This is a genomic window from Duganella sp. GW821-FHT07F09, from assembly GCF_059418705.1.
In genome coordinates, this window is the sequence record NZ_JBWKQJ010000004.1 from 454,972 (window position 1) to 510,625 (window position 55,654).

Below are 55,654 nucleotides of genomic sequence, written 5' to 3' on the forward strand. Positions count from 1 at the left end.
TGCGAAACGCACCGCAGCGGGCATTATCGAATAATCAACAAATCTCCTCTTGTGGCCGCTCAACCCATCCAAAAAAAACTTCGGAGGGTTATTTGGCGTCGGGCATGAGGTTCTTTTTGAAGAAGGCTTCGATGTTGCCGTAGACGTGGCGCTGCGGCGCGCGGCCGGCGATGCCGTGCTTGCCGCCAGGGTAGGTCATCAGTTCGAAGCGGACGTTGCGGCTGACCAGCGCGTCGATCATGCGCGTGGTGTTGGTGAACAGCACGTTGTCGTCGGCCATGCCGTGCATTAGCAACAGCGGCGATTTGAGGCCGTCCAGGTGCGCGTAGACGCCGGCCGATACGTAGCCCGCCGCGTTGGCTTTCGGCGTGCTCATGAACTGTTCGGTGTAGTGGGTGTCGTACAACGCCCAGTCCGTCACCGGCGCGACCGAGACGCCCATGGCGATCTTGTCCGACGCTTGCGCCAACAGACGCAACGTCATGAAGCCGCCGTAGCTCCAGCCGAATACACCGATGCGCTTGGCGTCGACGAAGCTTTGCTTGCCCAGCCATTCGATGCCGGTCAGCTGGTCTTCGACTTCGACCTTGCCCAGGTTCAGGTAGTTGGCGTCGGTGAAGGCGCGCTCGCGGCGGAACGAGCCGCGGTTGTCCAGGCGCCAGACCACGAAGCCTTGCTGCGCCATGTATTGGTCGAACAAGTTGCCCCACTTGCGCGCGACGTGCTGCGCGTGCGGGCCGCCGTAGGTCGACAGGTAGACCGGATATTTCTTCACCGGGCTGAAGCCGCTCGGCTTGATCATCGAGTAGTACAAGGTCTGGCCGTCGTTGGCCTTCAAGGTGCCGTACTCGGTGCGCAGGTGCGCGTCCTTGTACTTGCCGTACGGGTGGCTGGCGTTCAGTTCGTTGTGCTCGAGCCAGCTGATCATCTTGCCGTCCGGACGGCGGATGCTCACTTGCGGCGGGGTGTCCGGGTCGGAGAAGGTGTCGACGAACACTTCGCCGTTGCGCGAGAACGAGGAGTCGTGCCAGCCGTCGCCTTCGGTGATGCGCGCCGGCTTGTCGGCAGCGCTGCCGTCGAGCTTGAGCGCGTAGGTCTGGCTGTCGATGACGGCGTCGCGGTTCGATTGTACGAACACGCGGCCGTTTTTTTCGTCGACGGCGAGCAGCTTGTCGATGCCCCATTCGCCGCTCGAAATCGAGTGCAGCAGTTTGCCGTTCAGGTCGTACAGGTAGAGGTGCTTGCGGCCGCTGCGCTCGGACGGCCAAATGAATTTGTCGTTGCCCAGGAAACGCAGGTCGTCGAAGATGCTGACCCAGGTCGGCGACGTCTCGGTGATCAGCACGCGCTGCGCCAGCGTGGCGGCGTCGACCGACACCAGCTCCAGCTTCTTCTGGTCGCGGCTCTGGCGCTGGAACAGCAAGGCCTTGCTGTTGGCGCTCCAGTCGGCGCGCACCAGGTAAATATCTTGTTCCGCGCCGAGGTCGACGTCGCGGATTTCGCCGCTGACGGGCGAGACGATCTTCAGCTGCACCAGCACGTTCGGATCGCCGGCGGCCGGGTAGCGCTGCTCGATGACGTCGGTGCGGTCGGCGTAGATTTCAAAGCGCTTGACCACCGGCACCGGGGCCTCGTCGTAGCGCTTGTAGGCGATGGCGGAGTCGTCCGGCGCCCAGTAATAGCCGCTGGTCTGGCCCATTTCTTCCTGCGCCACGAATTCGGCTTCGCCGTTGTGGATGGTGCCCTTGCCGTCGGTGGTCAGCTGGCGTTCCTTGTTGGTCGACAGGTCGATGATGAACAGGTTCTGGTCGCGCACGAAGGAGACATAACGTCCCTTGGGCGAAATCTTCGGATCGAGCACGTTGCCGCTGGCGACCATGCGCGCGGCGTCGGGCTTGCTGACGTCGATCAGGTACAGGTTGCCGGCGATCGGCACCAGCAGCTGCTTGCCGTCGGGCGACCAGCTGTAGCTGAGGATGCCCTTGAGGCTGGCGGTGCGGGCGCGCTCGCGGCGGGCTTTTTCGGCGTCCGACAGGTTCTCTTCCGGCACCAGGGTCTTGGAGTCGACCAGGCGGTGCGTGGACTTGTCCTTGAGGTTGTATTCCCACAGGTCGAGCTGGAACTGGTTGTCGTCGCGGCCGCGCAGGAAGGTCACGCGGGCGCCGTCGGGCGACACTTTCAGGCTGCGCACGCCCGGACCGCTCAGCGACGGGTCGGCATGGATACGGTCCAGGGTCAGTTTTTCGGCGGCGGCGTTGCCGCCGGCCAGCAGTGCGAGAAAGCAGAGGATAAAGCGCATGGAAGGTCTCTTGGTGGGCAATCCAAGACGATACCAGAGTCGTGTTTATGTGGCGAGATGGCAATGTTCTGAATCCATCCCGCAAAACCGTTTTTCCTTCGGCCTTATGTATCGCTTTGTTTCAGGCGCCGCGCACGCGCGCCAGCGACAGATTGCGCAGCGACCAGCTCAGCAGCACGGCGGCCACCGTCAGCCCCACCACCAGCCCGATCCAGAAACCCGACGCCGCCATCGGCTCGGCCGGCGACCATGGCATCCATTGCGGCGCCAGGCCCAGCCAGCAGCCCAGCGGCAGCGCGAAGCCCCAGAACGCCAGCAGCTGGATCTGCATCGGCTGGCGCGACACCTTGTAGCCGCGCAGCGCGCAGGCGGCCGCCACTTGCGTCGAGTCGGACAGCTGGAACAGCGCGGCGAATAGCAGCAGGTGTGCGCACAGTTCCTGTACCGCCGGGTCGGACGTGTAGGCGCGCGCGATCTGGTGGCGGAACACGACGATGAAGGCCGCCGACAACACGGCGAACGCCAGCGACATCCACACGCCGACCCAGGCCACGAACCGCGCCTTGAGCGGATTGCCTTCGCCCAGCGACTGGCCGACGCGGGTGATCAGCGCGATGCCAAAGCTGAGCGGCACCATGAACACCAGCGACGTGAAGTTGAGCGCGATCTGGTGCGCCGAGATTTGCACCACGCCATAGCGCGCCACCAGCAGGCTGACCGCGCCGAAGGCGCTGACTTCGGCGAAGTAGCTGATGCCGATCGGCACGCCGAGCCGCAGCATCGTGCCGATCTCCGGCCAGTGCGGCCATTCCCAGTGCGTGAACGGGTAGGTGGCGCGGTAGGCCGGCGCGTAGCGTATCCACGCCAGCATGGCGAACAGCATCATCCACATGCACAGCGCGGTCGAGACGGCGCAGCCGACCCCGCCCAGGGCCGGGAAGCCCCAGTTGCCGAAGACCAGCAGCCAATTGACGAAGATGTTGATGCACAGGCCCATGATGGCGATCAGCATCACCGGCAAGGTCTGGTTGATGCTGGTGCTGTAACCGTACAGCGCGCGGTAGGCGGCGAATGGCGGCAGGCCGATGCTGATGACGTGGACGAACAGCTCGGCCTGGCGCTGCACGTGCGGCGTCAGATACAGGTGGGCGAACAGCAAGGTGGCGACGTTGGCCAGCGCGGCCGCGACCAGGCCGACGCCGAGCGCCTTCCATAACGATTGCCGCACCGTGTGCGGGATCTTGCGCAGGTCGCCCGCGCCGACGTCGTGCGCGACGATGCTGTTGATCGCCATCATGACACCGCTGACGGTGACCAGGATGATCGACCAGATCGACGCGCCCAGCGACACCGCCGCCAGCTCGTCGGCGCTGGTGTGGCCGGTCATGGCGACGTCGGCCACGCCCATGCCGACGGTGGCCAACTGGCCGATCAGCATGGGCCAGGACAGGCGCCACAATGCTGCGGCTTCGAGGCGGATCGACGACAGGGTGAAAGAGTGAGGCATAAGGTGACCGGGGCGGCAAGCCGATGTGACTGGGCCGCCATTTTAACGGCTGCGGCACACGATTGCATTTGGTTGCAATTTAGTTGGACTGCTGCGTATGCGAAACTTATAACATGCGCGTTATGTGTAGAAGAGGTCCACTCCGGACGTCGCCCAACAACTATTCAGGTCAAAACTATGAAAAAATTCCTGCCCCGCCTGCTGAACGCCGCCCTGGCGCTGGCCGCGCCCGTCGTCTTTGCCTCCGCCGCGCACGCCGGCGAAATCACGCTTTACACCCACGATAATTTCGGCGGGCCGGCGATCACCGTGCGCGACCAGGTCCCCGATCTGTCGTCCGATGGCTTCAACGACCGCGCCTCGAGCGTGCGAGTGCGCTCGGGCCGCTGGCAGCTGTGCGAGAACGCCAATTTCGACGGCCATTGCATCGTGCTTGGACCGGGCGAGTACCGCAAGCTGGAAGGTTTTAACGATGTGCTGTCGTCGCTGCGCGAAGTAAGCGGCAACGATGATCGCGGCGATCGTGGTGACCGGGGCGATCGCGGTCATGGCCGGCGCGGTGAGAACGGCTATGGCGGCGGTCGTGGCGGCGCGCCTATCGTGCTGTACTCGCAGTCCCGCTTCAACGGCGCGGAAGTCGAGCTGCGTGACGACATCCGCAAACTGGATCGCCTCGACTTCAACGACCAGGCCGGTTCGGTGATCATCCGCGAAGGCAGCTGGCAGCTTTGCGATGACGCCGATTTCCGCGGCAAGTGCGTGGTGCTGTCGCCAGGCCGCTACGACAACCTGCGCGACATGGGCGACCGCATCTCGTCGGTACGACGCGTGCGCTAAGCGCTCGACCGGGACGGCGTGCCGTCCCGGAGAGTTACCGCCGCCGCGTTTGCTACCTTAGGCGCTCTTGCGGCGCGACATTCCCGCCAAGATGGCCAGGCCCAATCCCATCATCGCCCAGGTCTCCGGCTCGGGCACGGCGGACACCGCCTGTTCATTGAGGGCCATGTTGTCGATCAAGCTGAAGTAGGTCTCGGCGTCCCATGGGCCATAGACGATTTCCATTTCCAGTGCGGTGAGGTTGTTAAAGCGGGTCGGGTTAAAGGTTATCATGTCGAGCGGATTGGGGCTGTTGGCGCCGCTGATGGTGTAGGTCTCGACAATGACGTTTCCGCCCACATCCATGCCACTGAACTTGACCGTGCTGGTTTCAAGCGGCAACACTGTGCGCAGGTCGAAGCTGGCGAGCGAGAACGGTGTATTGGACGCGTTTCTCATACTGACTTTGCCGCCTAAATCCATGCTGGTCGTACCGTTGCCGGAGGATAGGAAATACACCGATCCTTCCAAAACGGTGAAGTTGTAGCCGCTCGTCGCGAAGCTGGCCCCGGTGGTCAGGGGGATGGTGCCGGTGGCGGGGAATTCGTCGAAGGTGATGGTGGTTGCCTGTGCCGCGCCGGCCCCCAGGGACAATGCGAGGGCCAATAAAGCCGTGTTCACTTTTGATGAAAACATTTGATCTCCCTGGTTTTATTTGAGTGGAAATGGTATCTGTTTCCAAATAAATAAGATATAAAATTACCACTTTTTGTGGTGGCGATGTCGCGCCCTCCCGTCTGAAGGGCGGCGGCGATGGCGGATTGCAGGTAAACTTCCGATCATTGTCGAGTCAAGTCGCCGGCCAACGCAGGCAAGAGTGGAGCGCAACGTGGAATACAAGGACTACTACCAGACCCTGGGCGTGTCTAAAACCGCCTCGGAAGACGAGATCAAGAAGGCCTATCGCAAGCTGGTCCGCAAATACCATCCGGACGTCAGCAAGGAAGCCGACGCGCAAAAGAAAACCCAGGAACTCAACGAGGCCTACGGCGTGCTGGGCGACGCCGAAAAACGCGCCGCCTACGACGACCTCGGGCGCGGACGCCAGTTCCGCGCCGGCCAGGAGTTCCGCCCGCCGCCGGACTGGGGACGCGGCTTCGGCGGCGGCACCGGCAATCCGGGCGGCGCCGGTGCGGGCGGCGGCTTCGGCGACACCGATTCGAGCGACTTCTTCTCCGATTTGTTCGCCAACCTGGGCGGGCGCCGGCGCCAGCAGTACACGCAATACGAGCCGCAGCGCGGCGACGACAGCCACGCCACCATCACCATCGACCTGGTCGACACCTACCAGGGCGCCACGCGCAACGTCAGCATGATGGTGGCCGAGCGCGACGCCGCCGACCGTATCGTCACGCGCGAGCGCACGCTCAGCGTCAACATCCCCAAGGGCGTGACCGCCGGCCAACAGTTGCGTCTGGCCGGCCAGGGCCAGCGCGGCGAGGCGGGACCGGGCGACTTGTATCTGGAAATCCAGTTCCGGCCCGATGCGCGCTACCGCGTCGACGGCCGCGACGTCTTCGAGACGGTGCCGGTGGCTCCATGGGAGCTGGCGTTGGGCGCCGACATCGAGGTGGCCACGCCGTCGGGCAAGGTGACCGTGACGGTGCCGGCCGGCTCGCAAAGCGGCCGCAAGCTGCGCCTGCGCGGACGCGGCATCCCCGGCAAGGAGGCCGGCGACTTATATCTGCTGTTGGAAGTGGTGCTGCCGCCGGCAAACACCGACAAGGCACGCGAACTGTATCAAACGATGGCGCGCGAGATGGCGTTCAATCCGCGCGCGGGAGGATGAGCTATGGGACAGGCTATGGAAGCGGCGGTGGGGCAGTCGCCCCTGACCGCCGTGTTGATCGATGAGACCGCGCTGACGCTCGAGGAGCTGGCGCGCGCCTGCGCGGTCGAGCGCGACTGGGTGGTGCAGCGGGTGCGCACCGGCATCCTGATGGAGTGCGACTCGGAGGATTGCGTCAGCTGGCGCTTCACCAGCGCCGACCTGGTGCGGGCGCGCCGCCTGTGCCAGATCGAGCGCGACTTCGAGGCCAACGACGACGTCGCCGCGCTGGTGGTCGATCTGTCGGAGGAGATCAGCCGCCTGCGGCGCAAGCTCAGCGCCGCGGGCGTGAAGTAGCGGCCGGCGCCTGTTTGACAGGCGTCGCGGTGATCGCCGGCGTCGTTGCGGCGGACGGCTTTTCGGTCGAGCGCTGGTGGAAGGGCATGTGGATCGGCACGTGTTCCCCTGCCACCGTCGTGGGTTGTAATTTGCCGCCGTATTCCTCGGCGATGCGCCGGTCCATGTCCAGAAACTGCTGCATGACCCAGCGGGTGGCCGGTCCCGGCTCCTCGTCGCCGCGCCGTATCACGTACAGCGGCGCGCTGAACGACGGCCCCTCGGCGACCTCGAGTTGCACCAGGCGTCCCGCGTCCAGGTCCCACTGGATGAATTCGACCGGCATATTGCCCCAGCCGATGCCGCTACGCAGCAGCGCGTGCTTGGAGCTCAGGTCGCCCAGGCGCCAGTCGCGCAGCGCCACCACGCCGAAATCCTGGCCCTTGGTCAAGGTGCTGCGGTCGGTCAGCACCAGCTGCGTGTGTTCACGCAGGACCTCGTTGGGAATCTTGCCCTTGATCTGGGCCAGCGGATGGTCGGGCGACACCACCGGCACCATCGTCACGACGCCGCAGCTCTGGCGCTCGATGGTGTCGGCCGAGCCGGGCATCCAGGCGCTCAGGCCGATGTGGCAGGTGCGGTCCATGACCAGTTGCGTGACCGCGCCCAGCGCCTCGGTGCGCAGCCGCATCGACACGGTCGGGAACTCCTTTTGGAACCCATGCAGGATGCGCACCAGCTTGCAGGTCGAATACATCACGTCGACCACCAGCGACACCTCCGCCTCCAGCCCGGCCGACAGCGCCTTGGCGCGCGCGCGCATGCCGTCGACCTTGAGCGAGACGGCGCGGGCGTCGGCCAGCAGCGCCTTGCCGGCCTCGGTCAGCACCGGTTTGCGCTTGCTGCGGTCGAGCAGTTCGATGTTGAGCTGCTCCTCCAGGTTGGCGATGGTGTAGCTGATGACGGACTGTGTGCGGTGCAGCGCCCGCGCCGCGTGCGCGAAGCCGCCATGGTCGATGACGGCGATGAACACGCGCAGCTGGTCGAGGGAGGGGAGGCCGGGGTCGCGCATGGTGGTTGCCTGTGGTTGATACGTGGTTGAACATTGGATATCGATAAAATCGATCAGTAAGATTTAAATTTACTGTATTTCATCGATATTAATCCCGTTCTATGATGCGTGCAACCCTACCTCATAAAGGAAGCACAGCATGGCAACCGTCCTCCATATCAATAGCAGTGTTCGTCCAGGCTCCCTGACCCGCCAGCTCGGCGGTGAATTCGTCGCGAAATGGAAAGAAACCCGTCCGTCCGACACCATCGTCTCGCGCGATCTGGGCGCCACGCCCGTGTCGCACCTGACCGAACAAGTGGTCGGCGCCTTCTTCACCCCGGCCGACCAGCGCAATGCCGACCAGGCCCACGCGGTCAAAACCTCCGACACGTTGATCGACGAGCTGTTTGCCGCCGACACCATCGTCATCGGCGCGCCGATGTACAACTTCTCGGTGCCGTCGGGCCTGAAGGCATGGATCGACCACGTCGCCCGCGTCGGCCGCACGTTCCAGTACGGCGCCAACGGTCCGCAAGGGCTCGTCACCGGCAAGAAGGTGTATGTGATCGTCGCCAGCGGCGGCGTCTACAGCGAGGGTCCGGCGGCCGGCTACGACCACGTCACCACCTATCTGCGCGCCGTCCTCGGCTTCCTGGGCATGACCGACATCACCTTCATCGTCGCCGAAGGCGTGTCCAAGGGTGAGGACGCGGCGGCCGCCGCGATCGCCAAGAGCCGCGCCGATATCAACGCCATCCTGGTCTGAGTTCTGCTCTAAATAAGCAACATAATCGCCGCTGAACGAAGCCCCGCTTGCGGGGCTTGTTCTTTGCTGCGTATGATGGAAGGCATATCCCGTCACGGAGCCTTACATGAAACGTCACCTGCATTTGCTGGTCATCGATCCGCAAAACGACTTTTGCGATCTGCCGGCCGGCTATTTGCCGCTGGACCCGGCCACGCGCCAGCCGCGCGCGCCGGCGCTGCCGGTGCCCGGCGCGCATCAGGACATGCAGCGTCTGGCCGGCCTGATCAACCGTGGCCGCTCCGGCCTGACGGCGATCAGCATCACGCTCGACTCGCACCACCGCTTCGACATCGCCCACCCGACGTTCTGGATCGCCCGGGACGGCGCGCCGGTGGCGCCGTTCACGCAGATCACCGCCGCCGACGTGCGCGCCGAAAAATACCTGCCGCGCCATCCGGCCGCCTTGCCGCTGGCGTTGAACTATCTCGACAAACTGGAGGCCGCCGGCCGCTATCAGCTGATGGTGTGGCCGGTGCACTGCGAAATCGGCAGCTGGGGCAACAACGTCCACGACGACGTGCGCGCCGCCTACGGCGCCTGGGAGGAAGCCTCGCTCGGCATCGTCGCCAAGCTGGCCAAGGGGTCCAACCCCTGGACCGAGCACTATTCGGCCGTCATGGCCGAGGTGCCCTACGCCGACGACCCGGACACCCAGTTCAACACCAAGTTCGTCAACACGCTGGCCGAGGCCGACCGGATCTACGTGGCGGGGGAGGCCGGCAGCCACTGCGTCAAGGCGACCGTCGAGCATATCGCCGACCATTTCGGCGACCAGGCCGCGTCCAAGCTGGTGCTGATCACCGACTGTATGAGCCCGGTCACCGGCTTCGAGGCGCAATACCAGGGCTTCCTCGCGGCCATGCGGGCGCGCGGCGTGCAGCTGATGCAGGCGGGCGACGTGCTGCCCGAGCTGCTGGCCAACGCCGCCCGCTGAAACCGGTCCGGCGGCCAGGCGGGGAAGGCTGTGACGATCGCCCGGCGTCAACTGCTGGCGGCGGCCGCCGCGTTGCCGTTGACGCGCGCCCCGGCCGTCGCCGCGCAGTCCGGCCCCGGCCCGGCCGACGGGGCGCACACGCTGCGTTTCGTGTTTTCGCGCCCGTTTGACAACCCGCGCACGCAATGGCTGATCCGGGTTTACACCCACCTGCTTGAGGACCTGGGTAAGCGCTTCGTCTACATCGACGTGCCGCCGCTGCGCGCCACGGCGATGGTGCTGGCGGGCGAGGCCGACGGCGAACTGGGACGCACCTTCGACTATCAAAACCTGTTTCCGGCGCTGGTGCGGGTGCCCGAGCCGAACAACGCCGTGCGGTTCGCCGCCTATGCGACGCGCACTGGATTGCTGTTCGACAGCTGGCCGGCGGTGCGCGCGCGCCGCCTGCGCTGCGAATACCGGCACGGCATCAGCGAATTGCGCGACATGCTTTCGCGCGAGCTGGCCGCAGGCGAGTACTCGTATGTGCAGACCATCGCCCAGGGCTTGCAGAAGCTGCGCTTGGGGCGCACCGACCTGTACTTCGATGTCGAAGAGGCGGTCAGCGATTTCATCTTTTTCCTGAGCGACGCCGAACGCCGGAGCAGCGGTCTAGGTACTCTGCACCAGGCCGGCGTGGTGCGCAGCACCACCGGCCACGCCTACCTGCGCGGCGCGCACGCGGCGCTGGCGCCGCCACTGGCGGCCGGGCTAGCGCGGCTGAAGCGCCAGGGCACGGTCAAGCGCTATTTGACGGAGAGTCTGGAGGCGTATAAGCGCGGTCTGGAACGGCGCTGATCCACGCATCGGCCCCGCATCGCGTAAGATCATAGCTATATGCAATCTGGAGAGTCCATGAGTCAGCCCATCGTCCGCAGCCTGCTGGAGACGGATCTATACAAATTCACCATGTGGCAAGCGCTGCTGCATGGCCATCCCAACTCGCACACCGAATACGAATTCGTCTGCCGCAACACGCCGGACTATCCGCTGGCCGAGCTGCACGAGGCGGTCGAGCGTGAACTCGACCATCTGTGCTCGATGGGGTTTTCGGACGAGGAACTGAACTTCCTGCGCTCGCTGCGCTACATCAAAAGCGACTTCGTCGACTTCCTGACGGTGTTCCGCTTCCAGCGCAAATTCATCGACGTGCGCATCGACGGCGACACGCTGGCGATTCGCGCCACCGGGCCGCAGGTGCACGTGATGGGCTTCGAGATTTACGTGCTCTACATCGTCAACGAACTGTATTTCCGCCGCTTCGACCAGGCGGCCGCGCTGGCCGAGGGGCGCGAGCGCCTCAGCGCCAAGATCGCCGCGCTCAAGGCTTTCGGCGCCGAGCCGGCGCGCCGCAACCCGTTCGAGTTTTCCGACTTCGGCACGCGCCGGCGCTTTTCCGGCGCCTGGCATGACGAAGTGGTGCAGCGCCTGTCGCGCGAGGTGCCGGAGTACTTCAAGGGCACGTCCAACGTCTACCAGGCGATGAAGTTCGGCCTGGTGCCGATCGGCACGATGGCGCACGAATACATGCAATCGTTCCAGGCTTTTGGCGTGCGGCTGCGCGACTTCCAGAAAGCCTCGCTGGAGGCGTGGGTGCAGGAATACCGGGGCGACCTTGGTGTCGCGCTGACCGACGTGGTGGGCATGGACGCCTTCCTCGACGATTTCGATCTGTACTTCGCCAAGCTGTTCGACGGGCTGCGCCACGATTCGGGCGATCCGGTGGTGTGGGGAGAAAAGGCGCTGGCCCACTACGCCGCGCTGCGCATCGACGCCAAGACCAAGCGGCTGGTGTTCTCGGACGGGCTCAATCTGGAGAGCGCCTTCGACCTGTACCGCCACTTCGCCGACCGCATCATGACCGGCTTCGGCATCGGCACGCACCTGACCAACGACGTCGGCCTCAAGCCGCTCAACATCGTCATGAAGCTGGTCAACTGCAACGGCCAATCGGTGGCCAAGCTGTCGGACTCGCCCGGCAAAACGCTGTGCAAGGACGAGACCTTCCTGGCCTATCTGCGCCAGGTGTTCCACCACCCGGCCGCCCAAGGCCGCTAAGCCAAGCGTTCATCTAAACCACGTAGGGCGGATTAGCGCAGCGTAATCGGCCAATGCATGCGTCGCGACGGCTCATGCATTGGCCGATTACGGCGTTCCGCCTCATCCGCCCCGACGAACATCGCTTAACTTAGCGCATGAGGGAAGGGCGTGCGGGGAGGCTGTGGCCGCGAGGGCCGGTTCAGGCCGGTCGGGCGCCGAAGCCGCTCATGATGGCGTCGGCGTTGCTGCTTTCATCTTCGTCGTAGATATCGATCGACAGCATGGCGCCGCTGCGTTCGCGCGCATGCGCGGCGGCGGCCGGGCCGCCCGGCGTCAGCGCGTCGAGGATGTTGCCGACGGTGCTGGACGCCACGGTCGGCGGCAGCGGCGTGTGCTTGGTCAGTTTAACGGTCGACGGAGGAAAACCCTTGGCCAGCAAGGCGCTGCGGGCGCTTTCGGCATCGGTCACCTGTTCGAAATTGCGGTGTATTGTGCGTGTCATGACGACCTCCTTGGTTGAACCGTGGCGGGGCGGCTTAGAAGCCGGCCACCACGGTTTCGAAATGCTCCACCTTGGGTGGTGTAGCGAAATAGCTGCCGACCAATCCGCGCCAGGACTGGAACGCCGGACTGCCGCGGAAATCGACGGTATGGTTTTCAAGGGTCTGCCAGCCGATCACCAGATGATAGGTGTCGGGCGTTTCGATGTCGCGGTCAAGGCGCATCGACAGGCAACCGGTGGCCGCCTTGAACAAGGGCACCGCCTCGGCCACGCCGGCCTGGAAGGCGTCGTGGGCATCCGGCTTGATATACAGCTCGGCGATCTCGTAAATCATGGGCATCCTTTTGAAAGTATGCCCCTATTGTGCCTCAACTGCGGCGGGCGTGCGCAGGATGAAGCGCATCGCCTGGCGGGCCAATTCCTTGACGTCGGCACCGCTGCCGGGTTTGTACCACTGCACGGTCCAATTGAGCGCGCCGAAGATCAGCAGGCGGTCGAACGACGACGGCATCGCCCAGTCGCCGGACAGGTGCAGTTCGGCGATGGCGCGGTCCCAGACCGCCTCGTAACGGTCCTTGAGCGCGACCACGCGCGAGCGCGACGGCTCGTCGAGCGAGCGCCACTCGTACAGCAGCACGGCGATGTAATGGTGGTCGGGCGCCAGCAAGGTATGCAGATGGGCCTCGACCAGTTGGCGCAGGATCTCGCAGGGCGGCAGCTGCTGGCTGCCGATCGCCTCGATCTCGGCCAGCGAGCGCTCCAGGCCTTGCTCCATGATGGCGGCCAGGATGTCCTGCTTGGTCTTGAAATGATAGAACCAGCTGCCGGCCTGGATGCCGGCGGCGGCGGCGATATCGCGCACGGTGGTGTTGTCGTAACCCTTGGTGCGAAACAATTCGGCCGATTTCTCGATCAATTCCGCACGCAGTCCACCGCTTTCCCCTTTCAGGGGGCGCCCGCGTCGCTTGGGGCTGGGGGAGTCAATTGTGGCGGCGTTAGGCATGAAAAGGTGTCTGATGAGTAGTTTTGGTACATCCCATTTTAATGCAGCGGTCTCGCGCCCCATTGAAAAAGTGTTTGAAATTGTTACTTTCCGCAAAGAAGTTATCGGCTTTTGTGCTGCAATGCAACACTTTGGATCGGTGCCTGATTGAGAGTGATCAAACGACTAACGCGGCGCGGGCTTAGGCTGGTGGGTGAACACGGGAGCGAGCGATGACCAAGACACGTGCTGCAATGGCTGTGCTTGACACCGGCAATCGTGCCGACGAGGATATTGAGATGAAAACCGAGATGCAATTGCTGAGGCGGGAGGTCGGCGAAGGTTTTGCCGGGGTGAACGCGCGGATCGACGAGGTACGCCGGGAAACGACCGAGCGAATTGACAGATTGCGTCAGGAAACGACGGATCGAATTTAGAGGAACGCAGGGATACCAACGCCCGTATAGATGCGTTGCATCATCGAATGGATGAGTTGCACAAAGAGACGCTCGCACGGATTGATCAGTCGCGTAAAGAAGCGTCCGATAATTCCACGGCACTCAATGCCCGCATGTTCGATTTTCATCGGGAAACAACAGCGCGTATCGATGCAGTGATCGCCGAAAGCCAGAAGAGGATGGATCGCAGCGATACGCAGTTCCGCTGTCTGGTCGGTTTAATGATCACGAGCTTGTTGGCGAAGGCGGGGCTGTTCGCCCGCGCCGCCCACATGCTGTAACTGAAGGAAATTGGTGCCGGTATATTTCCCGACCGCCGGCGCCGGTAGTAGCCGCCTCCGGGAGGCGCTAATTTGTCGTTCTGTGTGAGAACTGGAGCCATCATATCGGGCGATTGTGACAGGCGTTTGACCTGGGTTCCGAATGGGCATGCGTCCCGAGGCAAAGTACGCTAGAATGGAGGTCTGTGGGGACGACCTGGTTTCGACGTGGGTTGCAAAGCAGAGCAGGGCATACCGAGGGCTGGTTACCTCGTAAATACACCCAGAAAAACTTAACTGCAAACGATAACTCGTACGCACTGGCAGCTTAATTGCTGTTAGCTCCACAACACCTCGTCCCTGGGGTGGGCCGTTAAAAGCTGTGGAGTCATTTACAGGGACTCGCGCTGTGAGGGGTCACTTCGATCAGCGCTAAATCTAAGGTGAATCGCTAGTCCAAAACGTGCACGTCCGTGTTGTACTGGTTAAATTAAATGATAGTGCTAAGTATGTAGAACTGTCTGTGGAGTGCTTGCGGACGCGGGTTCGATTCCCGCCGTCTCCACCATGAATTCGTTTAAAATCAATAAGTTAGCATCTGAAAAGTTGTCATATTTGGGGTTGTTTGGGGCTAGTTGGGCTCTGTAATGACAACAAAATGACAGCTTTTTTTTTGTGTGAACTCGTTGTGCGAACTGCATGTTGATTTGCGCCGAAAATTGACCCACTTTCCCCAGTAATTTGCAACTGAATCTGACCCACGTGAAGAGCACAATTCGACCTGTCTCATCGGCAGGAGAACGGAGTGATCAACGTGGCATTACTAGGCATAATTCGACGCTGGCACATTCGTGACCAGATTCCCCTACGGGAGATTTCCAGACGGCTGGGCATCTCACGTAACACCGTCCGGCGCTATTTGCGCTCGGAGACCACAGAGCCTACCTATGCGGAACGCCGTATAGCGAGCGGGCTGGATAAATATTCTGTGCAATTGTCAGGATGGCTCAAGGCCGAGACGAGCAAGCCGCGTAAGCAGCGCCGTAGTTTGAAACAGATCCACGCGGACCTGAAAGAGCTGGGATATGAAGGATCGTACGACCGCGTAGCAGCGTTTGCCAGGCAGTGGAAGGCGGGTCAAACTGAGTGGGTCAATTCATCGAGCAAACGAACAGGCTAAGCCTGAGACGCCCAAAACTAAGGCTGGTCTCCGTAAGGTAAAGCTATTGGAGCCAGCGGTAAACGCGTTGCGTGCGCAAGCGCAATTTACGCGACAGAAGGGCGAGGAGGTGTTTCAAAATCCAAGGACGGGGCAGCGTTGGACGGGTGATCAAGCCATCAGGAAGACCCTGTGGAAGCCCGCGTTGGCGAGCGCTGGCGTCCGGTATCGGAAGCCCTATAGCACTCGCCACACATTCGCTAGTATGATGCTGTCTGCCGGGGAGAATCCAATGTGGGTCGCGAAACAGATGGGGCACGCGGATTGGACGATGATTGTTAGGACTTACGGACGATGGATGCCAGACGCTGATCCAACAGCTGGTGCCAAGGCTCAAGCGCGATTTGCCAGCAGCGTGGCTGACCGAACCTAACCGTCTAAACGATTTCCATAACCATGAAGGCCGCCTAGCGCGGCCTTTTTGCATAGCGCTTAAGATTATTGTCTCTGATTGAAACGACCATCCGGTTACCGTTTCTTTACTGACATGATTATTGCGGCAAGAATCCTGACAGCTTCGTCCATTTGCTCATTGCTGTAGCCTCCTAAACCCAGCACCAGCCCTGAGCGACCATTGCCTTCAGAATACATCGGAGACACGGCACGTACTGCGACTCCAGCCTCCATCGCAGCCGACGCCACCAAGACATCATCGATACCGTGAGCGAGCCATAGCACCATGTGCATGCCTTGATCGCTTGGCTGTAGCCATCCCAAATCCTTAGAAATCAACAGGTCGATCATGCTCGCTAAACTACTTCGTCGATCCGCGTACACGCTTCGAATTCGCCGGATGTGCCGGTCAAGGTGACCTTCGGTGATGAACGCAGCAAGAACGTGCTGGTCAGCGGTTGGCGCATGTCTGTCCATCAGCAGGCGTGCTCCGCAGAAAGCGGGCACGAAGGCATTAGGAACGATGGCGTAGCCAAGTCGAAGCGACGGAAACAGGATTTTGCTGAACGTCCCAAGATAGATGACGCGATCTGGTGCGAGTCCTTGCAGAGAAGGAAATGGATGGCCGGCGTAGCGCAGTTCGCTATCGTAGTCATCCTCGACAATCCACGCGTTACTCTTTCGAGCCCAAGCCAGAAGGGCATTCCTGCGGCCCATGCTCATTGTCATTCCAAGGGGATATTGATGTGAGGGGGTAACAAACGCCGCACACGCATCCTTGGCAATTGCGATGCCTTCTTCGACGTCAATTCCGGCATCGTCAACTGGAATGCGCACCATGCGCTCCGGGTAACCAGAACTTTCTAGCGTTTTTGTTATCCCCCAGTAGGCAGGATCTTCGACCCACGCTCTATCGCCAGCTCCGATCAACACTTGACAGGCAATGTACAGCCCCTGCTGAGTTCCCGCCGTGATGATGACTTGATCGGAATTACACTGCACCGAGCGCGACCTGCGCACGTAATCGGCCACAGCTTCTCGTAGGGGCTTGATGCCTTGCGGATCATCATAGCCTGATGGTGCTCCTGGGCCACGTGCGCGTATGCGGTTGCCAAGCCGTCTCCACGTTTCATCCGGCGCTGCTGGACCAACAGGAACGGAAACGGCAAAGGGTACCGGAGGAAGGGTTCTGAACTGTTCTGAAACTTTGGCAAAGGCTGTCGCCGTAGCGGGCAGCGAAGCAGGCCCGGCTCGTACTGCTGATTCGGCTGTACTATTGCTGGCGACGACCGGAAGGCTTGCCGGGACAGAAGCCACACGGGTGCCAGCCTTGGGTTTTGCATTCAGGAATCCTTCTGCGATGAGCTGTTCGTATGCCTCCACGACGGTGCCGCGCGAGATTTGCAACGATTCAGCCAACTGCCGACTTGAAGGCAAAAGCGCGTTAGGTGCTAGATTGCCTTTGCGTATAGCCTCCCGCAGCAGCCGTGCCAGTTGGCGGCCAAGGTGTCCGCTGGACCGATCTAATCCGCTGAAGGGGGGTAATTCCACAGCTTGGCGACGTCTTACCATACCATTCTGGCCTGAAAAAATGTATCGATTGTGGACCTGTATTCTAGTCCAGAAAAGCATGACACTCTAGGTTGGATGACGCTTACCAAGTACCAAACCAGGAGAACCGATATGTACATTCCACCGCATTTCGAAGAGTCGCGCACTGACGTGTTGCATCAACTTATACGACAGCATTCGTTCGGCATGCTTGTTACGCATGGATGCAGCGGACTGGATGTCAACCACATCCCGTTTGAACTCAGTGCCGGAGAGAGCGAGCTGGGCACCTTGAGCGGCCATGTAGCACGCGCCAACTCGGTGTGGCAAGACGTGTCGAGCGGAGATGAAGTTCTTGTGGTCTTTCGCGTGGCAGACGCCTATGTTTCCCCGAACTGGTATCCCTCAAAGCACGAGTTTCACAAACAGGTCCCTACTTGGAACTACATGGTGGCCCATGCTTACGGTCGCATCAGCATCCGAGACGACGAACGCTTCGTGCGTGGTGTTGTTGCACGGCTTACACGAACGCATGAGGCGTCTCAGCCAACGCCGTGGAAAATGGGTGACAGCTCGAAAGAATTCATAGACACGATGCTCAGAGCAATCGTCGGCATAGAGATTGAGATCACGAGTCTCGTTGGAAAGTCGAAGCTTAGCCAGAACAAGGAAGTCACTGATATACGCAATGCCGGCGAGATGCTAAAGGGACAAGGCGATCTGGTTATTGGCGACGCCATGCTTGCTGGTATAGCCCCCAAGTCGGCATAAAGGCGGAAGTAATAGGCTTCTTGTGGACAACGCTTGCCTTAATTTTCTAGTTACCTCTCACGCGGACTTGCCTTGGACAGCCGTATTGGACTAGGTAGGAGTGTGGCATACATCAGCGGGCCGGCGTTAGCTGGCGCACTAGTCGCCTGGTGGGCATCAACCAAGCATTCGGCGTTGCGGCCTTGCTGTCTATGATGGTCCCGGCATACCCTGAATGACAGCTTTCCGCCAACATTAGAGCGGAGACCCGCATGAATGCTTGTGTTACGCGGGTTCGATTCCCGCCGTCTCCACCACTGGATTAAAAATTAAAGCCCCGCCAGGCGAAAGTCTGGCGGGGCTTTGTTTTGGCCTTCACTATCGACGCGCGGCTTCGGTCAGCGGCCCGTGGTTTCGCTTTGAAGCGGGAAAAAGGCCAGGGTTTGTTAAGCTGGGTCTAACCTTATGGCACGCGTAGCCTTGCTCGGTGCGCCAATGACGCCTGTCTTTTTCTTAGGAGAACCCCATGCCTTTACCTTCCATCTCGCATGTATCACCTCAGGCGCTGACAGGGCTGCAAGAGACCGCGCCCACACCTGCGACGGGGCAGCCGGCAGGCTCCAACCCGACGAAAGAACGCCCGGCCGTCTGCGGTCCGTTGAGCGGACTGGCGCCGTCGGCGGCGAAGCCCCGCGCGTCCGCCCCCGGCGCCGGTCCCCGGCCGTTGGGTATGCCGGCGCAGCGCTTGAAAATCAAGGGGCTGCCACCCGCCCGCGCTGGTGCCGCGTCGGCGCGTAACCTCACGCCATCGGCGACGCCCGCGTCGGAAGGCGCGGCCACACACGCGACGAGAAATCCGGAGGCCACCGATACCCCGGTCAAGCCGGCATCCGAGCACCCAGCCGATGTCAACAGCGCGATCGCCGCCTCCCAGCAAGCGGCCCTCGACACAATGCTGATGCAAAACGCGATGTCGCAGATCCAGAACCAGGTATCGGTCAACCAGGCGCTCAATTCGGTCAGGGAAGAGTTGGGCAAGAGTGTGAAGGCCCTGAGCCAGTAAGGTTTGGCTCCGACGTGAAAGCGTAGCGCCAACCTCAGTTAAAGGCACCCTCGGCCCGCAGCATCGCCACCGCAAGGTCGATGAAAGCCCGCACCTTGGTCGTCGAACGACGGCCCTCGTGGTGCACCACACTCACCGGCACCGGCGCCGACTCGTACTGCGTCAGCACCGTCTTGAGCCGCCCGGCCGCCAGGTGCGGCGCGACCATGTAAGAGATCACACGCGTCATCCCGAAGCCCCGCACCACCGCCGCGATGGCCGCATCGTTGCTGGTACTGACAAGACGCGGACGCACCCGCACGACCAGCGGCTGGCGCTCTGACTCGAAGCGCCAGTCGGGCGAGGCGGTCAGGGCGCTGGCCAGCACGATGTCGTGCCCGCCGAGCTCCTCCGGCGTCAGCGGTATGCCGCGCGCCTCAAGATAATCAGGCGATGCGCACACGACCTGCCGCACCTGGCCCACCCGAACCGCCTGGTAGCTTGAATCGGGCAACTGGCCCAGGCGAACCGCCACGTCTATTCCCTCATCCATCATGTTGACCACGCGGTCGACGAAGCGGCATTCCACCTCGGTTTCCGGATAGCGGCGCAGATACTCGGCCACCACCGGTGTCACATACATGGCGCCGAACAGCACCGACGAGGTGATCACCAGCTTGCCGCGCGGCTCCCCGTGCGTGCCGGCCGCCGCCTGCTCGGAATCGGCCACGTCGGCCAGGATGCGCCGGCAGTCGGAAGCATAGCGCGCGCCCACATCGGTCACGCGCACCATCCGCGTGGTCCGCGTCAACAGGCGCACGCCCATGGTTTCCTCCAGCTCCGTCACCGCCCGCGTCACCACCGGCGGCGAGATCCGCAGCTTGCGCGCGGCCGGCGCGAAGCCGCCTTCATCGACTACGGCCAGGAATATCGACATCGTGTAGAGCCGATCCATATTATTCCACTTTCAGGAATGGTTCATTGCAGTTTGCCGGGATTCTCATTGCCCGACAAAAGATTCAAACTGTAAGCGCTGAATAACACTTCGTCAACCACCCAGGGAGAAATACCATGAGCCGCATCACCATCATCGACAACAGCAACGCCAACCCCGAACAACAAGCCCTGCTCGACACCATTCAAGGCCAACTCGGCATGGTGCCGAACTTCCTCAAAGTCTTCGCCAACTCGCCCGTCGCCCTGCGCGCCTTCCTGGGCCTGTACGGTGTGGCCGGGGCCGGCAGCCTGGACCATCAAACCCGCGAACGCATCGCCCTGGCTCTTGCCCAGCAAAACGGCTGCGAATACTGCGTTTCGGCGCACACCGCCATCGGCCGCAAAAGCGGGCTGACCGGCGACGAAATCAACGCCGCCCGCCACGGCACCAGCGAAGACGCGCAAGCGGCCCTCGCCGTCCAATTCGCCACCAGCCTGATGGAGAAGAAGGGCGATGTGAGCGCCATCGAGATCGCCCAGCTGCGCAGCGCCGGCTTCACCGATGCCGACATCGTGGAAATCATCACCCACGTCGGCATGAACTTCCTCACCAACATCCTCGGCAAGGCCAGCAAAGTGGAGATCGACTTCCCGCAAGTCGACCTGAAACTGGCCGCCTGATCCCCGCACAGAACCCACCTCAAGGAGTATCGCCATGAATTCGTCTTCTTCCGTCTGGACCCGCCTGGCCGTCGCCGCCGGTTTCGTCGCCATCACCGCCGGCGCCAGCGCCGCGCCTGCCGCCTCCACCGCCTCGACCGCCGTGAGCTATCACACGGCCAGCATCGACGGCGTGAAAGTGTTTTACCGCGAAGCCGGCCCGAAAAACGCGCCGACCCTGTTGCTGTTGCACGGTTTCCCGACCTCGTCGCAGATGTTTCGCAACCTGATTCCGAAGCTGGCCGACCGCTACCATGTGATCGCGCCGGACTATCCGGGCTACGGCCAGAGCGACCAGCCGCCGATGGACAAGTTCACCTACAGCTTCGACAACCAAGCCAAGGTGATCGACAAATTAACCAGCCAGCTTGGGCTGGCGAAATACGCGCTCTACGTGCAGGACTACGGCGCGCCGATCGGTTACCGCCTGGCTGCCGCCCACCCGGAAAAGATCACGGCGATCGTGGTGCAAAACGGTAACGCCTACGACGAGGGCCTGGACAACGAGTTTTGGCAGCCGGTCAAGGAGTACTGGAAAGACAAAACCGAAGCCAAGGCCGCCAAACTGCGCCCGCTGCTGGAGATCGGCGGCACCAAATGGCAATACACCGAAGGCTTCCGCAATCCGGACGCCAACGTCAGCCCGGACGCGTGGATGCTGGACCAGGCCTATCTGGACCGTCCCGGTAACAAGGACGTTCAGATAGAAATGTTCTACAGCTACGGCACCAATCCGCCGCGCTATCCCGAGTGGCAAGCGTATTTCCGCAAACACCAGCCGCCGATGCTGATCGTCTGGGGCAAGGGCGACAAGATCTTCCCGGCGGCGGGCGCCACGCCCTACCTGCGCGACCTGCCGAAAGCCGAGCTGCACCTGCTGGACACCGGCCACTTCGCCCTCGAAGAAGAAGGCGACAAGATCGCGAAGCTGATGCGCGACTTCCTCGGTCGCAAAGTAAAACCTTAAATCTAACCTTTATCAGGAGCCGTCATGGGCCGCGCATTTTCCGACATCACCTTTACCCCGAACGTGCGCGCCATGCAGGAACGCATGGGCAGCCGCGAGCAGTACGAGGGCTTCGACGTGATGACCAACCGGGCCGACCGCCTGGGCCGCATGGAGATCGAGTTCATCGCCCAAGCCGACCATTTCTACCAGGCCACGGTGAGCGAGACCGGCTGGCCATACGTGCAGCATCGCGGCGGCCCGGTTGGCTTCCTGAAAGTCCTCGATCCGAAGACCGTCGCCTTCGCCGACTTTCGCGGCAATGTGCAATACCTTAGCGTGGGCAACCTGCAAAAGGACGACCGCATCTCCATCATCGTGATGGATTACGCCAACCAGATGCGCCTGAAGCTTATCGGCCGCGTGCGCCTGGTGGAGGCCGCCGACGATGCGGAGCTGATCGAACGGCTGCGCACGCCCGGCTATGCGGCGCGCATCGAACGCGCTTTCGTGATCACCGTCGAAGGCTACGACTGGAACTGTCCGCAGCACATCACGCCGCGCTTTACCGAAAGCGAAATCAACACCATGACGGCGCCGCTGCACGGGCAAGTCAAGCGCCTCAAGGAGCAACTGGCCGCGAGCGCCGCCCGGCAACCGTTGACCGAATTGGGCGACGGTCCGCTGGCGCTGGTGATCGGCGGTGTGCGCCAGCTGACGCCACGGGTGCGCGCTTATGAACTGAAAAGCGCTGACGGCGGCGGCTTGCCTGCGGTCCAGGCCGGCGCCCACATCGATGTGCCCGTGCTGCTGGCCGATGGCAGCGCCGCCACGCGCAGCTACTCGATCGCCTCCGATCCCGCCCAGCCCGGCGTCTACGAGATCGCCGTGCTGCGCGAAGGGGAAGGCAAGGGTGGCTCGGCCAGCGTGCATGAGGAATACCACCTCGGCATGTTGCTGCGCTGCTCGCTGCCACGCAACGATTTCGCCTTGCCGGCCGACGGCCCGGTGGTGCTGATCGCCGGCGGCATCGGCATCACGCCGGTCAAGGCGATGGCCCACACGCTGCTCGCCGAGCAACGCGACTTCGTGCTGCACTATGCCGTGCGGTCGCGCAGGGAGGCGCCGTTCCTCGACCAGCTCGAACGCGAGTTGGGCCAGCGCTTGGTCGTGTACGCCGCCGACGAAGGCCGGCGCCTGACGCTCGACACGGTCATGGCCGGCGGGGGCGTTGCCATCGCCTGCGGTCCGGCCCGCATGCTCGACGCGGCGACCGAAGCCGGTAAACGCATGGGTGTGCGCGTGCTGATCGAACGCTTCGCCGCCGACGCGGGCGCCGTCAACCGGCCCGTCATCGTGACCTTAAAGCGTAGCCGCAAGGTGATCGAAGTGCCGGCCAGCGCCAGCATTCTCGAGGCGGTGGAAGCGGCCGGCGTCGATGCGCCGTCCTCCTGCCGGATCGGCAACTGCGGCACCTGCCGGGTCAAGGTGCTGGCTGGCACGCCGGAACACCGCGACAACGCGCTCAGCGACGAAGAGCGCGTCGGCCACATGTGCATCTGCGTCTCGCGCGCCAGCGGCGACACGCTCGAACTCGATCTGTAAGGAGCCGATGCGCTGATCGGTTGGATGCAAAAATCCGATCCGATGCATAATCTCCCGTTGAGTATTCTCGGGAGTAAAAATGTACGAACATATGGTGGCAGTCGAGCTGGAGAAGGCGTACCGCTTGCTCAATCACGGTCCGACGGTGCTGGTGTCCGCCACGCACGACGGTGTCGACAACGTCATGGCGGCGGCCTGGTCCTGCGCGCTGGATTTCTCGCCGCCCAAGGTGACGCTGGTGTTGGACAAGGCGACCAGCACGCGCGGTCTGGTGGAGGGCAGCGGCTACTTCGCGCTGCAGGTGCCCAACCTGGGCCAGGTCCAGCTGACCTACGACGTCGGCAATCTCAGTTTGGCCGATGCGCCGGACAAGCTGAAAAAATGCGGGATCGAGTTGTTTCGCGTTGGCGAGCGGGACGTGCCGCTGGTCTCCGGCTGCTCGGCCTGGCTGATCTGCAAGGTGATACCCGAGCCGCACATCCAGCAGACCTACGATTTGTTCATCGGCGAAGTGGTGGCAGCCTGGGCCGACGACCGCGTGTTCCGTAACGGCCACTGGGAATTCGACAAGGCCGATCCGAGCCTGCGCAGCCTGCATTACATCGCCGGCGGGCAGTTCTATGCGATCGGGGAGTCGGCGCTGGCCGACACCGGCAACGCGAGCGATCCGGAGGCATAACCGCCAGGACTCCATGTCGGCAAGGCCTGAAGATTCGCGACCGATGAATTATCGCGGGCTGCGTGGCATATAGCCCGTCAACAGCGCATATTCCCAGTCGAGCCGTCCGCGCGATTTTGCCAGCGCCGCCATCTCCGCGTGCGGATAGGGGACGGCGAAAAGGCTCGAACGCCACTGTCCGTCGATATGCTCCACGATGCCATACCGGGCATCCGGCGATCCGGACTCGACCACATGGGGATACGGATGATCGTCGGCATAGGCCGGCTGGCCCACGCTGCCCGGGTTGACGATCAACTGGCCGCGTGCGCTGCGGACGCTGCGCGGCACATGCGTATGTCCGCAAACAATAAGACCGGCATCGACCCCGCCCAGGCGGGCCTCGATCTCCGCCGCGGTGGCCGCCGCGTCGACGGTTTGCAGCAAGCCGCTCACGTCGCTGGTTGGCGTGCCATGACAGGCCAGCACGTCCGGTGTGATCTGTCTTACCGGCAGCAAGCCCGCAATCCAATTCAGTTCCTGCGATGTCAACTGCGAGTGGGCGTACGTATCGCTGGCGCCCGATCCCGCATGCAGCGTCAAAATCTGACGCTCGTGATTGCCAGCCAGGTGTATCCAATCCTGCGCCATCAAAAACCGCGCCGTCTCCAACGGCAGCAGCGGCCCGGACAAGCTATCGCCGATGTTGACGACGAGATCGGCCCCGCGCCGCTTGATGTCGGCGGCGACGGCTTCAAGCGCCGGCAAATTGCCATGGATATCGGAGACGAGGGCGATGCGCATCACGCAGCCTTTGCAAACGCGTCCAGCACATCGCGGGTATGGACGACGGCCGCGTATTCGCCGTCCAGATTGGACAGGGCCATGGCGTGCACGTCCTCGGCGCTTCGCGGCACGCCCGCGTAGTCGACTTTGGCGAACGCGAAACAAGCATCCGCAACGACATGCGTAGCGAAGCCGAGGTTGCCCGCCGTCCGGGCGCTGGCCTCCACCGAGTTGTTGGTGCTCACGCCGACGATGACCAGTTCGCCGATGCCGCGCACGCGCAGCCACCGCTCCAGCCCGGTGTTGATGAAGGCATCGGGCACATTTTTCTCGATGACATAGGCGTCCGGCGACGGCGCGAAGCGCTCCTGAAACTCCACCCCGGCTTGACCCGGCCAGAACAGCGAGCCTACCGTTCTCGATATGTGGCGGACATGGACAACCGTGGAACCTGCGGCCCGCCACGCGCGCAGCAGGGCCGCGATGTTTTGTTCCGCCTCGGGGTTGTTGCGCGTGCCGGCCGCCGGATCGGCCATGCCTTTTTGCATATCGATAATGATCAGTGCCGCTGTATTTATTTGCATAATGCTGCTCCAGATTGGCGGATAGGTCGATTGTAGCTTGAGCATCGGTATCCAACATCCGGAAAGAGTAGAATTTCAGTTTGCCCCCAACCCGACGATGAAACCCGGATGAACGTCGCCCTTTTTACGAGCACCGCGCCATGATCAAGACCAAGCCGGCCGGCGACTGGATCGTGCGCGCGCCGCCGACGAGGGGCATGGAGCGCATCGAGGCGTTCTTCTCGGGCCACGGCTACGAGCCGCACCGCCACGACACGTATGCGATCGGCCGCACCCTGGCCGGCGTGCAAAGTTTCCACTACCGGGGCGGGCAGCGCCACAGCGTGCCCGGCGCCACCATCGTGCTGCACCCGGACGAGGTGCATGACGGCGAGGCGGGGACCGACGCCGGTTTCCGCTACCGCATGATGTATATCGAACCGGCGCTGATCCAGCAAATCCTCGGCGGCCGGGCGCTGCCGTTCATCCAGCACGGCATCAGCGCCGATCCCCGGCTGTACGCCGCCAGCGAACTGCTTTTACGCAGCCTGGACGCGCCGCTCGACGCGCTCGAGGAGGACGACGCGCTGTTCGACCTGGCCCACGCGCTGGGCGCGGTGTCGGCGCCGCCGCGTTCAAGCCAGCCGTTCGACTACCGCGCCGCCGAGCTGGCGCGCGAGTTCATCCACGGCGCCCTGGAGCATAGCGTCACGTTGGAGGAGCTGGAGCGTCACAGCGGACGCGACCGCTGGAGCCTGTCGCGCGATTTCCGCCTGCTGTTCGGCACCTCGCCGTACCGCTACCTGACCATGCGCCGCCTCGACCTGGTGCGCTCGCTGCTGCTCCAGGGCCAGTCGCTGGTCGGCGCGGCGTTGCTGGCCGGCTTTACCGATCAAAGCCACATGACGCGCCATTTCAGCAAGACCTACGGCTTGTCGCCGGCGCGCTGGCTGAAAATGCGCGCCGGCTGACGCCCGCACAATCGTACAAGAAACGGCGTCCCGTTTTGCGTACGCTGGGCACTCCCCAATCAGCAACAGGACGAATTCACATGAATACCGAGCACACGGCGGCGCACGCCATTCACACCATTAATTTCGCGAAGAAATTCAGTTTGTTTACCGAGCAGTGGGTACCCAAGGTGGTCGCTGAAATGAACGATTACCAATTCAAGATAGTCCGATTGCAGGGCGACTTCATTTGGCATGCCCATGCCTCCACCGATGAAACCTTCATCGTGCTGGACGGGTTGTTGCGCATCGATTTCCGCGACAGCCACGTGCTGGTGTCGCAGGGCGAAATGGTGGTGGTGCCCAAGGGCGTGGAACACAAGCCGTCCGCCGAAGGCGAGGTGAAACTGCTGTTGATCGAGCCGCGCGGCGTGCTCAACACAGGTGAAGAAGAAACCAGCGACCGCACCGCCATCAACGACGTGTGGATCTAGCCGCTGACCCAGCGGCCCGGACATTGCCTTGCCAACTACCCGTGTGTATTATCGATTGGACGTTTCGACGAAACGTGCGTCCAAATCCAACCGGGTAATTACAATGAAAAATAGACTGATAGTATTGTCCGTATTCATGGCAAGCCTGTTCGCAATGACCGCCCACGCCGCGCCCGACTGCGTCGGCGTCAAGGCGCCATTCTTCCAGAAGGCGAAAGACGTTAAATGGGTGTGGAATCCGGCACTGAAGGCCGAGGAAAACATGGTCTGCGGCGACGCCAAGACCCCGGGCAAACCCTTCGTACAAATGCTGAAGTTCCCGCCGAACTATGTGGGCGACCGTCACAACCATCCGATCGACCGCGTGGTGATACTCCAGAGCGGAAAATGGACATCGACCACCTACGACGGTCCCAACGGCGCGGCCGAAGCGCACGTGATGGATAAACCGAACGACTACTATTACGAGTCGGCCAATTACGACCATAGTTTTAAAACCGGCGACAAAGGCGCGATCATTACGGTGTTGGGTTGGGACGGTCCCAACAAGCGCAACGACCCGAACCACCGATAAAAAAGGCCCGATGCGCTAGCACCGGGCCTTTGGTTTTTCGATGCGCTTGAAGCGCCGGGATTATTTTTTCTTGCGGCGGCGGGCGAGCACGCCCATCAGGCCCAGGCCGGCGATCATCATCGCGTAGGTTTCCGCTTCCGGAACCGCCGTCACCGCCTTGCCGGTCGAGAACAAGGTGGCGTTCGACGAGGAGCCGAAGTTGGCGGTGAAGCTGTCCACGCCGGCGCCTTGGCCGGCGTCGAAGCGGTAGAACGCGGTGACGTTGTTCAGTTTGTTACCCAGGACATCGGTCACGTTGCCGTAGTGGATGCTGACGATGGTATCGCCGTAGAGCTGTTGGCCGAAATTAATGGTGTTGCCGGTCAAGCCGGACAGCATCGACGTCGGCGCCACGGCTGCCGTCAGGTGCACGCCCCAAACGCCGAGGTTGTCGTTGATCTCGGTCAGGCTCGGTTTGTTGCCGTTCAGGTTGCCGCTGATGAAGCCGATGCAGCTGGCGCCGGCCACGGAAATGCTGGCGCCGGCGCACGAGGTGGATGGGGCTGGAAGGGTGATCACTGGCGTGGTGCCACCGCCGTTACCTTTGCCGTTGCCATTATTGCCCTTGCCGTTGCCGCCGGCGGCAGCCATGGCGGCGCCTGCGGACATCAGCAGTACAACGGTCGCGGCGGTCGAAAAAGTCTTGAATTTCATGTCAAAGTATCCCAAAAATAGTAAATGATTACGGTGTAGGTTGCGCGCCGGAAACGATTGGTTGGGTTTCTTTGAGCAAGGGTCGTGCGATATACCAAAGCATATCACGCTTAACTGCTTCAAAGATACTTTAATTGCCATGTGACAAAATTCCGTGGCGGGAAATGAACCTGCACCGTGCCCCGTCGCCGGCGCGAATGCGAAATATGCATTTATAAATGCGGAATGATTCGTGGGCGCCGCACTCTATTCAACTTAGGCTTGCATGATCACCAACACGGAGGAGCGATGAAACTGGAAACCTTGGCCGTCCACGGCGGCTACAAACCGGACCCGACCACGCGCGCGGTGGCCGTGCCCATCTATCAAACCGTCGCCTACGCATTCGACGACACCCAGCATGGCGCCGACCTGTTCGACCTGAAGGTGCCCGGCAACATCTACACGCGCATCATGAATCCGACCCAGGACGTGCTCGAGCAGCGTATCGCCGCGCTCGAGGGCGGGGTGGCCGCGCTGGCGCTGGCCTCCGGGCAGGCCGCCGTGACCTACGCGATCCAGACCATCGCCGAGGCTGGCGACAACATCGTCTCGGCCGCCACCTTGTACGGCGGCACCTATAACCTGTTCGCGCACACCCTGCCGCAGTTCGGCATCGACACCCGCTTCGCCGACGCGCGCGACCCGGCCTCGTTCGAGGGCTTGATCGACGAGCGCACCAAGGCGGTGTTCATCGAGTCGATCGGCAATCCGCTGGGCAACATCACCGACATCGAACAGATCGCCGCGATCGCCCACAAGCACGGCGTGCCGCTGATCGTCGACAACACGGTGGCCACGCCGTACCTGCTGCGCCCGTTCGAGCACGGCGCCGACATCGTGATCCACTCGCTGACCAAGTACTTGGGCGGACACGGCAATTCGATCGGCGGCGCCATCGTCGATTCCGGCAAGTTCCCGTGGGCCGAGCACAAGCAGCGCTTCCGGCGGCTCAACGAGCCGGACGTGTCCTACCACGGCGTGGTCTACACCGAGGCGCTGGGGCCGGCCGCCTATATCGGCCGCGCGCGCGTGGTCCCGCTGCGCAACACCGGCGCGGCCATTTCGCCGTTCAACGCGTTCTTGATCTTGCAGGGGATAGAGACCCTGGCGCTGCGCATGGAGCGCATCGTCGACAACGCGCGCGCGGTGGCCGAATTCCTCGGCGGCCACGCCAAGGTCAAATGGGTCAATTACGCCGGGCTGGAGCAGCATCGCGACCATGCGTTGGCGCTCAAGTATCTGGGTGGCAGGCCGTCCGGGGTGCTGACCTTCGGCGTCGAAGGCGGGGTGGAGGGCGGAGCGCGCTTCCAGGACGCGCTGCAATTGTTCACGCGCCTGGTCAACATCGGCGACGCCAAATCGCTGGCCTGCCATCCGGCCTCGACCACGCACCGCCAGCTCAACGGGGAGGAGCTGGCCAAGGCCGGCGTGACGGTGGACACGGTGCGATTGTCGATCGGCATCGAGCACATCGACGATCTGCTGGCCGATCTGGAGCAGGCGCTGGCCGCCGTCTAAGGACCCGGGCCTGGGTTATTTCTTGTCCGGCTTGGCCTTGTCGGGCACGCGCCTGACGATCACCTCGCCGTCGACAACGGTGCAATCGATCACGTGGCTGCGCGAGACCGGCGCGTGTTGGGACAACAGGTCGTGATACGGGCCGGTCTCTTCCAGTTGGAGGTCGATGCGGAAGCTTTCCAGGTGGTTGGCGGCCTGCACCTCTCGCACCCGCTGCTTGCGGACCTCGGCCTCCTTGTCGCTGCGGCCGTGCATCTGCGGCCCCTCGAAATAGCGGATCAGCGCGCACTCGATGATGTCGATGCGGTCCTTGAGCAGCAGGTCGGCCGCGATCGCGTTCTGGTTGACCGGCATGTCGACCGGGTCGCCGTCGTCGGAGATCACTTCGACGTTCATGCGCTGTATCAGCAGCAGCATGTCGTTGTCTTCGTTATGGATCTGGTGGATCTTCTGCACCGCCGCCAGGCGCCCGCGCGCCAGCCGGCCGGCCGCGTCCTTGGTCTGGCCGACGTATTGCACCTTGCTCTGGAAGCGCAGGTCGGTCTCATATTGCTGCAGCACGTCGTGGATCGACAGCGCCTCGATCAGGCCGCCCCAGTTGAGCGTGATGAAGCGGTCGGTCATGATCACGGACGGCTTCTTGAGCGTGGCCGCGAACGGCACCGTCAGCTCGATGGTGATGCTGTCGCGTTTTTCCTCGGCGCCGATGACGATCGGCACCGTCAGCTTGAGGGAGAAGAAACCCCAGCTGGTCTTGCCGTTGACATCGAAGCGCACGCGCGGCCGGTTGACGGCGAAATAGATCAGCCGCTTTTCCATCGTCGCTTCCAGGTCGAACTGGATGCGGCGCAGCTGGCGTCCGACCGGATCGCGGATATCGGGCCGCTCGGGGAAGCCGGCCACCAGGTCGTACCAGTGATATTTTGCGTCGGCGACAGTGACCACCCAGGTTTGCGGCGCCGTGCCGCGCTGGGGCAGCAGCGGCAGCAGGTCGTCCAATGGTTCGGCCGGTGGCGCCAGCAGATCGTGGAATGGCTCCGGCGATTCGGCAAACAGCTCGCCTATGCCCAGTTCTTCGGGGCTGGGATCGGGATAGTCGTCGGCGATTAGGGGCGGGTAATCGCTCGTCATGATGCGCACTCCAGGGTCTCGTTTAATTGGTCTGTTTTTTGGGACTATTATCGACCACAGTATAGTCCTTCCTTGGGATATTGCCACTAGGCAATGCCGGAAGGCGGCTAATTAGTCACACATTCTCACACTCCACGGGCCTGGCGGGCTCGCCGTCCTAGCGTTTGCCGTCCGCCGGCGGCACTGGCATCGCGGCCACCCTGGCCTCGCCGTCGGCGATGAAGCAGCTCAGCAGATGCGCCGGCGCCGGCGCCACCTGGTCCGAGCACAGCTTGTCGTAGTTGCCGGCCTCGGGCAGTTCCAGGTCGATGGTAAATTGCACAAGATTATTCGCCTGCTGCACCTCGGCCAGCCGCTCGCGGCCCAGCTTGCGCTGCTCCTGCGTCAGTCCGCGCGCGCCGCCGTCCTCGAAATGGCGGATCAGCGCCGCCTCGACGATGTCCATGCGTTCGGCCCGCAGCGCCTCGGCCGCGCGCGGATCGGCGTTGCGCGCCAGGTCGGCGGCGTCGCCCTCGTCGCAAATCACGTGCACGCTCATGCTCTGCACCAGCAGCAGGGTGTCGACATCGTCGCCCAGCTGCGCGTGCAGTTTTTGCAGCGCCGGCAACCTGGCCCTGGACAGGCGGGCATCCGGGTCGCGGGTCTGGCCGACGTGGATCACGCGGCAGGGCGCGGCCAGGTGGTTGGGGTAGGTCTGCAGGATGTCGTGGATGGAGAACGCCTCGATCAGGCCGCCCCAGTTGAGGGTGACGAAGGTCGGCGTCAACGTGACGGTCGGCTTTTTCAGCGTGGCGGCGAACGGCACTGTCAGCTCGATGGTCAGGCTGTCTTTAGCCTGCTCGCCGCCGACCAGCAGCGGCAAGGTCAGTTTGAGCGAGAAGAATCCCCATTGCACCGCGACGGCGGTATCGAAGCGTACGCGCGGGCGGGTGACGGCGAAGAACAGATGGTGTTTCTCGGCCACCGCCTCCAGCTCGAACTGCATGCGGCGCTGGTAGCGGCCGACCGGGTCGTGAATGTCCGGGCGCTCGGGGAAGCCGGCGATCAGGTCGTACCAGTGATAGCGGGCGTCGGCCACGGTGACCATCCAGCTTTGCGGCGCGTGGGTGTGCTCCGGCAACTGGTGGGCGTCGAAATCGGCGAACTGTTCGGGGTAGGGCTGCGGGTACGGGGCAGCCTGAGCAGGGATGATCATGATGGCCTGACGAAGAGTGGAGAAGTGTCCGCTGCTCCTGTTTCCATCAAGCGTCGATTGGTTTAATGGAAATAAGTATTTCTACGCAGTAATTCGGAGACTATACCTGTCGGGCGTTTTGAGCAACAAGTTTATTTACACGGTGCGGCGGGCCATGCATGCGCCGCCGATGACGCATGCATGGCGGATTACGCTGCGCTAATCCGCCCTACGTGTTTCAGATTAATCCACATTGCGTGGGTGGCCTTGGTGCCAGGCTCCAACTTGGGCCAGCGCCCATGGCATACCCTGGAGACACGTAGGGCGGATTAGGCGGCACGCCGTAATCCGCCATGCGCCGCCAACGGCCCAACGAGGGTCCGCGACCCCGCCGTCACGCCGCCAACTGCGCCTTGTCGGCCACGGCCGAACGCATCAACGCCAGAAGCTGCTCCGGCGTGTCGAGCACCAGGTCGGCCTGCCAGCCGAGCGGCTCGACCGGGCCGCAATAACCCCAGCCGCAGCCGATGCTCGGCATGCCGGCGGCCTGGCCGGCCTGGATGTCGCGCAGGTCGTCGCCCACATACCAGCACTGCTGCGGCGGCAGACCCAGGCGCGTGGCCGCTTCCAGCAACGGCGCCGGATGCGGCTTGGCATGCGCCGTGGTGTCGCCGGAAATGATGCAGGCAGCGTGTCCGAGCCCGATCTGCGGCAGCAGCGGATCGGTGAAGCGCGCCGGCTTGTTGGTGACGATGCCCCACTGCAGTCCCGCCTCCTCGATGCCGGCCAGCAGTTCGACGATACCGGGGAACAGCGTGCTATGCACCGCCATCGCCGCCTGGTAGTTGTCAAAAAAACCTTCGCGCAGTTCGACAAAGCCGTCGTCGCCCGGTTTCAGGCCGAAGGCGGCGCCGATCATGCCGCGCGCGCCGGCCGAGGCGGTCGGGCGCAACAGCTCATAGGCGGCCGGTTCCAGCCCGCGCACCGTGCGCAGCAGGTTGACGGCGGCGGCCAGGTCGGGCGCGGTGTCGGCCAGGGTGCCGTCCAGGTCGAACAGGATGGCGCGCGGCGCCGGGAGTGCGGTAGTCATAGGCGGGTCGATCAGAGCGGACGGGTGGTGGCAACCAGATAATTGACGCTGGTGTCTTCGTTCAGGGAATAAATCTTGGTCAGCGGATTGTAGCCCATGCCCTTGAAACCCTTCAAATCCAGACCGGCGCTGCGGACGAACTGCGACAGTTCGGACGGCGTGATGAATTTATCGTAGTCGTGGGTGCCGCGCGGCAGCATGCGCAGCACGTATTCGGCGCCGATGATGGCAAACAGATAAGACTTGGGATTGCGGTTCAACGTCGAGAAGAACACATGGCCGCCGGGTTTGACCAGGGTGGCGGCGGCGCGCACGATGGCCGCCGGGTCCGGCACATGCTCAAGCATCTCCATGCAGGTGACCACGTCGAATTGGCCCGGCTCCTGGGCCGCCATCTCCTCGGCCGCGACCAGCTTGTAGCGCACCTGCACGCCGGATTCCAGGCTGTGCAGGTCGGCCACCTTGAGCGCCTTTTCCGACAGGTCGATGCCGGTGACGGTGGCGCCCTTGCGCGCCATCGATTCGCTCAGGATGCCGCCGCCGCAGCCGATGTCGATGACGTTCTTGCCGGCCAGCGGCACGCGCGCGTTGATCCATTCCAGGCGCAGCGGGTTGATTTCGTGCAGCGGGCGGAATTCCGACGTCGGGTCCCACCAGCGATGGGCCAGGTCGGAGAATTTCTGTAGTTCTAATGGATCGGCGTTCATGGGCTTGGTGTTCCGTGGGAAAAGTATTCGCTATTCTAAAGCAGCGGGCATAAAAAAACCCCGCCGGGGCGGGGTTTCTGTGCTGCGAGGGCACCGTAGCGTTAATTCCTTAACGCACGGGCGCCGGCTCGGCGGCGTTATTACTTGCTGGTACCGACGACTTCGATCTCTACGCGACGGTTTTTAGCGCGGCCTTCCGCAGTTTTGTTATCTGCAACTGGCTGCTTCTCGCCTTTGCCTTCGGTGTACACGCGGTTGGCGTCGACGCCTTTGGAGATGATGTAGGCTTTGACGGCTTCAGCGCGACGGATCGACAGCTTCTGGTTGTACTCATCCGAACCGACCGAGTCGGTGTGACCGACGGCGATGATGACTTCCAGGTTGATCGAACCCAGTTTCGAGGTGACGTCGTCCAGCTTGGCTTTGCCTTCTGGCTTCAGCACGGCTTTGTCGAAATCGAAGAACGCGTCAGCGGCGAAGCTCACTTTTTGCGCGGTTGGCACTGGCGCTGGCGCCGGGGCCGGGGTTGGTGCGGTTGGCGCTGGAGCGGCTGGCGGTGGCGGCGGCGGTGCTACGCATTTGCCGTTTTCCAGTTTTTCTGGCTCAACGCACAGTGGCAGGTCGCAACCTGGAACGGCATCGGCCGGGGTCCAGTAGCCGGTGCGCCAGCACAGGCCGAACGGGTCACGGGCGATCACGCCGCGCGAATCCTGAACGTAGGCGCTCTTAGGAGTAGCGGCCTTGATGTCTTGGGTGACTGGAGCGTACGGTGGAGCGGTAGGGGTAGGGGTCTGGGCGATTGCCGAGCCGGCGAAAGCTGCCGACACGGCCAACATCGAAATAAGTTTTTTCATATTTTTCTTCCTTTCGGGGGTGATATCCGCAGAAAAACTGCGCGACGTATATTACGTGGGCCGAATTCTACCACGCAGGGGCGTCACGCCTGTCTCCCGATTGCGAAACGAGCAATTAACTTCTGAACCATTTTGCCACAAGCGATCCGGCGGCGTGAAAAGGCGCCAACATGGCGCCGATTCGCGTCCGACCAAAATGTTGTTTTGTTGCAACGTGATTGTCGATAATAATTGAGTAATGTGTCATCAATATTACATGGTGTTACAACGCGTGAGGCAGCGCACACAAGGCATGGGTGCCGGGCTGGCGGCCAATTTGTGTTAGTTGCGCGGCCCGCATGCTAAAATCGCACGCTTGCCCTTCCAATTAGGATAGGGAGGGCAGGAGTGCAGTAAGTGCGGCATACATTGCTTAAAAGATAACCCACAGTCAAAGATCAGTCGACCCGCCAATGGATCAATTCGCAAAAGAAACAATCCCTATTTCCCTCGAAGAAGAGATGCGCAAGAGCTACCTCGATTACGCGATGAGCGTGATCGTGGGCCGCGCCTTGCCTGACGTGCGCGACGGCTTGAAGCCGGTGCACCGCCGGGTTCTGTTCGCGATGCATGAAATGAACAACGTGTGGAACCGTCCCTACGTCAAGTGCGCCCGCGTGGTCGGCGAGACGATGGGTAAGTACCACCCGCACGGCGACGCCTCGATTTACGACACGCTGGTCCGCATGGCGCAGGACTTCTCGCTGCGCTACATGCTGGTCGACGGCCAGGGTAACTTCGGTTCGGTCGACGGCGACGGCGCGGCGGCGATGCGATACACCGAGTGCCGTCTCGACAAGATTTCCGCCGAGTTGCTGGCCGACATAGACAAGGACACCGTCGACTTCCAGCCCAACTACGACGGCAAGGAAAAAGAGCCGACCGTACTGCCGACCCGCATCCCCAACCTGCTGATCAACGGCTCGTCGGGTATCGCGGTCGGCATGGCGACCAACATCCCGCCGCACAATCTGCACGAGGTGATCGCCGGCGCGCTGCACGTGCTGCGCAATCCGACCTGCACCATCGACGAGCTGATCGAGCTGATCCCGGCGCCGGACTTCCCGACCGGCGGCACCATCTACGGCGTCTCGGGCGTGCGCGACGGTTACCGCACCGGCCGTGGCCGCGTGGTGATGCGCGCCAAGACCCACTATGAAGAGTACGGCAAGGACGGCGGCCGCACGGCCATCATCGTCGACGAGCTGCCGTACCAGGTGAACAAGAAGTCGCTGCTCGAGCGTATCGCCGAGAACGTGCGCGACAAGAAGCTCGAAGGCATCTCCGACATCCGCGACGAGTCCGACAAGTCGGGCATGCGCGTGGTCATCGAGCTGAAACGCGGCGAAGTGCCGGAAGTGGTGCTCAACAACCTGTACAAGCAGACCCAGTTGCAGGACACCTTCGGCATGAACATGGTGGCGCTGGTCGACGGCCAGCCGCGCCTGCTGAACCTGAAAGAGATGCTGCAGTGCTTCCTGTCGCACCGCCGCGAAGTGGTCACGCGCCGCACCGTGTTCGAACTGCGCAAGGCGCGCGAACGCGGCCACGTGCTGGAAGGCCTGGCGGTCGCGCTGGCCAACATCGACGATTTCATCGCCATCATCAAGGCCGCGCCAACACCGCCGGTCGCGAAAACGGGCCTGATGGAACGTTCGTGGGATTCGTCGCTGGTGCGCGAGATGCTGGCCCGTACCGGCGAAGGCGACACCATCGGCGGCATCGACGCCTTCCGTCCGGAGCACCTTCCGAAGCACTACGGCATGCAGGCCGACGGCATGTACAAGCTGTCCGACGACCAGGCGCAGGAAATTCTGCAAATGCGCCTGCAGCGCCTGACCGGACTGGAACAGGACAAGATCGTCAACGAATACAAAGACGTGATGGCCGAAATCGCCGACCTGCTGGACATCCTGGCCAAGCCGGAACGCGTCACCACCATCATCACCGACGAGATGACCCACGTGGTCAACGAATTCGGCGACCGCGCCAAGGATCCGCGCCGCTCCAACATCGAGCACAACGCCACCGATCTGGGCACCGAAGACCTGATCACGCCGCAGGACATGGTGGTGACCCTGTCGCACACCGGTTACATGAAGGCGCAGCCGATCACCGAATACCGCGCGCAAAAGCGCGGTGGACGCGGCAAGCAGGCCATGGCGACCAAAGAGGAAGACTGGATCGACCAGCTGTTCATCGCCAACACGCACGATTACATCCTGTGCTTCTCCAACCGCGGCCGCATGTACTGGCTCAAGGTGTGGGAAGTGCCGCAAGGCTCGCGCAACTCGCGCGGCAAGCCGATCGTCAACATGTTCCCGTTGGCCGACAACGAGAAGATCACCGTCATCCTGCCGCTGTCGGGCGAGAACCGGACCTTCCCCGAAGACCACTACGTCTTCATGTCGACCAGCCTCGGTACCGTGAAGAAGACGCCGCTGAAGGACTTCAGCAATCCACGCAAGGCCGGCATCATCGCGGTCGACCTGGACGAGGGCGACTTCCTGATCGGCGCCGCGCTGACCGACGGCGAGCACGATGTCATGCTGTTCTCCGACTCCGGCAAGGCGGTGCGCTTCGACGAGAACGACGTGCGTCCGATGGGTCGCAACGCCCGTGGCGTGCGCGGTATGAACCTGGACGAGGGCCAGCGCGTGATCGCGCTGCTGGTGGCGGAAAACGAGCAGCAGTCGGTGCTGACGGCGACCGAGAACGGCTTCGGCAAGCGTACCCCGATCATCGAGTACACCCGTCACGGCCGCGGCACCAAGGGCATGATCGCGATCCAGACCTCCGAGCGTAACGGCAAGGTGGTGGCGGCGACCCTGGTCACGCCGACCGACGAGATCATGCTGATCACCACCGGTGGTGTGCTGATCCGCACCCGCGTGGCTGAGATCCGCGAGATGGGCCGCGCCACGCAGGGCGTGACCCTGATCGCGGTGGAGGACGGCACCAAGCTGTCCGGCCTGCAGCGCGTGGTCGAAACCGACATCGACGAAGTCGAGCTGGAACCTGGTCCGGACGGCAAGCCTGTCGACGTGCCGGCGGCGGACGCTCCGGCGGCCGACGACAGCCCGGCGGACGACAATCCGGCGGAATAAGCGCAGCAAACAAAGCCCCGGTCGCAGTTTTGGATCGGGGCCGGCGGGGCCAGGGTTTATTTCGCGGATTAATGCGACAATAAGACTGGCCCCGTTGTCATTCCAAGAGAGAATTCATGAAAAAAATCGTAGCAGCCGTCGTTACCGCCTTCGCCCTGACCGGCGCCGCATCGTCCTACGCGCAGGCTCCGGCCCCGGCGCCAGCCGCCGCCATCGACCCGGCTACCCTGGCCGCCTCGCAAGAGCTGTTCGAGGCGATGAACCACCGCGTCATGATGACCGGGATGATGCGGCAGATGACGCAGGGGATCGCGCAATCGATGCGCGCTGGCGCCGAGGCGGGCATCAACAACAATCCGAAGCTGAACGCCGAGCAGAAAACCAAGGCGCTGGCCAAGATGGAGGCTGAATTGCCGGGTGTCATCAGCGCCATGCAGGACGTGTTGAACGATCCTAAACTGATCGACGAGATTCTGGCCGAGACGGTGCCGATCTACGCGCGCACCTTCAGCGCCGATGAACTGAAGCAGATGACCGCTTTCTACCGCACGCCGGTCGGCGCCAAGATGCTCGCCTCGATGCCGCAGCTGATGGCCCAGGGCATGCAGGTGGGACAGCAGGTGGTGAGCCGCCGCATGGGCCCCGTGATGCAGAAAATGCAGCAAGAAGGCAAACAGTAACCCACAAAGGATCCACAGTGACTCACATCTATAACTTCTCCGCCGGCCCGGCCGTGCTGCCGAAGGAAGTGCTGGCGCAAGCCGCCGCCGAAATGCTGGACTGGCATGGCAGCGGCATGTCGGTGATGGAGATGAGCCACCGCGGACCGGAGTTTATCTCGATTTACAAGGCGGCCGAGCGCGACCTGCGCGAGCTGCTGGCAGTACCGGACAATTACAAGATCTTGTTCATGCAGGGCGGGGGCTTGTCCCAAAACGCCATCATTCCGTTGAATCTGGTCGGCCACAAGCCGCAACCAGCAACCATCGATTTCATCCATACCGGTTCGTGGTCGGGCAAATCCATCAAGGAAGCGGCCAAATACGCCAACGTCAACATCGCCGCCTCGTCGGCCACCGGCGTGCCGCCGCAGTCGGAGTGGAAGCTCACACCCGGCGCGGCCTACGTCCACATGTGCACCAACGAGACCATCGACGGCATCGAGTTCGACTTCGACACCGGCCTGCCGGCGGCGCAACCGGACGTGCTGCTGGTGGCCGACATGTCGTCGCATATTTTGTCCCGCCGGATCGACGTCTCCAAGTACGGCGTCATCTTCGCCGGCGCGCAAAAGAACATCGGCCCGGCCGGCGTCACCATCGTCATCGTGCGCGACGATTTGCTGGGCAAGGCGCTGCCGGTGTGCCCGTCGGCGTTCGACTTCAAGCTGGTCGCCGACAACGACTCGATGTACAACACGCCGCCCACCTACGGCATCTACATCGCCGGCCTGGTGTTCCAGTGGCTGAAGAAGAACGGCGGCGTCGCCGCGATGGAGAAGGTCAACATCGCCAAGGCGGAGCTGCTGTACAAGGCGCTCGACGTCGACGATTTTTACCAGACCAGGGTGGCCACGGAAAGCCGCTCGCGCATGAACATCCCGTTCTATTTGAAGGATGAAAGCCGGAACGAAGCTTTCCTGGCCGGCGCCAAGGCGCGCGGCCTGCTGCAGCTCAAGGGCCACAAGTCCGTCGGCGGCATGCGCGCATCGATCTACAACGCGATGCCTATCGAGGGCGTACAGGCGCTCGTGGATTACTTGAATGAGTTCGCGGGCCGGGGATCACGTAGGGCGGATTAGCGAAGCGTAATCGGCCATGCATGCGCCGCCATCGGCTCACACATGGCCGATTACGGCGTTCCGCCTCTTAAGCCCTACCGGCAGGTAGGGCGTTCCTTCGATGGGCCCCGGGGCGGATTAGCGGGCGAGGCCCGCTAATCCGCCCTACGATTCCGAAGACGATAGCTGAAAAATTGACGATACCATGACAGATAAACTTACCCCTTTACGCGAGCAGATAGACGCCATCGACGCGCAAATCCTCGACCTGCTGAACCGCCGCGCCAAGGTGGCGCAGGAAGTCGGCCATGTCAAAGCCGAAACCAACGCCCCGGTGTTCCGCCCCGAGCGCGAAGCGCAGGTGCTGCGCGGCGTGGCCGACCGCAATCCCGGCCCGATGGGCAACACGGAAATGCAAACCATCTTCCGCGAGATCATGTCGGCCTGCCGCTCGCTGGAAAAACGCGTCACCGTCGCCTTCCTCGGCCCGGCCGGCACCTACAGCGAACAAGCGGTCTACCAGCAGTTCGGCACCGCCGTCGACGTGCTGGCCTGCTCGTCGATCGACGAGGTGTTCCGCGCCACCGAAGCCGGCACCGCCGAATTCGGCGTGGTCCCGGTCGAGAATTCGACCGAGGGCGCCATCGGCCGCACGCTCGATCTGCTGCTGCATACGCCGCTGACGATCAGTGGCGAAGTGGCCATCGCCGTGCGTCACAGCCTGCTGACCGGCACCGGCAACATGGACGGCGTCACCGCCATCTGCGCCCATGCGCAGGCGCTGGCCCAGTGCCAGATCTGGTTGAACAATAACTACCCGGACGTCGAACGCCGCGCCGTCTCGTCCAACGCCGAAGCGGCCCGCATGGCGCGCGACGACCACTCGATCGCCGCCATCGCCGGCGAGCGCGCCGGCGTGCGCTACAGCCTCGGCACCGTCAAGGCCAACATCCAGGACGATCCGCACAACCGCACGCGCTTCGCCGTCATCGGCCATCTGCAAACCGGCCCGTCGGGCAAGGACCGCACCTCGATGGCGCTGGCCGCGCCGCACCGCGCCGGTTCGGTGTATCGCCTGCTTGGATCGCTGGCGCAGAACAACGTGTCGATGACCCGCTTCGAATCTCGCCCGGCCCGCAACGGCAACTGGGAATACTATTTCTACGTCGACGTCGAAGGCCACATCCAGAACGAATCCGTGGCCAAGGCGCTGGACGAGCTGCAGAGCAACGCCGCTTTCTTCAAGGTACTGGGATCGTATCCCGTAAGCCTGACTTAATCCAAAACATAGAACAGAGACAGAACATGACCAAGAACTACGGACCGGAATACGTTAGAGCCATCGCTCCTTACCAGGCTGGCAAACCGATCGCCGAAGTCGCGCGCGAATTCGGCCTCGATGAAGCCTCGATCGTCAAACTGGCGTCGAACGAAAACCCGTTCGGCGTGCCGGAATCGGCGGTGCAGGCGATGACCGCCGCTGCCACCGACCTGGGACGCTACCCGGACGCCAACGGCTTCGAGCTGAAAGCGGCGCTGTCCAAGCGCTACGACGTGCCGGCCGATTGGATCACGCTGGGCAACGGCTCCAACGACATCCTGGAAATCGCCGCCCACGCCTTCGTTGAGCGCGGCCAGGCCATCGTTTATTCGCAGTACTCGTTCGCCGTGTACGCGCTGGCGACGCAAGGCGTCGGCGCGCGCCACATCGTGGTCCCGGCCAAGGCCTACGGCCACGACCTGCCGGCCATGCTGGCGGCCATCGATGCCGACACACGCCTGGTCTTCATCGCCAATCCGAACAACCCGACCGGCACTTTCATCCCGGCCGCCGACATCCAGGCCTTCCTGGACAAGGTGCCGGCCAATGTGGTCGTGGTGCTGGACGAGGCGTACAACGAATTCCTGGCCGAGGAAAACCAGTTCGAATCGGCCGAATGGGTCAAGAAGTATCCCAACTTGCTGGTGTCGCGCACGTTCTCCAAGGCCTATGGCCTGGCGGGCCTGCGCGTCGGTTTCGGCATCGCCCAGCCGGCGCTGACGGACCTGATGAACCGCATCCGCCAGCCGTTCAACGTCAACTCGATGGCGCAAGCGGCCGCCATCGCGGCGCTGAACGACAAGGACTTCCTCAAGCGCAGCGCGGCCAACAACGCCGCCGGCTACCAGCAGTTCACCGAGGCGTTCAATCAGTTGGGACTGGAGTTCGTGCCGTCGTACGGTAACTTCGTTCTGGTCAAGGTCGGCAACGATCCGGCGGCCGGCGCGCGCGTCAACCTGTCGTTGCTGAAGCAGGGCGTCATCGTGCGCCCGGTCGGCAACTACGGCCTGCCGGAGTGGCTGCGCGTGTCCATCGGCCTGCCGCAGGAAAACGCGGTGCTGATCGCCGCGCTGACCAAGGCGCTGGCGGAGTGACGGGGGAGGATAACTTCGTGTTGAACAAAGTCGTCATTTTTGGCGTGGGCCTGATCGGCGGGTCGTTCGCGCGTTCGCTGAAGAAGGCCGGCGCGGTCGGCAGCGTGGTCGGCATGGGCCGCTCGGCGGCCTCGCTGGCGCGCGCCAAAGAGCTGGGCATCATCGACGTCATCGGCGCGACCGGCGACGAGGGCATGGCCGAGGCATTGCAAGGCGCCGACCTGGTGCTGCTGGCCGCGCCGGTGGCGCAGACCGAGGCGATCCTGTCTGCCATCGCGCCGCACCTGCAAGCGGGCACCGTGGTCACCGACGCCGGCAGCACCAAGTCGGACGTGGTGGCGGCCGCGCGCCGCGCCTTGGGTGGCAAGGTGGCGCAGTTCGTGCCGGGTCATCCCATCGCCGGACGCGAAACCAACGGCCCCGAGGCGGCCATCGACGATCTGTATGTCGGCAAGAAGGTGGTGCTGACTGCACTCGACGAAAACGCGGCGGAGGATGTCGATCGCGTGGCCGCCGCCTGGCGCGCCTGCCATGCCGTCATCCATCGCCTGTCGCCGCAAGAACATGACAAGGTGTTCGCCGCCGTGAGCCATTTGCCGCATTTGCTGGCATACGCCCTGGTGGACGACATCGCCAACAAGCCGCATGCGGATTTACTGTTCCAGTACGCGGCCAGCGGTTTTCGCGATTTCACAAGGATCGCCGGATCGTCGCCGGAAATGTGGCGGGACATCAGCCTGGCCAACCAGTCGGCGCTGCTGACGGAGCTGGACGCCTATCTGGCACAATTGACGGGACTGCGCGCCCGTCTGGCCGCCGGTGACGGCGCCGCGCTGGAGAACGTGTACGGCAACGCCCAGCGTGCCCGCCACCAGTGGATCACCGCGATCGAGGCGGCCGAAGCGCCGCCTTCAAAAGACAAAGCTGAATAGACAGCACAACAAGGAACAGTATGACCCACGAATATATCGATCTGGCGACGGTCGCGCATGTGGAGGGCGCGGTGCGCCTGCCAGGCTCGAAGTCGATCTCCAACCGCATCCTGCTGCTGGCGGCGCTGTCGCAAGGCGACGTCGCCATCGTCGACCTGCTGGCCTCCGACGACACGGCCGTCATGCTGGCGGCCCTGCGCTCGCTGGGCGTGCAGTGGACCGAAGAGAAAACCGCCACCGGCACCATCCACCACGTCAAGGGCGTGGCGGGCGTGCTGCCGAATAAATCGGCGGATCTGTTCATGGGCAACGCCGGCACCGCGATCCGTCCGCTGACCGCCGCGCTGGCCGTCATCGGCGGCGACTATAAACTGCACGGCGTGCCGCGCATGCACGAGCGGCCGATCGGCGACCTGGTCGACGCCCTCAACGCCGCCGGCACCGACGTCGAATACACCGGCAACCCGGGATTCCCGCCGCTGCACATCAAACAGGGCAAGATCCACGCGCAACGCCTGTCGGTGCGCGGCAACGTGTCGAGCCAGTTCCTGACCGCGCTGCTGATGGTGGCGCCGCTGATGGCGACCGAACACGCCATCACCATCGACGTTGAAGGTGAACTGATCTCCAAGCCCTACATCGAGATCACCTTGAACCTGGTGCGCCGCTTCGGCGTCAAGGTCGAGCAGGACGGCTGGAGCTCGTTCACCGTGCAGCCGGGCCAGGTCTACCAGTCGCCCGGCACCATCCATGTCGAGGGCGACGCTTCGTCGGCGTCGTACTTCCTGGCGGCCGGCGCCATCGCCGGCGGTCCCGTGCGCGTCGAAGGCGTGGGCCGCGATAGTATTCAGGGTGACGTGCGTTTCGTCGCCGCGCTGGAGCAGATGGGCGCGCAGATCACCATGGGCGACAACTGGATCGAAGCCAGGTCGAACGGCGTGCTCAAAGCCATCGACGCCGACTTCAACCACATTCCCGACGCCGCCATGACCATCGCCGTGGCGGCGCTGTACGCCGACGGCACCAGCACCTTGCGCAACATCGCCAGCTGGCGCGTGAAGGAGACCGACCGCATCGCGGCCATGGCGACCGAATTGCGCAAGGTCGGCGCCATCGTCGAGGAGGGACCGGATTACATCAAGGTGACGCCGCCGTCCATGATCACGGCCGCCACCATCGACACCTACGACGACCACCGCATGGCGATGTGCTTCTCGCTGGTGTCGCTGGACGGGGCCGCGCGCAAGGGCAACGTCATGCGCATCAACGATCCCAAGTGCGTCGGCAAGACCTTCCCCGAATACTTCGCGGCGTTTGCCGCGATTGCAAAATAAGTAGATTAAAAAACAATGGTCACATCCCAAATCCCAGTCATCACCATCGACGGCCCGACCGCATCCGGCAAGGGCACCGTCGCGCACCGCGTTGCCGATAAGCTCGGCTTCCATTACCTGGATTCGGGCGCCCTGTACCGCTTGACGGCGCTGTCGGCCCTGCGCCGTGGCACCGACCTGAACGACGAACACGCGCTGGCCAAGCTGGCCGAGCACCTGCAATGCAGTTTCCAGGGCGGCGACATCATTTTGTCGCAGGAAAACGTCACCGACGCCATCCGCGCGGAAGAGGTGGGCAATACCGCTTCAAAAATTGCAACATTCCCGACCGTGCGCCACGCGCTGGTGGGGCTGCAACTGGGGTTCCGCAAGGCGCCGGGCGTGGTGGCGGACGGGCGCGACATGGGCTCGGTGATCTTCCCGCACGCGGTGCTGAAGGTGTTTTTGACCGCGTCTGTCGCGGCCCGGGCCGATCGCCGTTATAAGCAATTGATTGGCAAGGGAATTTCTGCTAATATGGAAGACCTACTGATGGATTTGCAGGCGCGGGACGACCGGGATACCCACCGGGCCATCGCGCCGCTGGTGCCAGCGGAAGGGGCGCATGTGCTGGATACATCCAATATGACCGCTGATCAAGCGGTCGAACAGGTGTTGCAGTGGTATGCGGCGGTGGGCAAGCCCCACTGAAAATGTAGCAAAGGCGGGTCCGGCACGGTGAGTTAGTACTTACTTGCAGGACTTTGATCAACCTTAACCCAACTGAAGTCGCATATCGCGAGCCTTGTTGGCAACCTGGAAGTCACAATGTCTAATATGGAAAGTTTTGCAGCCCTCTTCGAAGAATCCCTGTCGCGTCAAGACATGCGTTCGGGCGAAGTGATCTCGGCTGAAGTCGTTCGTCTGGATCACAACTTCGTGATCGTCAACGCCGGCCTGAAATCGGAAGCATTCATCCCAGTTGAAGAATTCAAGAACGACCACGGCGAGCTGGAAGTCAAAGTAGGCGACTTCGTTTCCGTGGCGATCGAATCGCTCGAAAACGGTTTCGGCGACACCATCCTGTCCCGCGACAAAGCCAAGCGTCTGGCTTCGTGGCTGGCCCTGGAAAAAGCGATGGAATCGGGCGAAATCGTCGTCGGTACCGTCAACGGCAAAGTCAAGGGCGGCCTGACCGTTCTGACCAACGGCATCCGCGCGTTCCTGCCGGGTTCGCTGGTCGACACCCGTCCAGTCAAGGACACCACCCCGTTCGAAGGCAAGACCCTCGAATTCAAGGTCATCAAACTGGACCGCAAGCGTAACAACGTGGTTCTGTCCCGCCGCGCCGTCATCGAAGCTTCGATGGGCGAAGAGCGTCAGAAACTGATGGAAACGCTGAAAGAAGGCACGGTCGTGACCGGCGTCGTCAAAAACATCACCGACTACGGCGCGTTCGTGGATCTGGGCGGTATCGACGGCCTGCTGCACATCACCGATCTGGCATGGCGTCGTGTGCGTCACCCATCGGAAGTGCTGACCGTTGGCCAGGAAATCACCGCCAAAGTCCTGAAATACGATCAAGAGAAAAACCGTGTTTCGCTGGGCGTGAAGCAACTGGGCGACGACCCATGGACCGGTCTGTCCCGTCGTTACCCACAAAGCACCCGTCTGTTCGGTAAAGTCACCAACCTCACCGACTACGGCGCGTTCGTTGAAGTCGAGCAGGGTATCGAAGGCCTGGTCCACGTGTCGGAAATGGACTGGACCAACAAGAACGTCGCTCCAAACAAAGTTGTCCAACTGGGCGACGAAGTTGAAGTCATGGTTCTGGAAATCGACGAAGAGCGTCGCCGTATTTCGCTGGGCATGAAGCAGTGCAAAGCGAACCCATGGGATGACTTCGGCGTGACCCACAAGAAGGGCGACAAAGTCCGTGGCGCGATCAAATCGATCACCGACTTCGGCGTGTTCATCGGCCTGGCCGGCAACATCGACGGCCTGGTACACCTGTCCGACCTGTCCTGGACCGAAACCGGCGAAGAAGCTGTTCGTCGCTTCAAGAAAGGTGACGAGCTGGAAGCCATCGTTCTGGCCATCGACGTCGAGCGCGAGCGCGTTTCCCTGGGCGTGAAGCAACTGGAAGGCGACCCGTTCAACAACTTCGCAGCCATGAACGACAAGGGCGCGCTGGTAACCGGCACCGTGAAATCGGTCGAGCCTAAAGGCGCCGTGATCCAACTGTCCGAAGAAGTCGAAGGCTACCTGCGCGCTTCCGAAATCTCCCGCGACCGCGTGGAAGATGCCGGTACGCACCTGAAGGTTGGCGACTCCGTCGAAGCCCTGGTCATCAACATCGACCGCAAAGCGCGTTCGATCCAGCTGTCGATCAAAGCGAAAGACAACGTCGAGACCCAGGAAGCGATGCAGAAAATGGCCGCTACCGACAACAACGCAGCTTCGGGCACCACCAGCCTGGGCGCGCTGTTGAAAGCCAAGTTCGATAACAAGAACTAAGAACTAGTCGATGACTAAGTCCGAGTTGATCAACCGCCTGGCTGAGCGTTATTCTCAGCTGGTGGCCAAAGATGCGGAGTACGCCGTCAAGACCATTCTGGATGCGATGACCAACGCCCTGGCGACCGGTCAGCGCATCGAGATCCGCGGTTTTGGCAGCTTTGCTCTGAATAGCCGGCCACCGCGTATCGGACGTAATCCGAAGTCGGGCGACAAAGTGATGGTGCCCGAAAAACGGGTGCCCCACTTCAAGCCGGGCAAGCAATTGCGCGAGCGGGTCGACGCGATGGTCGGGCAACCGATCATCGAGGACTGAAGCGTCTGATGGTTTGACAAGAAAGCGGCGTCCTCGGATGCCGCTTTTTTTTATGCGCTTTTTATGCGCTTTTTTTGTAGTATTCGGTGACTAATGCCATACTGGCGCTCTTAGAAATCCAGAACAGGAACCAGGCTGATGAAATTCGTATCCACCCTCATTGGAATCGTCCTATTCGTCTTGTTTTTTGGCTTTGCCCTGAAAAATACGCAGGAAGTCGATCTGCACTTTTTCCTCCACTATGATCTGCGCGGACCCCTGGTGCTGATGCTGCTTGGCTTCTTCGTCGCCGGCGCCGTCCTGGGCGTGCTGGCGCTCACGCCGACCGTGTTCCGCCACCGCCGCGAATCGAACAAACATAAAACCACCATCACGACGCTGCAATCGTCGGCGCAGCAGGTCAACGCGCAGCCGCAGCCCGATGGCGTCACCACACAATAAGCACCACCAACTACAAGAACAAGCATGGAATTTGAACTCTGGATGTTATTGGGCATCCCGCTCTTCTTCGGCATGGGATGGATCGCCGCGCGCGTCGACATCCGCCAGCTGGTGTCCGAATCGCGCACGCTGCCGCGTGGTTATTTCAAGGGCCTGAACTTCCTGCTCAACGACCAGCCGGACAAGGCGGTCGACGCCTTCATCGAGATCGTGCGCATGGACCCGGAGACGGCCGACATGCACTTCGCCCTCGGTAACCTGTTCCGCCGCCGTGGCGAGACCGAACGCGCCATCCGCGTCCACCAGAATTTGCTGTCGCGTCCCGACCTGCCGCAGGAGCAGAAGGAGCACGCCGAATATGAACTGGGCATGGACTACCTGAAGGCCGGCCTGCTGGACCGCGCCGAGGAAACCTTCAATCGCCTGATCCACAGCCAGTACGCGGTGCCGGCGCGGCGCGCGCTGCTGGAGATCTTCCAGCGCGAGAAGGAGTGGCCGCGCGCTATCGAAGCGGCCATCGGCCTGCAGGAATCGGGTGCCGGATCGCGCCAGAAGGAAATCGCGCAGTTCTACTGCGAGCTGGCGCAGGACGCGCTGGTGCACCTGCATCCGGAGGATGCGCTGCCGTTGCTGGAGAAATCGCTGCAAGCCGACCGCGTCAACGTGCGCGCGACCTTGTTGATCGGCGACGCGCAACTGGCCAAGGACGATGTCGAAGGCGCGTTGATGACGTGGCGCCGGGTCGAGCAAATCAGCGTGCCGCACACCGCGCTGGTGGCGCAGCGCATGATGGACGGCTACCGCAAGGTCGGCCGCCCGCTCGAAGGCGTCAATTTGATCAAGTCCTACCTGGAGCAGGCGTCGTCGATCGACCTGCTGGAGGTGGTGTACAAGGCGGTGCTGGAGCTCGACGGCCTCGACGCCGCCAAGGACCTGGTGGTCGATGAGTTGCGCCGCACGCCGACCTTGCTGGGACTGGACAAGCTGCTGGAAGCGCGTCTGGTCGATGCGCCGGCGAGCGTGGTGTCGGAACTGTCGATGGTGAAGAACCTGGTACACGGCTACACGCAGAAGCTGGCGCGCTACCAGTGCAGCCATTGCGGCTTCAAGGCGCGCCAGTTCTACTGGCAGTGCCCTGGATGCAGCCGGTGGGAGACCTACCCGCCGCGCCGCACCGAAGAACTGAACGTAATGAACTAAGGCTGCTGGTTCACGTATTAACGGATGCACGGATGCACGGATGCACGGATGCACGGGGGCGTGGATCCACGGATCACGGATCACGGATGCGCGGGTGCACGCATCCACGGATACAGGTAGGGCGGATTAGGCGGAACGCCGTAATCCGCCATCTGTGAGCCGCCGACGGAGCATGCATGGCGGATTACGCTACGCTAATCCGCCCTACGTGATTCAGATAGCGCACGCAGATAGTGCATCAAGACGAGCTTAATTAACAAACGAGGACCATGTGAGTACTTCCGTCACCGCCTTTCAATCCCCCGCACTGGACAAGGTGCGCATCCTGGTCGTCGGCGACGTCATGCTGGACCGTTACTGGTTCGGTGACGTCAGCCGCATCTCGCCGGAGGCGCCGGTCCCCATCGTGCGCATCGAAAAGCGCGAAGCGCGTCTGGGCGGCGCCGCCAACGTGGCGCGCAACGCCGCCGCGCTGGGCGCGCACGCCGGCCTGCTGGGCGTGGTCGGCGCCGACGAAGCGGGCACCGAAGTGGAACAGCTGCTGCAAGGCGGCGGCATCCATAGCTACCTGAAACGCGACGACGCCATCTCCACTATCATCAAGCTGCGCGTGATCGGCCGCCAGCAGCAAATGGTGCGCATCGACTTCGAGGAAGCGCCGACCGACACCGTCCTGCGCGACAAGCTGGTGCAGTTCAAGGCGCTGCTGGCCGACTACGACGTCATCGTCCTGTCGGACTACGCCAAGGGCAGCCTGGTGAACGTGGCCGACATGATCGCCTCCGCGCGCGCGGCAGGCAAGGTGGTGATGGTCGATCCGAAGGGCGACGACTTCTCGCGCTACAGCGGCGCCACCGTGCTCACGCCGAACAAGTCGGAGATGAAGCGCATCGTCGGCAGCTGGAACAGCGAAGAGCAACTGACGGCCAAGGCGCAGCAACTGCGCGCGGAGCTGAAGCTGGACGCCTTGCTGCTGACGCGTTCGGAAGAGGGCATGACCTTGTACACCGAGAACGACCAGTTCCACATGCCGGCGCAGGCGCGCGAAGTGTTCGACGTTTCCGGCGCGGGCGACACCGTCATCGCCACGATGGCGTGCATGCTCGGCGCGGGCGCGGGATGGAACGAAGCGGTGCAGACGGCCAACCGCGCCGGAGGCATAGTCGTGGGCAAGCTCGGCACGGCGACAGTCACGCGCGAGGAGTTGTTCGACGCGGCCTCTTAATCCACGGATACACGTAGGGCGGATTAGCGAAGCGTAATCCGCCAATGCGTGCGCCGCCGCAACGCATGCATTGGCGGATTACGGCGTTCCGCCTAATCCGCCCTACGTGTATCCTCGTGAGCGTTTGATCTATCTCATACCGACAGCGTCAACCACGGTGAGGCCTCCGTCCGTTAAGGGTATTCAAGGCGCGATTCCCGCCCTTGCTCGACACCAACCACGGAGACAGACATGTTCAAAAAACTAATGCTGGGTATTGCCACGCTGGCCGCCACAATGAGCTTCGCGTTCGCACAAGTCGATGTCAATAAGGCAGACGCCGCCGCGCTCGATTCGATCAAGGGCATCGGCCCGGCGAAATCCACCGCCATCCTGGAAGAACGAAAAAAAGGCGAGTTTAAGGACTGGGCCGATTTTGAACAGCGCGTCAAAGGCGTCGGCGGCAAGAACGCCGCCAAGCTGTCCGAGGCCGGCCTGCAAGTGAACGGCAAGTCCAAAGAGGGTGCAACGGCCGCGGCCAAGCCCAAGGCCGACAAAGCCGCTCCCAAAGCGGCCTCCACCCCGGTCGCCGCAGCCGGCAAATAAATCTGTCATACCAGCAAAAGCCCGCAGCCCCACGCTGCGGGCTTTTGCGTTTTTATGTCTGGTAAGATAGCGCGACATTTTGATTGGAGTCCGCACATGTCGCCCCTGAAGATTTCCAGGATACTCCACGCTGGGTATGTCTTCGAGCACGAAGGCACGCAGATACTGTTCGATCCGATTTTCGAAAACCCCTTCAGCCGCAATTGCCACGCCTTTCCCGCAGTGCGCTTCGACCATGAGCGGATCAGAAAGCTGACGCCGGACGCCGTCTTCATCTCCCACTTCCACGACGACCATTGTTCGATGGAGAGCCTGGACCTGCTGCCGCGTGCCACGACGATTTATCTGTACTGCCTGTTCGACGAACTGTTCGCCATGATCCGTGAGCTGGGCTTCACCGACGTCCGCGCGCTGGCGGTGGATGTCCCGGTGCCGGTCGGCGCGATCGAGGTCATTCCCCGCAGGGCGCTCGACGCCGATGTCGACTCGATGTTCCACATCCGTGCCGGCGGATTGAATGTGCTCAACGTCGTCGATTCGTGGATGGACCCGGAGACGCTGGAACAGCTCACGGCCTACGCGCCTTGGGACATGGTGCTGTGGCCCTTCCAGACCATGCGCGAGATCGACGTGATCGCGCCGTCGCGCGCCGAGGGCGGCCCGCCGGAGCCGCCGGAGGAGTGGCCCGAACAACTACGCGCGCTCAAGCCCCGTTACGTCGTCCCCAGTTCCTGCCAGTTCGTGCAGGAGCCATGGTCCTGGTACAACCACGCGCTGTTCCCGATCACCTACCGGCAGTTCGAGCGCGAGGTCGGCGCCTGGCTGCCGGATGCGCGCATCGTCCGCCTCAATCCCGCCGTCGCGATGGAGTTGACGCCGCAAGCGCTGACGCCGGCCGCGCCGCTGCCATGGGTGCTGCCGGTCGGCGAACAGGACGTCGACTACGAATATGACGCAGGTATCACGCCGCCGCCGACTTCCGAAATCGCCAGCCATTTCGCGCCGCTGACGGAAGCACAAACCGCGCTGGTGCTGGACTACTGTGGTGCGGGTTTGCTGGATAAATACCGGGAGATGGAACTGCCGCCGGACAGCTACTTCGAGACGCCATGCGTCTGGCAGTTGTCGGTCTACGACCACGCCGGTGGCGTGCGGCGGTACCGCTACCGCATTCATGGCGACAGCATCGCTGCGGCGGGAGACGAGGAAGCGCCGTCTTGGCAAACCGAAATCCCCATCGCCAAGCTATACGCGGGCCTGGCGCTGGGGGAATCGCTGACGTCGATGTACATGCGGATCAGCGGCGCGCCGGCCGATGCGGACATCGTCGACGATCCGCTGATACGCTGCCTGTTCAACGACGCCTTCGGCGCCTACCAGGCGGCGCAACTGCGGCGCCTTAAGGAACGCTAGGCCGGCTTCGTGAGAAAGTCGAAGACGGCCGGATTGGCGTCGATGCTGGGCAGCTTGAGGATTTCCTCATGCGTGAGCGTGCTCGCGGCATCCGTGTAACCGGCCTGCCAATGCTCGTTCATCGTCCTGCGCGAAAACTCCACATCCTTATATTGGCCCTCGTAGGTCGCCGAACGGTAGACGAGTTCAATGATGTTGTAGAGCGCGGGGTCGCCCGCCGCCGCCAGCAACTGCGCCTGCGGACTGGCCGCCATGTCCGCCGGGATGATCGCCAGGAGTTCGCTCAGCGCGGTGTGCAGCTTCTTCACCCTGCGCAGGGAGTCGGTCGCCATGCGGGTGCGGCTTGAATACTGGATCTCCTTCATGCGCGTGGCGACGCTGGCCATATCGCGCGGCAGTTCGCCGCGCGCGCTCCATAAATCGACCTGCCAGACCAGCGTATCGAGGCCCGAGCTGTTGGACAGCACCCATTCCAGCGGCGTGTTCGATACCATGCCGCCGTCCCAGTACCTTTCGCCATCGATCTCCACCGAGTCGAAGGCTGGCGGCAGCGCGCCGCTGGCCATGATGTGTTCGACCCCAATGCGTTCGGTGGCGTTGTCGAAGTAGCAGAAGTTCCCGGTGCGGACGTTCACCGCGCCGACGCTAAGCCGCGTCTCGCGCATGTTGATGCGATCGAAATCGACCAGGCGTTCGAGGGTGGCGCGTAGCGGCGAGGTGTCGTAAAAGCTGGTGGCCTGGCTGCCGCCGAACGGGAAGGACGGCATGCGCGGCTCGAAAAAGCCCGGCACGCCGCGCACGAACGCGCTGCCCGCCGCGAGCTGGTTGACCCAGGCGCGCGCCGTGTCGGCAAGCGTCAGGCCGCTCCAGTTGGCGCCGGGCGCGCAGGCGCCGCCATCGCTGACCAGTTCCCAGAATTCGCGCAGCCGTGCGACGCGGTCTTGCCGCGCGTTGCCGGCGATGATGGCGCTGTTGATGGCGCCGATCGAAATGCCCGACAACCAATTCGGTTCGATGTCGCCTTCCAGCAGGCGTTCGTAGACACCGGCCTGGTAGGCGCCCAGCGCGCCGCCGCCTTGCAGCACCAGGGCGACACTGCCGAACTCCGACGACGCCGCGACGGCGGGCTCCAGCCGGCCGTCGGGCGAGGTGGTGGTGTCGCGCTTATTCACGCTCGGGCACCGGCACGTTGAAGCCGTTCAGCGTGGTCGACACCAGTGCGTACAGGCCGACGAGGTAGATCAACTCGTTGGTGCCGTGCTGGCCGAAGGTGTCGATCGCCAGCCTGTACAGCGGCTCCGGCAGCGTGCCGCCGCGACTGAGCGCGTACGAGAAATCGAAGGCGGCGTTTTCTTCGGGCGACAGATCGACCGGTTTCAGGCCCGCCACCAGCGCGGCCAGGCGCGCGGCCGTCATGCCTTCTTTTTCGGCCACGGCGACGTGGGCATATAGCTCGTAGGCGGCGTTGTAGCGGGCGCCGACGACCAGGATCGCGATCTGGCGCACGTTGTCCGGCAGGACGGCGTTGGCGGTCATGGCCAGGGTCAGGTCCCAGATCGCTTTGCCGATCGCCGGCTCGTGCAGCCATGGATTCCAGGGGCCCATCAAGGCGCCGTCTTCGCGCTCCACCTGGAACGCGTTGAAATTGCTGGCGATGCCTTTTCGCATGTTGTCGTACAGGTCTTTTTGTTCGGGGCTCAGTTCGCTTGGGGGGATGAGTGGAAGTCGCATTTTGTCCTCGGATGGTTGAAGTATGATGTCGAGGAAACAATTGGAGCACTGAGGCCTTGCGTGTTACCTCGGCGTTCATTCTGGCATGGATGAGTTCGGCGTTCGATTAGATCGCCCTTAAGGAGAAAATATGTTAGTAACACTTGGTCGCCGTATGCGCTTAACCGCTATGGCCGCGATGATGGCGTTCGCGGGCATAGGCGTGGCGCACGCGCAATCGGTGGCCTTCACCTTCGACGACGGACCGCAACTCGAGCAGACGCCGTTGATGTCGCCGCAGCAGCGCAACCAGGCGATGCTCGACGCGCTGGCCGCGCACAAGGTGTCAGCGGCGTTGTTCGTCACCTGCGACTTCGGCGCCACCAAGCCGGCCGGCTATGCGCTGGCCAAGGCGTGGGGCGATGCCGGTCATGCGCTGGGCAACCACACGATGACGCACCCGGATTTGAATTCCGCGAAGGTGACGTTGGCGCGGTACCAGCGGGAGATCCGCGATTGCGACCGCATCACGTCCACCTTGCCGGGGTATCAAAAGTGGTTCCGGTTCACCTTCCTTCGAGAGGGGAATACGCCGGAGAAGCGCGACGGCATGCGAAGCTTCCTCAAGGAGCAGGGCTATCGCAATGGCTACGTGAGCCTGGACACCAGCGACTGGCGTCTGGACGCGAAGCTGGACGAGGTGTTACGGGCCAATCCCAAGGCGGATATCGAACCGATCAAGCAGGCGTACCTGGCGCATGTTAAACAGCGTGCGATCGCCTACCGCGATTTGTCGCGCAAGCTGGAGGGACGGGATATTCCGCAGGTGCTGCTACAGCATCACAACCTGATTAACGCGCTGTGGTTGAAGGATGTGATCCAGCAGTTCGTCGATATGGGCTGGACGATCGTCACGCCGGCGCAGGCGTTCGCCGATCCGGTGTATCAGTTGCAGCCGGAGCGCCAGGCGCCGGGACAAAGCCTGCTGCTGTCGATCGCCCGCACGCGCGGCATGGGCAAGTTCGAGGGGTGGGAGCGGATGGTCGACGACGGCGATTTCGAGATCGGGCAGTTGGAGAAGGCCGGCGTCAAATGAATGCGCGTCGGGGACATTGTATGCTTCGTCGGCGGCGCGCACATGGCGGATTACGGCGTTCCGCCTAATCCGCCCTACGTGTCTCCGCGTTAAGGCTAAGGTCCCGTGGCGTTAGAGGCTACCCGGAGACACGTAGGGCGGATTAGCGAAGCGTAATCCGCCATGCATGCGCCGCCGGCGGCGTGTCATATGTCCCGTGCCGTCAGAGGGATTGTTTGTCGGCCGGCAGATTCGCCAGGAACGCGTGGATCTGCGACACCACCGCCGCGCCTTCGCCCACCGCCGCCGCGACCCGCTTGGTCGAGCTGGCGCGCACGTCGCCGATGGCGAACACGCCCGGCACGCTGGTCTCGAGCGCGGCGCGCGCCGGCATCTCGCGCGGGTACACCCCCTTGTCGAAGTTGGCCTTGCACTGCGCCTTGGTGACGTCGAAACCGGTGCGGATAAAACCGTGGCCATCGACATCGACACCGCAGTCCTGCAGCCAACCGGTATTCGGATCGGCGCCGATGAACAGGAACACGCGGCAGACGTCGTAATCGCATTCCTCCTCGCTTTTCGAATTGCGGATGCGCACCTGCTTCAGGCCATCCTCGTCGCCTTCGAGCGCGACGATCTCCGAGTGCGTATGCAGCTCGATGTTCGGCGTGGCCTGGATGCGTTCGATCAGATAGCTCGACATCGTCGACGCCAGGCTGTCCTTGCGGATCAGCATATGCACCTTGGAGGCGTGCCCCGCCAGGAACACCGCCGCCTGGCCGGCCGAGTTGCCGCCGCCGACCAGCACGATCTCCTCGGTCTTGCACAGCTTGGCCTCGATCGGCGACGCCCAGTAATAAATGCCCTTGCCCTCGAACTGCTTGAGGTTGGCCAGCGACGGCCGGCGGTAGCGCGCGCCGCACGACAGCACCACGGTCTTGGCCTGCAGCTTCTGCAGGCTGCCGCACATTTCCACTTGCAGCGGATAGGTGTCGCAGATCAGCCGTCCGGCGGGAGCGGGGATGGCGATCTCGACGCCGAATTTCTGCGCCTGCACATACGCGCGCCCGGCCAGCGCGCGGCCGGAAACGCCGGTCGGGAAGCCGAGATAGTTTTCGATGCGTGCGCTGGCGGCCGCCTGGCCGCCGAAGGCGCGGGTTTCCAGCGCCAGCACCGACAAGCCTTCGGACGCCGCGTACACCGCCGTCGCCAGTCCGGAGGGGCCGGCGCCGACGACGATCACGTCCCACACCTTATCTGCCGGCAGCTCCGGCAGCATGCCGAGGCAGCGGCCGATATCGACCGTGGTCGGATTTTTCTTGACCAC

At 62.7% G+C, this 55,654-nt stretch carries 57 protein-coding genes and 1 other RNA gene (1 of these 58 cut by a window edge); 38 read left to right on the forward strand and 20 right to left on the reverse strand.

Annotated features, from left to right (window positions below; all coding sequences use genetic code 11):
* Window positions 1–88 precede the first annotated feature (88 nt).
* Together AC07P1_RS13475 and AC07P1_RS13480 are read right to left on the reverse strand one after the other, a co-directional pair.
* Window positions 89–2,299 (reverse strand): S9 family peptidase, encoded by a 2,211-nt coding sequence (locus tag AC07P1_RS13475; protein ID WP_494696281.1) that lies wholly within the window; start codon window positions 2,297–2,299, stop codon window positions 89–91.
* Window positions 2,300–2,420: 121 nt separating this feature from the next.
* Window positions 2,421–3,806, reverse strand: coding sequence for an MATE family efflux transporter (locus tag AC07P1_RS13480; RefSeq protein WP_494696282.1), 1,386 nt, complete (start codon window positions 3,804–3,806; stop codon window positions 2,421–2,423).
* Between the two features lie 177 nt (window positions 3,807–3,983).
* Between AC07P1_RS13480 and AC07P1_RS13485 the strand changes: the two genes are divergently transcribed.
* Window positions 3,984–4,643, forward strand: a complete 660-nt coding sequence (locus AC07P1_RS13485) for a beta/gamma-crystallin (RefSeq protein ID WP_494696283.1) — start codon at window positions 3,984–3,986, stop codon at window positions 4,641–4,643.
* A 57-nt stretch (window positions 4,644–4,700) separates the two neighbouring features.
* Here AC07P1_RS13485 and AC07P1_RS13490 read toward each other — a convergent pair whose 3' ends face one another.
* On the reverse strand, window positions 4,701–5,318 hold the full coding sequence (locus AC07P1_RS13490) for a PEP-CTERM sorting domain-containing protein (protein WP_494696284.1): 618 nt from the start codon (window positions 5,316–5,318) through the stop codon (window positions 4,701–4,703).
* 193 nt (window positions 5,319–5,511) lie between these two features.
* Between AC07P1_RS13490 and AC07P1_RS13495 the strand changes: the two genes are divergently transcribed.
* Both AC07P1_RS13495 and AC07P1_RS13500 read left to right on the forward strand, forming a co-directional pair.
* Window positions 5,512–6,471 (forward strand): DnaJ C-terminal domain-containing protein, encoded by a 960-nt coding sequence (locus AC07P1_RS13495; RefSeq protein WP_494696285.1) that lies wholly within the window; start codon window positions 5,512–5,514, stop codon window positions 6,469–6,471.
* A 3-nt stretch (window positions 6,472–6,474) separates the two neighbouring features.
* Complete coding sequence (locus AC07P1_RS13500; RefSeq protein WP_363497725.1) at window positions 6,475–6,807, forward strand: chaperone modulator CbpM; 333 nt, start codon at window positions 6,475–6,477, stop codon at window positions 6,805–6,807.
* Here AC07P1_RS13500 and AC07P1_RS13505 read toward each other — a convergent pair.
* The gene (locus AC07P1_RS13505; RefSeq protein WP_494696286.1) at window positions 6,785–7,858 is read right to left on the reverse strand and encodes a LysR family transcriptional regulator; all 1,074 of its coding nucleotides are present in this window, start codon (window positions 7,856–7,858) and stop codon (window positions 6,785–6,787) included. The two genes, AC07P1_RS13500 and AC07P1_RS13505, sit on opposite strands and share 23 nt — an antisense overlap.
* Window positions 7,859–7,997: 139 nt before the next feature.
* Here AC07P1_RS13505 and AC07P1_RS13510 point away from each other — a divergent pair, with 139 nt between their 5' ends.
* The 4 genes from AC07P1_RS13510 (at window position 7,998) to pncB (ending at window position 11,679) form a co-directional block, all read left to right on the forward strand.
* The gene (locus tag AC07P1_RS13510; RefSeq protein ID WP_494696287.1) at window positions 7,998–8,606 is read left to right on the forward strand and encodes an FMN-dependent NADH-azoreductase; all 609 of its coding nucleotides are present in this window, start codon (window positions 7,998–8,000) and stop codon (window positions 8,604–8,606) included.
* A gap of 106 nt (window positions 8,607–8,712) precedes the next feature.
* Window positions 8,713–9,582: a cysteine hydrolase family protein gene (locus AC07P1_RS13515; protein ID WP_494696288.1), complete on the forward strand. Its 870-nt coding sequence runs from the start codon at window positions 8,713–8,715 to the stop codon at window positions 9,580–9,582.
* Between the two features lie 30 nt (window positions 9,583–9,612).
* Complete coding sequence (locus tag AC07P1_RS13520) at window positions 9,613–10,419, forward strand: hypothetical protein (protein ID WP_494696289.1); 807 nt, start codon at window positions 9,613–9,615, stop codon at window positions 10,417–10,419.
* 57 nt (window positions 10,420–10,476) lie between these two features.
* On the forward strand, window positions 10,477–11,679 hold the full coding sequence (gene pncB / locus AC07P1_RS13525; RefSeq protein WP_494696290.1) for a nicotinate phosphoribosyltransferase: 1,203 nt from the start codon (window positions 10,477–10,479) through the stop codon (window positions 11,677–11,679).
* Between the two features lie 181 nt (window positions 11,680–11,860).
* On the opposite strand, the gene AC07P1_RS13530 is transcribed toward pncB, so the two are convergent.
* The 3 genes from AC07P1_RS13530 to AC07P1_RS13540 are packed head-to-tail and all read right to left on the reverse strand — an operon-like array spanning window position 11,861 to window position 13,166.
* A complete protein-coding gene (locus tag AC07P1_RS13530) occupies window positions 11,861–12,163 on the reverse strand; it encodes a hypothetical protein (RefSeq protein ID WP_494696291.1) in 303 nt (100 codons plus the stop codon).
* Window positions 12,164–12,197: 34 nt separating this feature from the next.
* Complete coding sequence (locus AC07P1_RS13535) at window positions 12,198–12,497, reverse strand: antibiotic biosynthesis monooxygenase family protein (RefSeq protein ID WP_090315631.1); 300 nt, start codon at window positions 12,495–12,497, stop codon at window positions 12,198–12,200.
* Window positions 12,498–12,521: 24 nt separating this feature from the next.
* Window positions 12,522–13,166, reverse strand: coding sequence for a TetR/AcrR family transcriptional regulator (locus AC07P1_RS13540; protein ID WP_494696292.1), 645 nt, complete (start codon window positions 13,164–13,166; stop codon window positions 12,522–12,524).
* Between the two features lie 212 nt (window positions 13,167–13,378).
* On the opposite strand from AC07P1_RS13540, the gene AC07P1_RS13545 reads away from it, so the two are divergent.
* The 5 genes from AC07P1_RS13545 (at window position 13,379) to AC07P1_RS13565 (ending at window position 15,455) form a co-directional block, all read left to right on the forward strand.
* A complete protein-coding gene (locus tag AC07P1_RS13545; protein ID WP_494696293.1) occupies window positions 13,379–13,582 on the forward strand; it encodes a hypothetical protein in 204 nt (67 codons plus the stop codon).
* A 47-nt stretch (window positions 13,583–13,629) separates the two neighbouring features.
* Complete coding sequence (locus tag AC07P1_RS13550; protein ID WP_494696294.1) at window positions 13,630–13,884, forward strand: hypothetical protein; 255 nt, start codon at window positions 13,630–13,632, stop codon at window positions 13,882–13,884.
* A gap of 187 nt (window positions 13,885–14,071) precedes the next feature.
* Window positions 14,072–14,431: a transfer-messenger RNA gene (ssrA, locus tag AC07P1_RS13555) on the forward strand.
* A 237-nt stretch (window positions 14,432–14,668) separates the two neighbouring features.
* Window positions 14,669–15,043 carry a winged helix-turn-helix transcriptional regulator gene (locus tag AC07P1_RS13560; protein WP_494696295.1) on the forward strand — a complete coding sequence of 125 codons (375 nt, stop codon included), beginning with the start codon at window positions 14,669–14,671 and terminating at the stop codon, window positions 15,041–15,043.
* Window positions 14,979–15,455, forward strand: coding sequence for a tyrosine-type recombinase/integrase (locus AC07P1_RS13565; protein ID WP_494696296.1), 477 nt, complete (start codon window positions 14,979–14,981; stop codon window positions 15,453–15,455). The genes AC07P1_RS13560 and AC07P1_RS13565 overlap by 65 nt, the downstream gene beginning before the upstream one ends.
* Before the next feature lie 95 nt (window positions 15,456–15,550).
* Here the strand turns inward: AC07P1_RS13565 and pdxR are convergent, their stop codons facing one another.
* Window positions 15,551–17,047, reverse strand: coding sequence for a MocR-like pyridoxine biosynthesis transcription factor PdxR (gene pdxR, locus AC07P1_RS13570; RefSeq protein WP_494696467.1), 1,497 nt, complete (start codon window positions 17,045–17,047; stop codon window positions 15,551–15,553).
* Between the two features lie 111 nt (window positions 17,048–17,158).
* On the opposite strand from pdxR, the gene AC07P1_RS13575 reads away from it, so the two are divergent.
* Entirely contained in the window at window positions 17,159–17,797 is a 639-nt protein-coding gene (locus AC07P1_RS13575; protein WP_494696297.1) for an FMN-binding negative transcriptional regulator, read from the forward strand.
* Between the two features lie 505 nt (window positions 17,798–18,302).
* A complete protein-coding gene (locus AC07P1_RS13580; RefSeq protein WP_494696298.1) occupies window positions 18,303–18,839 on the forward strand; it encodes a hypothetical protein in 537 nt (178 codons plus the stop codon).
* 34 nt (window positions 18,840–18,873) lie between these two features.
* On the opposite strand, the gene AC07P1_RS13585 is transcribed toward AC07P1_RS13580, so the two are convergent.
* Complete coding sequence (locus AC07P1_RS13585; RefSeq protein ID WP_494696299.1) at window positions 18,874–19,773, reverse strand: LysR family transcriptional regulator; 900 nt, start codon at window positions 19,771–19,773, stop codon at window positions 18,874–18,876.
* A gap of 116 nt (window positions 19,774–19,889) precedes the next feature.
* On the opposite strand from AC07P1_RS13585, the gene AC07P1_RS13590 reads away from it, so the two are divergent.
* The 4 genes from AC07P1_RS13590 (at window position 19,890) to AC07P1_RS13605 (ending at window position 23,704) form a co-directional block, all read left to right on the forward strand.
* Complete coding sequence (locus AC07P1_RS13590) at window positions 19,890–20,435, forward strand: carboxymuconolactone decarboxylase family protein (protein ID WP_494696300.1); 546 nt, start codon at window positions 19,890–19,892, stop codon at window positions 20,433–20,435.
* A gap of 34 nt (window positions 20,436–20,469) precedes the next feature.
* Window positions 20,470–21,441 (forward strand): alpha/beta fold hydrolase, encoded by a 972-nt coding sequence (locus AC07P1_RS13595; RefSeq protein WP_494696301.1) that lies wholly within the window; start codon window positions 20,470–20,472, stop codon window positions 21,439–21,441.
* A gap of 24 nt (window positions 21,442–21,465) precedes the next feature.
* Entirely contained in the window at window positions 21,466–23,025 is a 1,560-nt protein-coding gene (locus AC07P1_RS13600; protein ID WP_494696302.1) for a 2Fe-2S iron-sulfur cluster-binding protein, read from the forward strand.
* Window positions 23,026–23,104: 79 nt separating this feature from the next.
* Entirely contained in the window at window positions 23,105–23,704 is a 600-nt protein-coding gene (locus AC07P1_RS13605) for a flavin reductase family protein (protein ID WP_494696303.1), read from the forward strand.
* A 48-nt stretch (window positions 23,705–23,752) separates the two neighbouring features.
* On the opposite strand, the gene AC07P1_RS13610 is transcribed toward AC07P1_RS13605, so the two are convergent.
* A complete protein-coding gene (locus tag AC07P1_RS13610; protein ID WP_494696304.1) occupies window positions 23,753–24,487 on the reverse strand; it encodes a metallophosphoesterase family protein in 735 nt (244 codons plus the stop codon).
* On the reverse strand, window positions 24,487–25,053 hold the full coding sequence (locus tag AC07P1_RS13615; RefSeq protein ID WP_494696468.1) for a cysteine hydrolase family protein: 567 nt from the start codon (window positions 25,051–25,053) through the stop codon (window positions 24,487–24,489). The genes AC07P1_RS13610 and AC07P1_RS13615 overlap by 1 nt, the downstream gene beginning before the upstream one ends.
* Window positions 25,054–25,193: 140 nt before the next feature.
* On the opposite strand from AC07P1_RS13615, the gene AC07P1_RS13620 reads away from it, so the two are divergent.
* From AC07P1_RS13620 to AC07P1_RS13630, 3 genes are all read left to right on the forward strand, one after another.
* The gene (locus AC07P1_RS13620; protein WP_494696305.1) at window positions 25,194–26,003 is read left to right on the forward strand and encodes an AraC family transcriptional regulator; all 810 of its coding nucleotides are present in this window, start codon (window positions 25,194–25,196) and stop codon (window positions 26,001–26,003) included.
* An 80-nt stretch (window positions 26,004–26,083) separates the two neighbouring features.
* Window positions 26,084–26,476 (forward strand): cupin domain-containing protein, encoded by a 393-nt coding sequence (locus tag AC07P1_RS13625; protein ID WP_494696306.1) that lies wholly within the window; start codon window positions 26,084–26,086, stop codon window positions 26,474–26,476.
* Window positions 26,477–26,579: 103 nt separating this feature from the next.
* Window positions 26,580–27,050 (forward strand): cupin domain-containing protein, encoded by a 471-nt coding sequence (locus AC07P1_RS13630; RefSeq protein WP_494696307.1) that lies wholly within the window; start codon window positions 26,580–26,582, stop codon window positions 27,048–27,050.
* Between the two features lie 60 nt (window positions 27,051–27,110).
* On the opposite strand, the gene AC07P1_RS13635 is transcribed toward AC07P1_RS13630, so the two are convergent.
* The gene (locus tag AC07P1_RS13635; RefSeq protein ID WP_494696308.1) at window positions 27,111–27,743 is read right to left on the reverse strand and encodes a PEP-CTERM sorting domain-containing protein; all 633 of its coding nucleotides are present in this window, start codon (window positions 27,741–27,743) and stop codon (window positions 27,111–27,113) included.
* A 288-nt stretch (window positions 27,744–28,031) separates the two neighbouring features.
* Between AC07P1_RS13635 and AC07P1_RS13640 the strand changes: the two genes are divergently transcribed.
* A complete protein-coding gene (locus AC07P1_RS13640; RefSeq protein ID WP_494696309.1) occupies window positions 28,032–29,303 on the forward strand; it encodes an O-acetylhomoserine aminocarboxypropyltransferase/cysteine synthase family protein in 1,272 nt (423 codons plus the stop codon).
* A gap of 15 nt (window positions 29,304–29,318) precedes the next feature.
* Here AC07P1_RS13640 and AC07P1_RS13645 read toward each other — a convergent pair whose 3' ends face one another.
* The 5 genes from AC07P1_RS13645 to ompA all read right to left on the reverse strand — a co-directional run bounded on the left by AC07P1_RS13645 (window position 29,319) and on the right by ompA (window position 34,259).
* Window positions 29,319–30,434: a hypothetical protein gene (locus AC07P1_RS13645; RefSeq protein WP_494696310.1), complete on the reverse strand. Its 1,116-nt coding sequence runs from the start codon at window positions 30,432–30,434 to the stop codon at window positions 29,319–29,321.
* 157 nt (window positions 30,435–30,591) lie between these two features.
* On the reverse strand, window positions 30,592–31,629 hold the full coding sequence (locus AC07P1_RS13650; protein ID WP_494696311.1) for a hypothetical protein: 1,038 nt from the start codon (window positions 31,627–31,629) through the stop codon (window positions 30,592–30,594).
* Between the two features lie 373 nt (window positions 31,630–32,002).
* Window positions 32,003–32,698: an HAD family hydrolase gene (locus AC07P1_RS13655; RefSeq protein WP_494696312.1), complete on the reverse strand. Its 696-nt coding sequence runs from the start codon at window positions 32,696–32,698 to the stop codon at window positions 32,003–32,005.
* A gap of 11 nt (window positions 32,699–32,709) precedes the next feature.
* Window positions 32,710–33,405: a bifunctional 2-polyprenyl-6-hydroxyphenol methylase/3-demethylubiquinol 3-O-methyltransferase UbiG gene (gene ubiG, locus AC07P1_RS13660; protein WP_090315605.1), complete on the reverse strand. Its 696-nt coding sequence runs from the start codon at window positions 33,403–33,405 to the stop codon at window positions 32,710–32,712.
* 140 nt (window positions 33,406–33,545) lie between these two features.
* The gene (gene ompA / locus AC07P1_RS13665) at window positions 33,546–34,259 is read right to left on the reverse strand and encodes an outer membrane protein OmpA (RefSeq protein WP_494696313.1); all 714 of its coding nucleotides are present in this window, start codon (window positions 34,257–34,259) and stop codon (window positions 33,546–33,548) included.
* A 452-nt stretch (window positions 34,260–34,711) separates the two neighbouring features.
* Here ompA and gyrA point away from each other — a divergent pair, with 452 nt between their 5' ends.
* The 15 genes from gyrA (at window position 34,712) to AC07P1_RS13740 (ending at window position 51,542) form a co-directional block, all read left to right on the forward strand.
* Window positions 34,712–37,405 (forward strand): DNA gyrase subunit A, encoded by a 2,694-nt coding sequence (gene gyrA, locus AC07P1_RS13670; protein WP_494696314.1) that lies wholly within the window; start codon window positions 34,712–34,714, stop codon window positions 37,403–37,405.
* 116 nt (window positions 37,406–37,521) lie between these two features.
* Window positions 37,522–38,085, forward strand: a complete 564-nt coding sequence (locus AC07P1_RS13675) for a DUF2059 domain-containing protein (RefSeq protein ID WP_494696315.1) — start codon at window positions 37,522–37,524, stop codon at window positions 38,083–38,085.
* A 17-nt stretch (window positions 38,086–38,102) separates the two neighbouring features.
* Window positions 38,103–39,206: a 3-phosphoserine/phosphohydroxythreonine transaminase gene (gene serC, locus AC07P1_RS13680; RefSeq protein ID WP_494696316.1), complete on the forward strand. Its 1,104-nt coding sequence runs from the start codon at window positions 38,103–38,105 to the stop codon at window positions 39,204–39,206.
* Window positions 39,207–39,390: 184 nt separating this feature from the next.
* Window positions 39,391–40,464, forward strand: coding sequence for a prephenate dehydratase (gene pheA, locus AC07P1_RS13685; RefSeq protein WP_471704736.1), 1,074 nt, complete (start codon window positions 39,391–39,393; stop codon window positions 40,462–40,464).
* Window positions 40,465–40,490: 26 nt separating this feature from the next.
* The gene (hisC, locus tag AC07P1_RS13690) at window positions 40,491–41,600 is read left to right on the forward strand and encodes a histidinol-phosphate transaminase (RefSeq protein WP_494696317.1); all 1,110 of its coding nucleotides are present in this window, start codon (window positions 40,491–40,493) and stop codon (window positions 41,598–41,600) included.
* Window positions 41,601–41,617: 17 nt separating this feature from the next.
* Window positions 41,618–42,532: a prephenate dehydrogenase gene (locus tag AC07P1_RS13695; protein ID WP_494696318.1), complete on the forward strand. Its 915-nt coding sequence runs from the start codon at window positions 41,618–41,620 to the stop codon at window positions 42,530–42,532.
* A 20-nt stretch (window positions 42,533–42,552) separates the two neighbouring features.
* Window positions 42,553–43,866 (forward strand): 3-phosphoshikimate 1-carboxyvinyltransferase, encoded by a 1,314-nt coding sequence (aroA, locus tag AC07P1_RS13700; RefSeq protein ID WP_494696319.1) that lies wholly within the window; start codon window positions 42,553–42,555, stop codon window positions 43,864–43,866.
* A gap of 15 nt (window positions 43,867–43,881) precedes the next feature.
* Window positions 43,882–44,556, forward strand: coding sequence for a (d)CMP kinase (cmk, locus tag AC07P1_RS13705; protein WP_315216964.1), 675 nt, complete (start codon window positions 43,882–43,884; stop codon window positions 44,554–44,556).
* Between the two features lie 126 nt (window positions 44,557–44,682).
* Window positions 44,683–46,362, forward strand: a complete 1,680-nt coding sequence (gene rpsA, locus AC07P1_RS13710; protein ID WP_020705490.1) for a 30S ribosomal protein S1 — start codon at window positions 44,683–44,685, stop codon at window positions 46,360–46,362.
* A gap of 10 nt (window positions 46,363–46,372) precedes the next feature.
* Window positions 46,373–46,678, forward strand: coding sequence for an integration host factor subunit beta (locus tag AC07P1_RS13715; RefSeq protein WP_008446215.1), 306 nt, complete (start codon window positions 46,373–46,375; stop codon window positions 46,676–46,678).
* 138 nt (window positions 46,679–46,816) lie between these two features.
* Window positions 46,817–47,119 carry a LapA family protein gene (locus AC07P1_RS13720; RefSeq protein WP_494696320.1) on the forward strand — a complete coding sequence of 101 codons (303 nt, stop codon included), beginning with the start codon at window positions 46,817–46,819 and terminating at the stop codon, window positions 47,117–47,119.
* A gap of 24 nt (window positions 47,120–47,143) precedes the next feature.
* On the forward strand, window positions 47,144–48,319 hold the full coding sequence (lapB, locus tag AC07P1_RS13725) for a lipopolysaccharide assembly protein LapB (RefSeq protein ID WP_494696321.1): 1,176 nt from the start codon (window positions 47,144–47,146) through the stop codon (window positions 48,317–48,319).
* 271 nt (window positions 48,320–48,590) lie between these two features.
* The gene (gene rfaE1 / locus AC07P1_RS13730; protein WP_494696322.1) at window positions 48,591–49,544 is read left to right on the forward strand and encodes a D-glycero-beta-D-manno-heptose-7-phosphate kinase; all 954 of its coding nucleotides are present in this window, start codon (window positions 48,591–48,593) and stop codon (window positions 49,542–49,544) included.
* A 231-nt stretch (window positions 49,545–49,775) separates the two neighbouring features.
* Window positions 49,776–50,129 carry a ComEA family DNA-binding protein gene (locus AC07P1_RS13735; RefSeq protein WP_494696323.1) on the forward strand — a complete coding sequence of 118 codons (354 nt, stop codon included), beginning with the start codon at window positions 49,776–49,778 and terminating at the stop codon, window positions 50,127–50,129.
* Window positions 50,130–50,225: 96 nt separating this feature from the next.
* Window positions 50,226–51,542 (forward strand): MBL fold metallo-hydrolase, encoded by a 1,317-nt coding sequence (locus AC07P1_RS13740; RefSeq protein ID WP_494696324.1) that lies wholly within the window; start codon window positions 50,226–50,228, stop codon window positions 51,540–51,542.
* On the opposite strand, the gene AC07P1_RS13745 is transcribed toward AC07P1_RS13740, so the two are convergent.
* The gene (locus AC07P1_RS13745; protein ID WP_494696325.1) at window positions 51,539–52,714 is read right to left on the reverse strand and encodes a patatin-like phospholipase family protein; all 1,176 of its coding nucleotides are present in this window, start codon (window positions 52,712–52,714) and stop codon (window positions 51,539–51,541) included. The genes AC07P1_RS13740 and AC07P1_RS13745 overlap by 4 nt on opposite strands.
* Entirely contained in the window at window positions 52,707–53,273 is a 567-nt protein-coding gene (locus AC07P1_RS13750; RefSeq protein WP_494696326.1) for a carboxymuconolactone decarboxylase family protein, read from the reverse strand. Before AC07P1_RS13750 ends, AC07P1_RS13745 begins: the two co-directional genes overlap by 8 nt.
* Before the next feature lie 154 nt (window positions 53,274–53,427).
* Between AC07P1_RS13750 and AC07P1_RS13755 the strand changes: the two genes are divergently transcribed.
* Window positions 53,428–54,348 carry a polysaccharide deacetylase family protein gene (locus AC07P1_RS13755; protein WP_494696327.1) on the forward strand — a complete coding sequence of 307 codons (921 nt, stop codon included), beginning with the start codon at window positions 53,428–53,430 and terminating at the stop codon, window positions 54,346–54,348.
* 202 nt (window positions 54,349–54,550) lie between these two features.
* Here the strand turns inward: AC07P1_RS13755 and AC07P1_RS13760 are convergent, their stop codons facing one another.
* Window positions 54,551–55,654, reverse strand: the 3' portion of a protein-coding gene (locus tag AC07P1_RS13760) for an FAD-dependent oxidoreductase (RefSeq protein WP_494696328.1). Its footprint extends 663 nt past the window's final position; the window shows 1,104 of its 1,767 coding nt (coding positions 664–1,767); its start codon lies beyond the right edge, outside the window; the stop codon is at window positions 54,551–54,553.

Bases quoted from the DNA above. Each gene is read 5' to 3' on its own strand.
- AC07P1_RS13635 (WP_494696308.1), bottom strand. From the start codon at position 27,743: ATGAAATTCAAGACTTTTTCGACCGCCGCGACCGTTGTACTGCTGATG.
- AC07P1_RS13630 (WP_494696307.1), top strand. From the start codon at position 26,580: ATGAAAAATAGACTGATAGTATTGTCCGTATTCATGGCAAGCCTGTTC.
- AC07P1_RS13720 (WP_494696320.1), top strand. From the start codon at position 46,817: ATGAAATTCGTATCCACCCTCATTGGAATCGTCCTATTCGTCTTGTTT.
- cmk (WP_315216964.1), top strand. From the start codon at position 43,882: ATGGTCACATCCCAAATCCCAGTCATCACCATCGACGGCCCGACCGCA.
- AC07P1_RS13615 (WP_494696468.1), bottom strand. From the start codon at position 25,053: ATGCAAATAAATACAGCGGCACTGATCATTATCGATATGCAAAAAGGC.
- pdxR (WP_494696467.1), bottom strand. From the start codon at position 17,047: ATGGTAAGACGTCGCCAAGCTGTGGAATTACCCCCCTTCAGCGGATTA.
- AC07P1_RS13715 (WP_008446215.1), top strand. From the start codon at position 46,373: ATGACTAAGTCCGAGTTGATCAACCGCCTGGCTGAGCGTTATTCTCAG.
- AC07P1_RS13550 (WP_494696294.1), top strand. From the start codon at position 13,630: ATGGATGAGTTGCACAAAGAGACGCTCGCACGGATTGATCAGTCGCGT.
- ubiG (WP_090315605.1), bottom strand. From the start codon at position 33,405: ATGAACGCCGATCCATTAGAACTACAGAAATTCTCCGACCTGGCCCAT.
- AC07P1_RS13750 (WP_494696326.1), bottom strand. From the start codon at position 53,273: ATGCGACTTCCACTCATCCCCCCAAGCGAACTGAGCCCCGAACAAAAA.
- AC07P1_RS13605 (WP_494696303.1), top strand. From the start codon at position 23,105: ATGTACGAACATATGGTGGCAGTCGAGCTGGAGAAGGCGTACCGCTTG.
- AC07P1_RS13485 (WP_494696283.1), top strand. From the start codon at position 3,984: ATGAAAAAATTCCTGCCCCGCCTGCTGAACGCCGCCCTGGCGCTGGCC.
- AC07P1_RS13640 (WP_494696309.1), top strand. From the start codon at position 28,032: ATGAAACTGGAAACCTTGGCCGTCCACGGCGGCTACAAACCGGACCCG.
- rpsA (WP_020705490.1), top strand. From the start codon at position 44,683: ATGGAAAGTTTTGCAGCCCTCTTCGAAGAATCCCTGTCGCGTCAAGAC.
- pheA (WP_471704736.1), top strand. From the start codon at position 39,391: ATGACAGATAAACTTACCCCTTTACGCGAGCAGATAGACGCCATCGAC.
- pncB (WP_494696290.1), top strand. From the start codon at position 10,477: ATGAGTCAGCCCATCGTCCGCAGCCTGCTGGAGACGGATCTATACAAA.
- AC07P1_RS13755 (WP_494696327.1), top strand. From the start codon at position 53,428: ATGCGCTTAACCGCTATGGCCGCGATGATGGCGTTCGCGGGCATAGGC.
- AC07P1_RS13625 (WP_494696306.1), top strand. From the start codon at position 26,084: ATGAATACCGAGCACACGGCGGCGCACGCCATTCACACCATTAATTTC.
- AC07P1_RS13675 (WP_494696315.1), top strand. From the start codon at position 37,522: ATGAAAAAAATCGTAGCAGCCGTCGTTACCGCCTTCGCCCTGACCGGC.
- AC07P1_RS13515 (WP_494696288.1), top strand. From the start codon at position 8,713: ATGAAACGTCACCTGCATTTGCTGGTCATCGATCCGCAAAACGACTTT.
- AC07P1_RS13645 (WP_494696310.1), bottom strand. From the start codon at position 30,434: ATGACGAGCGATTACCCGCCCCTAATCGCCGACGACTATCCCGATCCC.
- AC07P1_RS13735 (WP_494696323.1), top strand. From the start codon at position 49,776: ATGTTCAAAAAACTAATGCTGGGTATTGCCACGCTGGCCGCCACAATG.
- AC07P1_RS13510 (WP_494696287.1), top strand. From the start codon at position 7,998: ATGGCAACCGTCCTCCATATCAATAGCAGTGTTCGTCCAGGCTCCCTG.
- AC07P1_RS13650 (WP_494696311.1), bottom strand. From the start codon at position 31,629: ATGATCATCCCTGCTCAGGCTGCCCCGTACCCGCAGCCCTACCCCGAA.
- AC07P1_RS13585 (WP_494696299.1), bottom strand. From the start codon at position 19,773: ATGGATCGGCTCTACACGATGTCGATATTCCTGGCCGTAGTCGATGAA.
- AC07P1_RS13600 (WP_494696302.1), top strand. From the start codon at position 21,466: ATGGGCCGCGCATTTTCCGACATCACCTTTACCCCGAACGTGCGCGCC.
- AC07P1_RS13530 (WP_494696291.1), bottom strand. From the start codon at position 12,163: ATGACACGCACAATACACCGCAATTTCGAACAGGTGACCGATGCCGAA.
- AC07P1_RS13610 (WP_494696304.1), bottom strand. From the start codon at position 24,487: ATGCGCATCGCCCTCGTCTCCGATATCCATGGCAATTTGCCGGCGCTT.
- lapB (WP_494696321.1), top strand. From the start codon at position 47,144: ATGGAATTTGAACTCTGGATGTTATTGGGCATCCCGCTCTTCTTCGGC.
- hisC (WP_494696317.1), top strand. From the start codon at position 40,491: ATGACCAAGAACTACGGACCGGAATACGTTAGAGCCATCGCTCCTTAC.
- AC07P1_RS13575 (WP_494696297.1), top strand. From the start codon at position 17,159: ATGTACATTCCACCGCATTTCGAAGAGTCGCGCACTGACGTGTTGCAT.
- AC07P1_RS13480 (WP_494696282.1), bottom strand. From the start codon at position 3,806: ATGCCTCACTCTTTCACCCTGTCGTCGATCCGCCTCGAAGCCGCAGCA.
- AC07P1_RS13490 (WP_494696284.1), bottom strand. From the start codon at position 5,318: ATGTTTTCATCAAAAGTGAACACGGCTTTATTGGCCCTCGCATTGTCC.
- AC07P1_RS13740 (WP_494696324.1), top strand. From the start codon at position 50,226: ATGTCGCCCCTGAAGATTTCCAGGATACTCCACGCTGGGTATGTCTTC.
- AC07P1_RS13535 (WP_090315631.1), bottom strand. From the start codon at position 12,497: ATGATTTACGAGATCGCCGAGCTGTATATCAAGCCGGATGCCCACGAC.
- AC07P1_RS13590 (WP_494696300.1), top strand. From the start codon at position 19,890: ATGAGCCGCATCACCATCATCGACAACAGCAACGCCAACCCCGAACAA.
- AC07P1_RS13580 (WP_494696298.1), top strand. From the start codon at position 18,303: ATGCCTTTACCTTCCATCTCGCATGTATCACCTCAGGCGCTGACAGGG.
- AC07P1_RS13475 (WP_494696281.1), bottom strand. From the start codon at position 2,299: ATGCGCTTTATCCTCTGCTTTCTCGCACTGCTGGCCGGCGGCAACGCC.
- aroA (WP_494696319.1), top strand. From the start codon at position 42,553: ATGACCCACGAATATATCGATCTGGCGACGGTCGCGCATGTGGAGGGC.
- AC07P1_RS13655 (WP_494696312.1), bottom strand. From the start codon at position 32,698: ATGACTACCGCACTCCCGGCGCCGCGCGCCATCCTGTTCGACCTGGAC.
- ompA (WP_494696313.1), bottom strand. From the start codon at position 34,259: ATGAAAAAACTTATTTCGATGTTGGCCGTGTCGGCAGCTTTCGCCGGC.
- AC07P1_RS13545 (WP_494696293.1), top strand. From the start codon at position 13,379: ATGACCAAGACACGTGCTGCAATGGCTGTGCTTGACACCGGCAATCGT.
- AC07P1_RS13505 (WP_494696286.1), bottom strand. From the start codon at position 7,858: ATGCGCGACCCCGGCCTCCCCTCCCTCGACCAGCTGCGCGTGTTCATC.
- AC07P1_RS13595 (WP_494696301.1), top strand. From the start codon at position 20,470: ATGAATTCGTCTTCTTCCGTCTGGACCCGCCTGGCCGTCGCCGCCGGT.
- AC07P1_RS13540 (WP_494696292.1), bottom strand. From the start codon at position 13,166: ATGCCTAACGCCGCCACAATTGACTCCCCCAGCCCCAAGCGACGCGGG.
- AC07P1_RS13500 (WP_363497725.1), top strand. From the start codon at position 6,475: ATGGGACAGGCTATGGAAGCGGCGGTGGGGCAGTCGCCCCTGACCGCC.
- AC07P1_RS13620 (WP_494696305.1), top strand. From the start codon at position 25,194: ATGATCAAGACCAAGCCGGCCGGCGACTGGATCGTGCGCGCGCCGCCG.
- gyrA (WP_494696314.1), top strand. From the start codon at position 34,712: ATGGATCAATTCGCAAAAGAAACAATCCCTATTTCCCTCGAAGAAGAG.